Raw genomic sequence first — 51,348 nt, 5'->3', positions numbered from 1 at the left:
GACTCGAAGGATCGCGCGGTGGCCGCGTCTGCGTTTGGCGTACACGCCGGTGACGAACTCAGCGACCGCGCTACACCACTATCGGGGACTCAACTGGATCCTGCTGCGGGACGGCGCGAATCCGTCCGGCTCCCCGAGGTGGACGTCGCCGTGCGTCGTTCGGCCTACGGGACGTCCGGACATGTCGAATTGCGGCGAAGCCCAGAGCAGGCGCTGAGAGACTTAGCCATGTTCCGGAGAACAGGCCCCGAGCCGCCGACCGAGCCAACGGTCACCCCGGCCGCACGTGACGTGCTCGGGTATGCAACAACGGAGGCCGTGGCGCTGAACCATCACTACGTCGGCACCGAACACGTCCTCCTAGGGTTGCTGCGGGAGACCAATAGCGACGCGGCGCAGATCCTGGCGTCCCACACCGACCTCAAGACTGTCCGTGCCCACGTCCGGCAGATTGTCGGTGTCGGAGCCGAATCCCCGCACGAAGAGTTGCCGCTCACCCCGCGCGCGGCCCAAGTACTCGTCTTTGCCAGGCGAGAGGCCGACATGTACCGCGAGTCGCTCATCGCACCCGAGCACCTCCTGCTTGGGATTCTGCGCGAGGGAGAGGGCATCGCCACCCAGGTGCTCCTGGAGCTCCGAGTCGATTTCGGCATGGTCCGAGCGGCGACCTCTCGGTCCTTGCGGCAGGCTCAAGCCCCGGGGACCCTCCCGCCAGATGAGCCGCAGAACGGCTGAGCGGCCGAGAGAGCGCTTGACGCCTTGAACCGGACACGGTCATCCGCGTGGACCGCCATCCGCGCTCCTGGGATGACCGGACACGGTCATCCGCGTGGACCGCCATCCGCGCTCCTGGGATACGACGGAGAAGCAACATGTTGGTGTGGCGTGTCGTGGAACGTTCGGCTCACGGGACATCCGCTCATGCCGATGTGCGGTAGCAACTGCCGGGTGTCGTCCAGCGAGCGAGCCTGTGCCAGGCGTGCAGCCGAGTTGGCGGCAACACTCGCGGACCCATCGAGTCAACCGTCGCCTTAGGCGAGTGTCGTGATCTTGTCGGGTGCCAAGGAAGGCGCCGGTAGGTCGAGAACCTTTGAGCGGCGCAGTCGGTGGCCCAGGTAGGCCAAGCCGAGGCGGGCGCGACCGAATCCGTCGAGTGGGTCGAAGCCCAACGTCGCAGAGATGACTTCTATCCGGGTGCTCATGGTGCTGTGGTGGACGCCGGACTGACGCGCGGCCTCCCGCACAGACTGGGTGGTCACGATGGCGCCCACCGTCGCCAAGCCCCAGGCGTACGTGGCAATCTCGTCCATCCGCTCCACGTCAGGCTGGTGCCTGCCCTCGGGGGTGTCCGCCAACATATCGACCAGTCCGCCGTAGACGTCGGCACAGACCAGGCCGTCTTCGGGTGGCGAACAGAGTCGCAACGCGACCATCGCGGTCCGAAATGAGTGGTGGAGATCGTCGACCGAGGTGGCGACCCCGACCCCACAGGGAGTCGCGTCGAAAGCGTCGTACGACTCAGCTAGGACAATGGCGTGGATGGGACCGTGCCGTGTCGGGATAACGTCCTCCGGGCCGTCCGGATGACGCAGCCAGACAGCGAACAGCGGGGCTGCGGCGACTCGATAGCGGCCGGTGGTCGTAAGACCGAGCGCAGCCCCGGCGGCGATCCGGTCGTCCGCTGCGACGTCGAGGTCCGTGAGCAGTCCGAGGTGGCGCCGGTTGTCGTGGTCTCGGCGACCTCGTCCATGTCGGATCCGGACTGCCAGCGCGAGCCGTTCAAGGGTGATCGCGTCGTTGGGAAATGCTGGCCCCTCGCGCTCCAGCCAGACGGCGAGTCCGTCGGAGGCGGGGGCGACGAAGACAGAGTCGAGTTCGGGTGGTTCGCCGTCCACCACGGTGCCGCGGGGGCTCACCCGGAGCAGTCGCCGCGGGTGCTCTTGCTGGAAGCCGGCCGGGCACCCGGCCAGCGACGCGGCGGCCGCAAGCAGAGCGCGTGTGTTGACGTTGCCGACAACCAACTCGTCAAAGCAAGCGATCACGCGCAGCCCCAGGCTCGCGCTGGGGTCCAGACGGGCAATCCTGCCCAACAACTCCTGCACTTTTAGGGCTCCTGCCTCTCAGTCGCCAAGGATTTTCTCCACCCATGTGTCGCGCGCGTGAATCATCGAGCGCCCGACGGCGGTGTGCGGAGCGAAGATGTCGCAGGCGTGGAACGCCCCCGACCACACATGCAGTTCGGCATCGCCGCCTGCTCTCCAGATCGCGTCTGCATAGGCGATTGCCTCGTCCCGGAAAATCTCGGCGGCCCCGACGTCGATGAACGCTGGAGGCAGTCCAGACAGGTCCGCGGCCCGCGATGGCGCGGCGTACGGCGATACTGACCCGGCTCCGCGCTCCGTCCCGAGCAGGGCGTCCCAGCCGGTCTCGTTGCTGACCCGGTCCCAGACTCCGACGCCGTCAAACTGCGACGTGGACGCGGTGGTTCCGCGGTCGTCGAGCATCGGATAGTCGAGCACCTGCCCGCAGAGCCGTGGTCCACCGCGGTCGCGGGCGGCTAGGGCAAGACCGGCGGCCAGCCCGCCACCGGCGCTCGCCCCAGCCACCATAAGCCGGTCGGGCCGGATCCCGAGGGCCTCGCAGTGGGCTGCAGTCCACTCCAGGGCGGCGTACATGTCCTCGCGCGGGTAGGGGTCGGGGTACTCCGGCGCGAGACGGTAGTCGACGGTCACCATCACTGCACCCAGACGGTCGACCCAGTCGAGAACCAGGTCGATGCCACTGAACCGGTCGCCGAACATCAGCCCACCCGAGTGCGCGTAGAGCACCCCGGGCCGGTCCGACTCGGCGCCTGATGCTCGGAGGACCGAGACGGTCAGGCTTGCGCCTTCGTGGCCGGGCACCTCCGTGTCGACGCGTTCGATCCCGCGCTCGGCGAAGAGGTCGTCGAGCGGGGCCGAGGCGTAGGACACCCGCATGAAGTCGATGAGGTCTGGCGTGATGGTCGGCGGGAACATCCCACCCACCACGGCCAGCCCGGCCTTCAACTCGGGGTCGAACTCAGGGCGCACGACGCTCGTCACCCGCGTCACGCTAGACCCGGGGGCCCGGTGACGACAGGCCCTTACCCGACAAATGTGGTGGTCCCAGCGATCTACCCGCCATATGGCGGGTCGGTCCTGTCGAACTGCGTCGCGGCGTCGGTTCCCGCAATCCTCACGCGGGGAGCACGGTGGTCGGCAACAGCCGGAGCCCCGGCACATCATCAGGAGGCGCACCATGACCAGGTCAATCGAAGGCACTGCGATCGACGCCGTGCTCCAGCAGGGTGTCGACAGCGGCGCAGTGCCGCACGTCGCGGCCATCGCCGCAGACGCCGACGGCGTGTTCTACGAAGGCGGTGCCGGGGTGCGGATCACAGGTGAGTCCGACGACCCGGTCGGCACGTCCACGCACTTCCGCATCATGTCGATGACGAAGATGGTGTGCACGGCGGCCGCGCTGCAAGCAAAGGAACGCGGCGAACTGGACTTCGGCGCGCCCATCGAGGAATACCTTCCGGAGTTCGCCGACGTGAAGGTCCTGGAGGGTTTTGACGGCGACGAGCCCATTCTGGTCGAGCCCCGCACGAAGGCCACCGTGCACCAATTGGTGACCCACACCAGCGGCTTGGGCTACTGGTTCTGGAACGACCAGTTGGTGAAGTACGAGTCAGCCACCGGCATCCCCAACGTGGTCCCCGGCTCGATGGACGCGTTCAAGGCGCCGATGACTGCGCACCCGGGCGAAGCGTTCGTTTACGGCATCAACACTGATTGGCTCGGCCGTGTGGTCGAGGCCGTGGCTGGCAAGAAACTCGATGCCGTAATCGAGGAAGGCATCGCCGGACCGTTGGGCATGAGCAACACCACCTTCCACCCCAGCGACGCACAGCGGGACAACGCCGTCATGGTCCACGTCAAGGGTGAGGACGGCTCGTGGGGATCGGCTGGCAGCATCCTCAATCCCGAACCCGACTGGTGGGCCGGTGGGCACGGCCTTTACTCCACCCCGCGGGACTACATCCGCTTTGAACGCGCACTGCTGCGCGGCGGCGAACTGGACGGCACACGCATCCTTCAAGAGTCCACCGTGGACGCGGCGTTCTCGAACCAGATCGGCGACATCGACTTTCCCGCCGAGATCACGACGGCCGACCCTCCCATTACGGACACCCTGCGCGCCGGTCCCGGCTGGAAGTGGGGCTACGGACTTATGCTCAACAGCACCGACTCACCTGGTGGCCGCAAGGCGGGAACCGGTGCATGGGCCGGATTGTTCAACACGCACTTCTTCGTCGACCGGACCACCGGGATCTGCGCCTCGATCTACACCAACTCGCTGCCCTTCATCACCGAGCATGAGGCGTGGAAGTTGTACGGCGACTTCGAAAAGGCGTTGTACGCGGCACTCTGATCACCGGACGGGGACGCCACCGCCGGGGTCGTGAGCCAAGCGCGTCCGACTGAGCGTCGTCGCTCCGGGCCCGCGGTGTCGTTCCGTGCATGAACGTAATGCGCGGTCGAACATCCGGATCTGGCTCCCCTCTGTGTCAAGGAGCGCTTGGGGCGAGGCTCTTCCGGGTGGCTGTTGGTCGGCGTAGCGTCGGTGCCGCGGATCCGGGAAGTGGCTGATCCGAAGTGTCGATGAGCGGGTGTGAGTCGGCCGCGCTGGATTGAAGTGTCGCCCCGCAGTGCCCTCCCGGATCCGCTCCATCCTGCCTTGCGCTGTCGCTCCATGGCGTGGCGACGTGACCCAGAACTCGCCCGGGGTCGCGCCTCAGGCCGCCCTGAGGACGTCGACCAGCGTTGTGGTGGGCCGGCCGATGAGCTGGCCCAGAATCGGGTCGACCAGGTCGAGCGTGCCTTCGGCGATACTGGTGTCGATCGCCGCGACGAAGCCCGCGGTCTCCTCGTCGAGGCCGGCTTGCACCATCGCGGCAACCACGTCGGCCGCCGCAACCGGCTGGTAGACGACCTCGCTGCCAGTGACCTGCCCGAACGCGTCGGCGATGTCGGCGTAGGACAACGCAGTGTCGCCGGTGAACTCGTAGACCTTGCCCTCGTGGCCGTCGGTGGTGAGCACCTTGGCGGTGCCATCGGCGAAGTCCTTGCGAGAGGCGGCGGCGACCTTACCGTCGCCGACAGCAGCAGCGAGTGCGCCGGACTCGGCGATCGCCGGCAGCTGGGCCTGGTAGTTCTCGTGGTACCAGTTGTTGCGGAGCACGGTGTGGGCGAGGCCACTGGCTGCGAGGTACTCCTCGGTCTGCTGGTGCTCCGGGGCGAGCGGATTGCTGCTCTCGGTGGCCTTGGTCAGGCTGGTGTAGGCAAGGTAGGGAACCCCGGCGGAGGTGGCGGCGTCGATGACGTTGCGGTGCTGGGCGAACCGTTGGCCGACCTCGTTGGACGAGATCAGCAGCACCTTGTCGACGCCGACGAGGGCCTTGCCGAGCGCGTCGGTGTCGGCGTAGTCGGCCACCCGGACCTCGACACCCTTGGCAGCGAGATCGGCGGCCTTGTCGGCGTCGCGGACGACAGCGACGACGTCACTGGGTGCTTGCGTGGTGAGCAGAGAGTCGACGACGAGGCGTCCGAGGGCGCCGGTAGCGCCGGTCACGGCAATGGTCATGAGAGTTCCTTCCACGGGTTCGGTGAGCATGGTCTTTAGGCTTCGTATGTACTTGAACCGTCAACCATCAACGTCTATTCCGGCGGACCGAAAAGGCGCGCCCGTCACTGACCAGTCAGCAACTGCATGCGCGACTCATCGATGCCGACGTCGCGTGCGGCCTTGAGAGGTGGTTCCAACCGGGCGCTAGGACACCGGCTACAGGCATGGCGATAGGTCAGGAACGGCGTCGCTCCCTGCGCAGGAGGGAGCGCAGAGTCTCGGCGTTCGCGTAGCCGACCCGTAGCGCGATCTCGGCGGAGGTGAGGTCCGTGGTTGCTGAGAGGTGCCGAGCTCGTTCGATGCGAAGCCGTTGGACGAAGCCGAGCGGAGTGAGGTTGAGCGCCGCACGGACTCGTCGTTCGAGGGTGCGCCGGCTGGTGCCGAGCGACTGCGCGACGAAGGCGACGTTGAACGGTTCGTCCAGGCGGGCGCGCACGAAGCGTTCGAACTCGACGACGATCGGGTCCTCGTGCCGGAGATGTTCGTAGGCGACGAAGGCCGCCTGCGACGGACGCTCGTCGATGATGAGGAGCTTGGCGACATGTTGGGCCAGGTCGGGGCTGATCGATCGCACGAGTGAGAGCGCGAGGTCGATGTGGGCGAACGCGGCGCCGGCGGTGACGAGGTTCCCGTCCACGACGACCATGGTGTCGAGATCGAGGGCGACGGTCGGATAGCGCTTCAGGAACTCCGGCCCCAGGAACCAGCTGGTCGTCGCCCGCCGATGATGCATCCGTCCGGTTTCGGCGACGGCGAACACGCCGGTGCACGCCGCGGCGATCCGGGTGGTCGCGTCGTCGAGGCGCCCGAGCGAGGCGATGACCGAACGAGCATCTCGGCTCTGGAGGGCGTCGTTGGTAGCGGCGGCCGTGAGGGTTCCAAGCGCAGGGACGACGACCACGTCGAACTCTCCGGACTCCGACAGCGGGTGGTCAACCGACAGGGTCATCGATGCCGTCGTGGTCACTCGCCGTTTCGGTCCGAGGATGGCGAGTTCGATCGGGTCGATCCGCGGGTCGATATCGCCGCGGGCTCCGTCGGCCACCCGCACGATGTCGATGACCGACGCGACAGCCGAACCGAAGCAGCCGTCGATCGCGATCAGTCCGATACGCATGGCGCGAACAATAGCAATACTGTCGTATACGCCACTCCCCATCGGCCCTCGCTCGTCATACGCTGAACTCGCCCCACGAAGAACCCCGACTTCAAGGAGAACCCCTCATGTCCACACCCGCATCACTTCCGTATGCCTTCGTCGCCAAGATCGTCGCGGCCGATGGACAGCACGACGCGCTCGCCGATCTGCTCGCCGGCGCTGTCGCACTCGCCAACGAAGAAGTGGGAACGATTGTCTGGTTCGCGGCTAGAACCCACGCCGACACCTTTTGGATCTTCGATGCATTCCCCGACGAGGCCGCTCGCGACGCCCACGCCAACGGCGCCATCGTCGCAGCCCTGATGGCCAACCAGCACCTCCTCGGCGCAGCACCCGAGATCCTGGCGGCCGACGTCCTCGCGTCCAAGCTCCCGTAGTCCGCCAACGCACGAGACGATCGCGCCCCGCCGAGCCGTCGGACCCGACCGCCTCGACACCCGCACCACGTTGACGATCCCCGACGGGCCGATCACGAGGGGGGCCAGGCAACACCAGGCGCAAGCCTGGAGCGGCACTGGTTCACCGGTGGTCATCGAGAGAGCCAGCGCGGTTCCATGGCAGCGCAACTGTGTCAACTTGCCCTCCGTCCCGCTAGGCGCCGTGGGCGGGTCTTGGTTGCGATCCGTTGCCGTGACGGGAGACGCGTTGCGCGTCGCAGCGATGACGGGTCGTTGGCGTTCCGGGGCGTTGCGTTCGTGCGCGTCGCCCGTGCGGCATGGAACATCTCGCTGCGCACACAACGATCGCTGCGCCGACGCACCGTTGACACCTCGCACGTCCAGGTCGCGACACAACGCCACGCCGCCTTGCCGAGCGGAGCGAGGCCTATCGGCACACGGACAGGATGCCGGCCGCGAGCGCTCAGCCGGCGAGGGGTCCGTCGCAGAGGAGAGCGACGTCGGTGTCGGGCAGAGCCGTGAGGCCAGCGCATCGCGCGACCACCAGAACCGAACCGCCCCTGCCCTGCGTTTCCGCAGGTCAGGGGCTGTTCGCCAGAGCCGCCTGTCGGAATCGAACCGACGACCTAATCACGTCGGCTTTGCGTCTATCGCTTGATGCGCCCACTGGGCGAACGAGCCGCTGACCTGCGCAAACGCCGAGAGTGGGGGGCGCCGCCATCCGGTGGTGACCGACGACGACCGACCAGTACCGACCGTTTCACCGGAGCTTGCGGCGGCGGCGAAGCCGAGCAAGCTCCATTCTTTTAGCTCACCGCGCCCTCCTCCTAGTCGGTCCCGTCGTCGTCGAAGACGTTTCAGGGGTCTTCCCAGATGACGGTGTAGGTCGGCCGGGCGCGTCGGTCCGCAGATAGACGTCGAGGTCTCCCGACGACGGAGGTTCCTACGCCATCCATCCGAAAGACCTCGACGTGACCGACGCTACCCCGCCGGCCGGCCTCGGCCGCCCTGACCTGACCGCCTTCGCTCGACTCGACGGCCTCGGTCTGAGCGTGACCGGGCAACGACTTGAACCGGATCGTGCGGTCCTCGCGTGCCGCGTGGTGGAACCAGATCAGTGGTGCCGACGGTGCGGCAGCGAAGGCGCTGCTCGTGACACCGTGATCCGGCGGTTGGCCCACGAGCCGCTGGGCTGGCGACCGACCGTGCTGGAAGTTGTAGTGCGCCGCTACCGCTGTGCCGACTGCGGACACGTGTGGCGCCAAGACACCAGCGCCGCGGCGGAGCCACGCGCGAAGCTCTCGCGCACCGGGCTGCGGTGGGCGCTGGAAGGGATCGTGGTCGCACACCTCACCGTCGCCCGTGTCGCCGAGGGACTCGGGGTCGCGTGGGACACCGCCAACAACGCGGTCCTGGCCGAAGGCAAGCGGCTGCTGATCAACGACCCCACGCGGTTCGAGGGCGTGAAGGTCATTGGCGTCGATGAGCACGTCTGGCGCCACACCAGGCGTGGCGACAAGTACGTCACCGTGATCATCGACCTCACCCCCGCGATGGCGCCGGCCCAGCAAGGCTGCTGGACATGGTCGAGGGCCGGTCGAAGGCGGCGTTCAAGACCTGGTTCGCCGACCGCGACGACGCCTTCCGTGACGCGGTCGAGGTGGTCGCGATGGACGGCTTCACCGGGTTCAAGACCGCCGCTGCAGAGGAGATCCCGGACGCGGTCACGGTGATGGATCCCTTCCACGTCGTGCGCTTGGCCGGTGACGCCCTCGACAGGTGCCGGCGCCGGGTCCAACTCGCGATCCACGGGCACCGTGGGTTCAGGGACGACCCGCTCTACAAGTCGCGGCGCACGCTGCACACCGGCGCGGACCTGCTCACCGACAAGCAGAGCGACAGGCTACGCGCGCTGTTCGTTGATGACGCTCACGTCGAGGTCGAGGCGACCTGGGGTGTCTACCAGCGCATGATCGCCGCCTATCGCCACGAGGACCGGCAACGTGGCCGCGAGCTCATGGAGAAGCTGATCACCGACCTCAGCGCCGGCGTCCCCAAGGTGCTCACCGAGCTCACCACCCTGGGCCGGACCCTGAAGAAGCGAGCCGCTGACGTGCTCGCCTACTTCGAACGACCCGGCACCAGCAACGGGCCGACCGAGGCGCTCAACGGACGGCTCGAACACCTGCGCGGCTCCGCACTCGGGTTCCGCAACCTGACCAACTACATCGCCCGAAGCCTGCTCGAGACCGGCGGCTTCAGACCCCAACTTCTACACCCCCGATTGGGATGAGCCTCTTTGGTGGCGATGTCGAATGCTCGCGCCGTGAAGGCCTTGTTGATCGAGATGTCGACGCTGCCCAGCCACGCGTTGTCCATGCGAATGTGGGAGACGAGGTTGCCGGCCGCGTCGACCACGGCGATGTTGCTCGGCGACTCGATGTCGGCCGCCTTGTCCTGACCGGCGGCCATCACGCGCTGCGCGTCCTCGAGCGATACGGATGTGAGTGTGATGGGCATGTGCGCTTCTCCGTTGCGTCGTGATGGTGGTTCCGGCTTCTGACCATCGCAACGGGTCGCCGGGAAGTCACGGGCACAGCAGGTCGAAGTCACAGGGCGCGACTTGGGTGCAGAGCACAACTCCCGCCCGCATGGGCCCCCGCTGTTCAACGGGGTACCGGCGGTTGTAACACTGGCCGCCTGCACAGTTGGCGAGGTCCGTTGAACTTCCAGGCATTCGAACTCGCGCCCGGCACACACCTGTGCGCCATGTGCCGAGGCGTCGCTCAGCGCGACGAAGTGCTCGGCCCCTACGTCTCGGAGGGCCTGTCGGACATGTCGCCGAGTGCACCCCGACGAGCTCGACAAGGCCTCGAGAAGACGTGCGAGCAGGTTCGCCGAGGCATTCCTTGATGTGGCGAGATCGCTGGTGACGCATGTTCGACCGAGACCCGATCATGAGCCCTCCCCGATGGGAGGCGACGCGTTGACCGATCCGGCGCGGACATCCCCGACTGCGAAGACGCCGGGGATGGAGGTCTCCAAGGGCCCCGCGTTGCTGTCGGTCAACACCGACGCGGCCGGCGTCGGCGAGGCGGTCCGGGCCGCGGCGAACACACGTCGCGCACCACGCCACGGCGTACCCTCCCGCCAGTCGTGGATCTCGTCGCGTCCCTCGCTCGCGTCCCTCGTCGATGACTGCGGCGCGGATCGAGCAGCAGGCGATGAGGCAGGCGACGTCGCCGGCGTCGGACGCTGCGTAATTAGTCGCTGATGATGCTCGGGATCTGGCTCATGAGTCTGCTCGTGGTCGATGAGTCAGCCGGCGCGCAAGGTACGGCGCCGTGGCACTGCCCTCGGCCGAGGCGACGTCGGTCGGGGTGCCGGTAGCGACCACCCTTCCACCCGCGTCGCCACCGCCCGGACCGAGGTCGATGACCCAGTCTGCGGTGGCGATCGTGTCGAGGTCGTGCTCGACGAGGACGACGGTGTTGCCGGCCTCGACGAGCAGGTGCAGCTGTCGCAGCAGCAGGGCGATGTCGGCAGGGTGGAGGCCCGCCGTCGGTTCGTCGAGCAGGTACAGCGCGTGGCCGCGGCGAGCGCGCTGCAGCTCGGTGGCCAGCTTGATGCGCTGCGCCTCACCGCCGCTGAGCTCCGTCGCGGGTTGGCCCAGCCGCAAGTACCCCAGCCCCACCTCGCGCAGCGTCTCGAGGCTCCGGGAGGCCGCGGGGATGTCCGCAAGGAACCTCGCCGCGTCGTCGACCGTCATCGCCAGCACGTCGGCGATGGTCTTGCCCTCGTAGGTCACCTCCAGCGTCTCGGCGTTGTAGCGGGAGCTATGACAGGTCGGGCACGCCGCGTAGGTGCCTGGCAGGAACAACAGCTCGACAGCAACGAAGCCCTCGCCCTGACAGGTCTCGCACCGGCCCTCGGTGACGTTGAACGAGAACCGGCCGGCGCCATAGCCGCGGGCCTTCGCCTCGTCCGTCGCTGCATACAGCTTGCGCACCGCGTCGAACATCCCCGTGTACGTCGCCAGGTTGGACCGCGGCGTACGCCCGATGGGGCGCTGGTCGACCAGGACGAGACGGTCGAACGACTCGAGTCCCGACGCGTCCTCCACGTCGACCTCGAGGTCGGCCTGGTCGGGGTCCTCGGGCGCCAGGCCCAGATGGCAGCGCACGAGCTCGGCGAGCACCTGCGTGACCAGCGTCGACTTCCCCGACCCGGAGACGCCGGTGACCGCCGTCAGCACGCGGAGCGGGATGTCGACCGAGACGTCGGTGAGGTTGTGGCGGGAGACGCCGCGCAGGTGCAGGTGGCCGTGCGGGGACCGCGGCGTGTGGTCGAGGGGCTCGGCGCGCCCGAACAGGTACTTGCTCGTGGCGGACTCCTCGACGTCCTCCAGGCCGGCCACCGGGCCGCTGTAGAGCACCCGACCGCCGCCCTCCCCGGCGCCCGGCCCGATGTCGATGACCCAGTCCGCGCGGCGTACGACGTCCATGTCGTGCTCGACCACGAAGAGTGAGTTGCCCGACGCCTTGAGCCGGGCCAGCACGTCGAGCAGGGGCTCGGCATCGGCCGGGTGCAGGCCGGCCGAGGGCTCGTCCAGCACGTAGATGACCCCGAACAGGCCGGACCGCAGCTGGGTCGCGATGCGCAGGCGCTGGGCCTCGCCGGGCGACAGGGTCGTCGAGGAGCGCCCGAGGCTGAGGTAGCCCAGGCCGAGGTCGAGCAGCACCTCGATGCGCGCGACCAGGTCGGCGCAGATCCGTACCGCCACCTCGTTGGTCTCCTCGGGCAGCTCGGCGACGGGCCGCAGGACAGCGACCACGTCGGCGAACGACATCGCGTTGACCTCGGCGATGGAGCACCCGGCAACGGTGACCGCGAGCGCCTCCGGCCGCAGCCCGCTGCCGTGACACTCAGGACAGGCCACGCTGCGCACGAACCGCAGCGCCCGTTCGCGCATCCGCTCGCTCGTGGAGTCGGAGAGCACGTGCATGACGTGCTTGCGGGCGCTCCAGAACTTCCCGTAGTAGCCGTGGTCGATGCGGTCCCGTTGGGGTTTGATCAGCACCGATGGCTGCTCGTCGGTGAAGAGCAGCCAGTCCCGGTCCTGCTTCCTCAGCCTGCTCCAGGGCTTCTCGATGTCGATGTCGAGACCACTCACGATGCTGCGTAGGTTGGCGCCTTGCCAGGCACCGGGCCAAGCCGCGATCGCGCCGTCGCGGATGCTCAGCGACGGGTCCGGGACGAGGAGCTCCTCGGCCACGTCGTGCACGACGCCGAGCCCGTGGCAGCGCAGGCAGGCACCGGCGGCGGTGTTCGGCGAGAAGGCTTCGGCGGCCATGTGCGCGGCACCCGACGGGTAGGTCCCCGCTCGTGAGTAGAGCATCCGGAGCAGGTTCGACAGCGTCGTGATCGTGCCGACCGTCGACCGGGAGCTGGGCGCACCACGCCGCTGCTGGAGGGCCACGGCCGGCGGGAGTCCGGTGATCTCCTGCACGTGCGGCGCACCGACCTGTTGAAGCAGCCGGCGGGCGTACGGCGCGACCGACTCGAAGTAGCGGCGCTGCGCCTCGGCGTACAGCGTGCCGAACGCGAGCGACGACTTGCCGGATCCGGAGACCCCGGTGAAGGCGACCATGGCGTCGCGCGGGATGTCGACGTCGACGTCGCGCAGGTTGTGCTCGCTGGCGCCACGCACGTGCACGAAGGTGTCGCTCGGGTCGTAGGTCACGATCCATCTTGACCCGCGGCGCGCGGGGAGGAGAATCCCGGGACATGACCTTCTACCGGTTCCTGGACGCCATGGGTGACGTCGTCGAGGAGGGCGACTTCGAGGACCACGCCGCCGCGCTCGCCTGGGCGAGGGACGGCGACCACGACGAGGACGTGCAGCGGGTCGAGTACCTCGGGCCGCAGGACGACTGGCGCTGGGCGGGTCCGCTGCTCGACTGACAACGTTCGCCATCGAGGGCGCCGAGGGAATGTATGCGTACGGCGACGCGCTACGCCGCATCTCTTGACCGAGTCGAGAAAGGATCGGTGGGCAAGACTGCGTGGGTCACTGGCCGAGATGCGCTGGCTCCCGGCGCGTGTGCCTTGCGGTTGGAGCAACATGGTGATCGTCTGCGGGCAACGACGCCGCTGCGCCGTCCAATCCGTCGGGAGGGCATCAATGGATGTCAATGCCTCTGAGCCACGCACCGAGACCGACGACCGGACCACAGACACCCTCGAGCTGTTCTTCGACCTGGTCTTCGTGTTCGCGCTGTCCCAGGTGACCCACTTGATGCTCACCGAGGGCTCGTGGCTGGGACTCGGTCGAGGCGCGTTGGCGTTGACCGCGGTGTGGTGGGCCTGGGTCTGCTTTGCCTGGTTGACCAACACCACCGCCGATGCCGGAGTGGCGGCACGGATTCTGACTATTGCCGCGATGGCAGCGATGCTGGTCGCCGCTATCGCGTAACCCGACGCGTTCGCCGATCGGGCTCTGGTTTTCGCGGTGGCCTACTTGTGTGTGCGGCTCGTGCATCTGGTGCTCCTGGTTCTCGAGACAGGGCAGAGCCGCGAGCAGCGGTCAGCGGCCATGCATCTGGTGCCCAGTCTGTTGGCCGGACCCTGCCTCGTCCTGATCGCCGCGTTCCTCGACGCGCCGTACCGGGAGTTGGTGTGGATCCTCGCCGCGCTGATCGACCTCGGCGGCCCGCTCGTTGTCGGAGTCGGGGGACTTCGCGTGCTGCCCCGCTACTTCGTCGACCGGCATGGGTTGATCATCATCATCGCCCTTGGCGAGAGCATCGCCTTGGTCGGGACCGGTGCCGAGGGAGACCTGAGCCAACCGGGTGTACTTGCAGCGGTGGTCCTGGCGGTGCTCATCGCCGGTCAGCTCTGGTGGTCCTATTTCGGCCTCGCCGACGCTGCCCAGGCACGACTGCTGTCCACCCCCGCCGAAGAGCGGACCCGGCTGGCCCGCGACGCCTACAGCTACCTGCACCTGCTCATCGTGGCCGGCATCGTCTTCTTCGCACTCGGTGTTCACGTGGCAATCGACAACGTTGTCGACCCGCTCCACCTGCTGCCCGCCGTCGCCCTGACCGGTGGAGTGGCCCTGGCCTACGCCGGCGACGTCGCCTACCGCTGGCGCGACCACCACCGGCTAGCCACCGATCGACTCGCCGCCGCCGCAGCCTCGGCGCCCTCGTCATTCCCGCGCTGTTCGCACCGGCTCTGCTCACCCTCGCCGTATTGGTGGGCATCGGTGCGACGCACATCGTATGGGAGACCCGACACGACCCCACGGGCGCAGCCGAACCCCAAGCGAAGTGAATACACGCCGCTGCTGAGTCGCGAAACCGTCCCAGTAGCGGATCGGCTTGCGGGACGTTCTGACATGCCGGGATCCCCGCATCTCGGGCGGACGCTCCGTGGGGTGACTACGATGCGGCAAGTGCCGCTCCTGATGATCGACCTGGACAACACGCTGGTAGATCGTGCCGCCGCATTCCTCGCGTGGGCGGAGGCGTTTTGCCGGGACCATGTTCCCGATGATGAAGGGGCCGTTGCTTGGCTCGTCGAGGCGGACGCAGACGGCTACACGCCCCGCGACCGTTTGGCCCAGACAGCACGGGACAGGTTCCGGTTGGCCCCGAACGCATACGCCGGCCTAGTGAACGATCTGCGTGGGGGGATGGCGGACTATCTCGAACTCGACCCGCGTGTCATTGACGCATTGCGGCGCGCGCGTACCGCTGGCTGGGCGGTAGTCATCGTCACGAATGGGACGGTGGAGCAGCAGCACCGCAAGCTTCAGTTGACAGGACTGGACGCAGAAGTCGACGCATGTGTCGTCTCGGAAGCGGCGGGGGTCAAGAAGCCTTCGCCGGAGATCTTCCAACTTGCAGCCCGCAGCGCAGCTGAGACGCTCAAGGGAGCTTGGATGGTCGGTGACTCGGCGCGCGCAGACATCGCAGGCGCCCACAACCTCTCGCTCCACAGTGTCTGGCTCCATCGGGGGAGGCCGTGGCTCGAGGAAGGCTTCGCCCCGACCCGGAAGGCAGACAACTGCCAGCAGGCAATCGACCTGGCCACCGCCCCACGTCCCGTGTAGAGAGCACTCAAATGCCGCAAACACGGCGTGCGCTCAAGCGGGCACGTGCGTCCCGCAGGAGGCGTTATCCCTACGCGGACTCACCAAGCGCGATTACAGCACGCTGAGCCAGGAACGGCGGGGGTCCATCGCGAGTTGAGTCCAGGGACGTGGTGCACGACGGCCCGAACTGAGCGCCAGATGACCGCAAGCCGAACCGCTACCGGCGGAAGACTGGCCGGCTCCGAGACGTAGATCGAGAGCACGCTGGATGTTCCGAAGGGGATCCCGCTGCGGGACAAGACCATGCCGAGTGTGTTCGCTGCCCTGGACCAGACGTTCCGCCGGCTCGGCGGGGTGCCGACCTATGTGCTGACCGACAACGAGAAGACCGTCACGGTCGAGCACATCGCCGGGATCCCTGTGCGGAATCCGCAGCTGGTTGCGTTCGCCGATCATTACTCGGTCGTGGTCCACACCTGTGTTCCGGCTGATCCTGCGTCCAAGGGCGGCACCGAGTCGTCGGTGAAGATCAGCAAGGCCGACCTGGTCCCGAAGGACACGAATCTTCGCGAGTCCTATGCCAGCTTCGCTGAGCTCGAGGCGGCGTGCGAGGAGTTCTGTCAGAAGGTCAACACCCGTGCCCACCGGGTGACGAAGCGGCCCCCGGTCGAGATGCTCGCCGAGGAACGGGCCCGGCTGCACCCGGTACCGGTCGCCCCGCACACGGTCGCGTTCGGGACCACGAGGGTGGTCCCGGGCAACACGCCGATGGTCGCCTTTGAGTCTGGCCAGTACTCGGTGCCCGCCCAACTGCTCGGATCCACGGTGTGGGTGCGGGTGCATGGCCGCGGCGCCGATGAGCAGGTCGTGATCACCCACGTCGGCGCCGACGGTCCGGTCGAGGTGGCCCGCCACGATCGGGCCACGCCGGGCAATCCGCGGCTGCTCGATGAGCACTTCGGGCCCCAGCCGGCCGGGCCGCTGGAGCGTCGGCCGCGGGCACGGAATCCAGCCGAGGTCGAGTTTCTGGGCCTGGGCGAGGGAGCCCGGCTTTGGCTGATCGAAGCAGCTGCCGCGGGCACCACGAAGATGCGGGTCAAGATGACCGAAGCGTTGGCGTTGGCCAAGCTGTTCGACCCTGTCGAGGTCGACTGGGCATTGGGGCACGCCGCGGTCCACGGCCGGTTCGCCGAGGCCGACCTGTCCTCGATCCTGGACCACCATCACGGTCGGGGAGCCACCGGCCCTGCCGCCGGTGAGCACCGTGCCGGCGAGGACTCCTCGCTGACCCAAGGCACCGCAGCCTGGGCCCGACTCGGCCAACCCGGCCCAGATCAGCGCAGCCCGGATCAGGGCAGCCAGCACGACGGGGATGAGGTGACTCGATGACGACCAAGACCACAGCACCGTCGATGGGGTCCGCACCGCCGTTGCCCGCGGAGTTGGAGGACCTGCTGCGCCGGCTTCGCCTACCGCACATCCGTCGCCACGCGCCCGAGGTCGTCGCCACCGCCAAGGCACAGCGCTGGGAACCGGCCGAGGTCCTCAAGGCGCTGTTCGCTGAGGAGGTCGCTGGCCGGGAGCGCTCCGCACTCGCCACCCGTCGGGCAGCTGCGGGGTTCCCGACCGGGAAGACGTTCGACGCGTGGCAGCCCGAGGCGTCCTCGATCCCGGCACCGACCCAGCAGGCGCTACGGACCCTGGAATGGGTGCATCGCCGCGAGAACCTGGTGGTGTGCGGCCCGTCGGGCACCGGGAAGACGTTCCTGCTGGAAGCACTGGGCCAGCAAGCCGTCGAACAGGGACTGAAGGTCGCCTGGTTCACCCTGGAAGATCTCGGCGTGCTGCTACGCCGGCACCGTGCGGACGACACCGTCACCAAGGCCATCGCCCGGATCCTGCGCGCCGACGTCGTTGTCGTCGATGACATTGGCCTCTTGCCGGTGGCCGCCGACGCAGCCGAGGGGCTCTACCGGCTCGTCGACGCGGCCTATGAGAAGCGGTCGGTGGCGATCAGCTCGAACCTGCACCCATCCGGGTTCGACGAGCTGATGCCCAAGACGTTGGCCACTGCCACCGTCGACAGGTTGCTCCACCATGCCCACGTCTGCCAGACCAGCGGGGACAGCGTGCGGCTCACGCAGGCACTCGCCGGTCAAGGGGTGAGCCCGTTGAACTGAGCGCCTGGTCGGTGGTGGCCGGCAGCCCCCTTGGGCAGATCCCATGGCCACCACCGGGCAGTTCTCGTGACCGTCAGCGGGCAGGTTTCATGTCCGTCACTGGGCAGTTCCTACTGTCCCTTGACACATGTTTGAGCCGGCGCGCGCAAATGAGTGCATGTGCTCAAGCCGTGGGACGGTCAGCGCGGGAGTGTCAGTCACATGACGCCCGCCCCTACGAAACCGACACTTCGAACCGCGGTCGCACGACTTGCAGTCGTCGCGTCGCAGAAGCCGTGGCGCTCGCGGTGGACCTTGCCCATCCCGGTGCTGTCGGCAGTGGTTGTCGTCGGCGAACCGGACGAGGCGTCCGCATGAGCAAGAGCTCGCACGACACGGTCGCGGGCTACGTCGTAGCCCTGAGCTTCGGCGTGCCGATGACGCTCCTGATGCTGACTCTCACCGTGCGCGGGCTCCTCGGTGACAACTGGGAACTCACCGCGCTCGGACTCTCGGTCACGCTCGGCACTTCGGCCGCGATCGGGAGCGCGCTCGCCGTGATCGGCATGCAGTCGCGGCCGCGACGGTTTCGCACCGCCGCACTGCTGTTGACGACCCTACCCGCGCTCGCGGCTGTCGCCGGGACAGCTCTCACCACTGCGTACATGGTCATGTTCATGTTCACCTGACGGAACCGCACCCGGATCACGGAGTTCGCGGGGTTAGCCACGGCGACGGTGAAGTCCGGCCCGGATGGGAGCACGCTGTCGCCAGAGGCGGATCCGCTTGCGGGACTCCTCCTTCACAACTCGAGCCACCGGCTAAGGAACTTCTTTGAAGTTTCGGGGGGACGCTGCATGACCTGCGTAAACACTGCGTGGGGTGCCGCGTCCCCCCGCCGTTCGACGGTTCGGGGGGACGGATGCGGGGGGTCGAGTCCACGGTCGTGGTGGATGAAGGCGCCACCACGTGATCCGGTGGCAGCACTCTAAGCAGTGAGTGCGGCGGGTGTCAGGTCCTCCTTCTGGTCAGCGGTCTTGTCGGTGGTGATCAGGGCGATCCGGGACCGGGCGAGGACGTCGAGTCCGAGGTAGCGGCGGCCTTCAGCCCAGTCGTCGTGCTGCTCGGCCAGGACCGCGCCGATGAGCCGGATCGCGGAGTTGCGGTCGGGGAAGATCCCGACGACATCGGTGCGGCGACGGATCTCTCGGTTGAGCCGCTCGTTCGGGTTGTTCGACCAGATCTGGCGCCAGATCTCCTTCGGGAACGCGGTGAAGGCGAGGATGTCGGCGCGGGCTTCCTCGAGGTGCTCAGCCACCGCCGGGAGCTTCTCGGCCAGGGTGTCGATGACGCGGTCGAACTGGGCGTGCACAGCCTTCGCGTCGGGCTGGTCGTAGATCGAGTGCAGCATCGCCTTGACCCAGCCCCACGACGACTTCGGGGTGGCCGACATCAAGTTCGCTGCGTAGTGGGTGCGGCAGCGTTGCCAGGCGGCACCGTCCAGAGTCGCCGTCATCGCAGCGACCAGACCACTGTGGGCGTCTGAGGTGACGAGCTTGACCCCGGTCAGACCGCGGGCGTTCAGTCCGCGGAACAGGGTCAGCCAGCCGGCCTCGGACTCGGCCGAGCAGATGTCCACGCCGAGGATCTCGCGGTGACCGTCGGTGTTGACGCCGGTCGCGACCAGGACGTGGGTGTTGACGACCCGGCCGCCCTTGCGGACCTTCATCGTCCTGCGCATCGAGGACGGCACGCCGAAGGCGGAGCTGGCCACGGAGTGGCGCTGGGACGACAGCCGCACGGTGCTCTCGCTCACGCTGCGTGACGACGTCGCCTTCCACTCGGGCCGTCCGATGACCGCCGACGACGTCGTGTTCACCATGGAGAAGGTCAAGGACCCGGCCAACGGCTCGCAGCTCGCCGGCGTGGCGGCGGGGATCACCTCCGTCGAGGCGGTCGACGACACCCACGTCGAGATCACGCTCGCAGCTCCCAACGACAGCATGTTCGACCTGCTGGACCTGACGCCGATCGTCGACAAGGACACGTTCGCTGGCCTCGCCGACGGCTCCGAGGTCGTCGGGACCGGCCCCTTCCTCTGGAAGTCCTGGCAGCCCGGCGCGTCGATCGTGCTGAGCCCCAACGACGAGTATCGCGTGCCCGACCGTCCCTACCTCGACGAGGTCGACATCTCGATCGTCACCGACCCCGCCGCGCTCAGCTCGGCCGTGCGTGGCGGCTCCGCCGACATCGGGATCGGCATGACGCAAAGCGACGTGACCGCGCTGAAGTCCGACGACAACTACGCGGTCGAGGATGCAGGCGGCGTGTTCTACCCGTTCGGCGTCGACGTGACCCAGGCGCCGTTCGACAAGCCGGAGGCGCGGCAGGCGGTCGTGAGCGACTGGTCGAAGGACTCGTCACCAACGACGATGCCGTTCACCATCGTCCGCAGCCCGGGCGCTGTCAGGAGGAGTTGGCAGTAGTCGCGCCGTGTCGCCGCGCTGGGCTCGATGCCTTGGTCGGAGAGTCGTCGGGACATGGTTTCGATCGACTCGGCGGCAGCCAAGATCCCCGGCCACCGCTCGTCAGGCGCCTGGCAATGGAAGCGGTCCGGGCCTGCCCGTGCGGGAGGTCGAGGACCGCTGGTGCGCCGTGGTGCTCATGGACACGGTCTGTCCTCCTTGTCTGCGATGAGTGACCGGTGTCGACACATGGCCCTCGCTGGCTCACCCCGGTGGGAGATCAGGGGTGTGAAATGCCGCCGCCTTCGCGACGAACGCAGGCCACGGGCAGGAGCGTGAGAGCGGCCTCATGCGAGCGACCCGACCAGTGCCGGGTCGAAGCGGGCGCGGATATGAGCGGAGGCGGCCGCGGCGGCGACGATCATGTCCGCGTCGGCCACTTTGCCCGAGCGGATCTCGACCGCCCCCGAGTCGGGGCCGTCACGGTGGGCCATGATCCAGTCGAAGAGCAGCCAGTCGAGCGCGCCACTCGCCTGCATCGGCTCCGCAGCCGGGTCGGTCACGGCGTCCGTGACCTGAATCAGCGCCTCGCGGTGCTCGGTCAGGGTCGCGTCCTTGTCGACACCGGACGCGTCGAACAGCAGCATCGTCAGCGTTGCCGGGAGTCGCAGACCGTCGTCGGTGACGACCAGCCAGCGGGCTCCCGGCCACGCGGTCTCGGGGGTCACCCAGTGCAGGCCCGCCCGGCCGCCGATGACGCCCAGGCCGGGCTCGTCGAGGTCGCCGGCGAAGGGTGGCGCGCCCATCATCGAGATGGCCTCGCGGGTCCGGATGCTCATCAACGCAGCCGTGCCGATGATCTGCCCCGCGCGCACCGACCCGGGAAGCTCGGTCGCTGCGTGCGCGTCGGCATATTCCCAGCACAGCCGGTCCAGGGTCGCATAGACCTCGACCAGCGCGTCCCGCTCGGTTGTGGTGGGTCGCCGGCCTCCGCCGAGCACCTCGCCGTACGTCCCGGCGACCTCGATCAGTACGTCGTCGAGGGCCTCCAGGTGAGTGGGTAGCCAGCGGTCGGGCTCGGCCCCAGGCAAGGCGATGACCTCGCGGAGGGGAAGCACGCTGCCTTCGGAGGAGAGCCACCTGAAGCCGATCTGGTCATCGGTGGCATCGATCTGGGGGAGCCTCACACCGAGACCATCGCCGTCAGGTGCTCGTGCCACGCGTGGAGGCCGTCGCCGGTGCGGGCGCTGACCTCGAAAACCTCGGCCACGGGATTGATCTGTGCCAAGTTGCGTCGGAACAGCGCGAGGTCGAAGTCGAGGTGGGGGAGCAGGTCCAGTTTGTTGACCAGCACCACGTCGCAGGCGCGGAACATGACGGGATACTTCAGCGGCTTCTCCTCGCCCTCCGTGATGGCGTAGACCATCGCGGACGTGTGGGCCCCGACGTCGAACTCGGCCGGGCAGACCAGATTGCCGACGTTTTCCACGACGAGTAGATCGAGGCTGCCCAGGTCCAGCCCGGCCACGGCCTTGCGCACCATCGGCGCGTCCAGATGGCACTCGCCGCCGAAACCGTCGCCGGTGTTGAGCAGGACCACCTGTGCGCCGTATCCGGCAAGTCGGTCCGCGTCGATCGAGGTCTCGATGTCGCCCTCCACGACCCCTGCGCGAACCCCGCTCGCCTGCAGGTACGCGAGCGTGCGTTCGAGAAGCGTGGTCTTGCCGGCGCCGGGGGACGACATCAGGTTGAGACAGTGCACGCCGTTCTCGGCGAAGGCAGCGCGGTTGGCATCGGCAGCGGCGTCGTTCTCACTGAAGATGCGCTCCAGAACGCTGATCCGCTCCGGCCCTGTCTCGTACGACGTGTGGTCCCCGAGGTCCTCATGCGAGTGGGAATGGGAGTGCTCCGGTCCGTCGTGAGCGTGCTCGGTGCCGTCGTCATGTCGGTGGAATCGGCCCATGGGTTGCCTCCTCGGTCGGTGGACTGGTGACTCGTGCGGGAGCCAGGTCGAGCGAGGTGACCATGAACTCCTCGCCTCGGATGGGCTGGGTGTTGCCACCGCCGCACGCGGAACAGGTCAGCACCAGCGCATGCTCCACAGTGGTCTCCGCCCCACAGGTGTGGCAGGAGAGGACCACCGGGATGTGGTCGATCTCGAGCCTCGCCCCCGCCAGCGGACCGTCGGCGGTGACCAGGTCCCAGCAGTAGACGAGGGTCTCCGGGATCACCTGGCGCAAGTGCCCGACCTGGAGGTGCACGGTGAGGACCCGTCGCTCCTGGCGGGCGCCGTCCACGATCTGGTGAATGCTGCGGCACAGCGAGAGCTCATGCACTGCGCGTCCCTCGCAGCGTTGCCGAGGGCGATTCGCCGAATCGGTTGCGATAGATGCCGGAGAAGCTCCCCAGGTGGTTGAAGCCCCACCGGACGGCGACGTCGGTCACCGTGATGCCCTCACGCGGCATCGCCGAGAGGAGGTCCCGGCGTACGGCGTCGAGCCGCCGATCCCGGATGAACGTAATCGGGGTGGTGCCGAGGTCCTCGCGAAAGCCGGCCTGGATCGAGCGGGGGCTCATCCGGGCGTAGCGGGCGATGTCATTGAGAGTGATGGGCTCGGCCAGGTGCAACTCGATGAACTCGATGGAGCGGGTGACCGCCGGCTTCCCCGACGTGGTCGGGCGCGACTTGAGGGCGTGGCTGTAGTTGTTCTCCTGGACGAGCAGCAGGGTGGAGATCACCATCTCCTCCAGCGGCGCGGCGCCGATGCCCTGCTGGATCAGCGAGCGCGGCGACATCACCTCGTTGGAGAAGATCTGCAGTGCGCCGTGCCAGCGGGCGGCCTCGTCAGTGGTGAGGTCGCCGACCGCATCGAAGACCAGTGGCTCGCGGAGTTGGCGGCCGAGCAGTCGGGAGAGCTGTCGCTCGACGGCCTCGCGCTCGATCCGGATGATGTTCTGGGGGGAGTCGCGGTCCATGCTCAGCGTGTACGTCGTGCGGGGGGAGATGACCAACGCGAAGAATGGTGTGAGGTGGTGTTCTTGGCCTTCGATGTGCGCGGTCCCGTGCCCGGCGCTGGTCATGTGGACCGTGTAGCAGTCGGCGGACTCGGCCACTTTGATGCTGGTTGCGGCGGCGTAGTCGAGGTAGGTCATCGACACGTCGATCAGCTGCACGGCATGCAGCCGGCAATGGAAGTCGTCGAGCTCCGTCCGCGCTGGCGTGACCTGACATTCGCCAAGCAGTTGCCGGGTCATGTCTAGTGCCAGGGCTCGGTCGTCGGTGTCGACGACGGGGTGGTCCTGCAGTGCGTTGGGCACGCCCCGTGGCCGGATCCGGCGTCGGACCGGGTCGCGTGTGCGGTCCACGTTCATGAATCTCAAGCGAGACAGCCGCTCCATGGACACTCCCTCCGACTCCATCGGACGCTGCCCACTATCGATGGTCTGCGTCATTGCATCAAGAATTTTGCGCGATCGTGATAGTGCGTTCGCAAAGTCGATAGTGGCCGAATGTGAGCCCGCTTACATTCGGCACTCCACGGATCAGGGTCGCTAGGAGGTCATGGGATGACGTTGTCACCACCAAGTGAACGCACCACGGACGCAGTTCTGGAGAAGCTCCAGGACCCTCAGGTAGCCGCGGCTGTCGCAAGTCTGCTGGACCACGCTGACTTGGTGGCCGTGCTCCTAGAGGGACTGGATGGGCTGGTCGCGCGCAGCGAGACGGTCGGCGAGAGTCTCTTCGCCAGCGTCGACGAGCTGCGCACCACCGTCAACGGCAACCCTGCACTCGCCTCAACGCTGGGCACCCTTGGCGCGGTGGATGTGGCAGGCCTGGTCGCGAGTGCCAAGCGGCTCGCGGCCTCCGACGTGGTGAGCCCCCAGGCTGTCGACTCAGTGGCCACTGTCGCGCGCGGTCTCGTGGCCGGCGGCCAGCAGTTCAAGGAGTCCCCGGTCGCGATCACCGGGCTGCTGAGCCTGGCGCGGCTGCTCAAGGATCCCGACATCCGACGCGCCCTCAGCTATGGCGCCACCGTCGCGAAGTCCATCGGCCAGGAGCTCGAACCAGCGCCTTCGGCCACCATCACCCACGCAGGGAACTAGGAAGGTCATCAGATGTCGTCAGTGCTGTGGTTTCAAGCGGGCGCGTGTTCGGGCAACACGATGTCCTTTCTCAACGCCGAGGAGCCCAATGTCGTCGACCTGATCGTCGACTTCGGGCTTGAGCTCCTGTGGCACCCCAGCCTCGGGATGGAGCTCGGGGACAACGCCACCAAGATCTTCAACGACTGTGCCTCCGGAGCACGGCCGCTCGACATCTTCGTGCTGGAGGGAACGGTCATCCAGGGCCCGGACGGGTCGGGGCGGATGGACATGTTCGCGGACCGACCCATGATCGAGTGGGTCACCGAGCTGTGCGAGGCCGCGAGCATCGTCGTCGCGATCGGCGACTGCGCCTGCTGGGGCGGCATCCCCGCAATGGAGCCCAACCCCAGCGACTCGACCGGTCTGCAGTTCCACAAGCGTGATCGAGGAGGCTTCCTGGGACCCGACTGGCGCAGCAAGTCCGGTCTCCCCGTCATCAACATTCCGGGTTGCCCTGCCCACCCCGACTGGATCACCCAGATCCTGGTCGCGCTGGCCACCGGTCGCGCCGGCGACATCGCGCTGGATGATCTGCACCGTCCTCAGACGTTCTTCAAGACGTTCACGCAGACGGGGTGTACCCGGGTGCAGTTCTTCGAGTACAAGCAGTCCACGACGAGCTTCGGCGAGGGGACCCGCACAGGTTGTCTGTTCTACGAGTTCGGCTGTCGCGGCCCGATGACGCACAGCCCGTGCAACCGCATCTTGTGGAATCGCCAGAGCTCCAAGACGCGCGCCGGCATGCCATGTCTGGGCTGTACGGAGCCGGAGTTCCCGTTCTTCGACCTGGCGAAGGGAACCGTCTTCAAGACCCAGAAGGTCTCCGGAACCATCCCCAAGGAAGTCCCCGAGGGTGCCGACCACATCACCTACATGGCACACGCCGCCGCCGCTCGGATCGCTGCTCCGCAGTGGTCCAAGGAGGACATGTTCGTCGTCTGACGGACATGTCGGAACAGGAACGAGGAACCCATGACTGCAGTTGACAACCCGGTTGCTGGTGCCGACTCCATCGACCTCTTCGTCAGCCCGATGGGCCGCGTCGAGGGCGACCTGGACGTGCGGGTCACGATCCAGGATGGCGTGGTCACCTCCGCGTGGACCGAGGCCGCCATGTTCCGCGGCTTCGAGATCATCCTGCGCGGCAAGGACCCGCAGGCCGGGCTCATCGTGACGCCCCGCATCTGCGGCATCTGCGGCGGCTCCCATCTGTACAAGGCCTGCTACGCCCTCGACACGGCGTGGGCCACGCACGTCCCGCAGAACGCCACGTTGATCCGCAACATCGCGCAGGCCTGCGAGACGCTCCAGTCGATTCCCCGCTACTTCTACGCGCTCTTCGCAGTCGACCTGGTGAACAAGAACTACGCCAACTCGCCTCTCTACGACGAGGCGGTACGCCGTTTTGCGCCGTACGTCGGAACCGCCTACCAGAAGGGCGTGGTCCTCTCCGGCAAGCCGGTCGAGGTCTACGCGATCTTCGGTGGTCAGTGGCCGCACAGCTCGTTCATGGTTCCGGGCGGTGTGATGAGTGCGCCGAACCTCTCCGACATCACGCGCGCTACCGCGATCCTCCACCACTGGAAGGACAACTGGCTGGAGAAGGAGTGGCTCGGCTGCTCCATCGAACGTTGGATGGAGATCAAGACATGGGACGACATGCAGGCGTGGGTCGAGGAGAACGAGTCGCAGTACAACTCCGACTGTGGCTTCTTCATCCGTTACGCCCTGGACGTCGGCCTGGACAAGTACGGCGCCGGGTGCGGCAACTTCCTCGCCACCGGGACCTACCTCGAGCCGTCGATGTACGAGAACCCCACGGTTGACGCCCGAAACGACGCACTGCGGGGTCGCTCGGGTGTCTATGCGGACGGCCGGTGGCACGACTTCGATCACCTGCGGGTCACCGAGGACGTCACCCACTCCTTCTTCACAGGCGACCGTCCCCTGCACCCGTGGGAGGGCGAGACCAACCCGATCGACCCGCTCCAGGGCCGCAAGGACGGCAAGTACTCCTGGGCCAAGTCGCCGCGCTATGACGTGCCGGACCTCGGCCGGATCCCGCTCGAAGCCGGGCCGCTGGCGCGACGGATCGCGGCTGGTGCTCCGGGCGCGGCCGCGCACCAGGACGACGACCCCTTGTTCGTGGACATGTTGGAGAAGCTCGGCCCGTCGGTGTTCACTCGTCAGATGGCCCGCATGCACGAGGCGCCGAAGTATCTGAGTTGGGTGATGGAGTGGCTCAGCGAGATCGACCTGCACGGGTCGTTCTACACCAAGCCCGAAGAGCCCTCCTCGGGCAAGGGCTTCGGTGCTACCGAGGCGGCCCGCGGCGCATTGGCCGACTGGATCGTGCTCGAGGACGGCAAGATCGCGAACTATCAGGTCGTCACTCCGACGGCATGGAACATCGGGCCGCGAGACTCCGAGGGGACCAACGGACCCATCGAGGCCGCTCTGGTCGGCACGCCGGTCAAGGACATGTCCGACCCCGTGGAGCTCGGGCACGTCGCCCGCTCCTTCGACTCCTGTCTGGTCTGCACCGTGCATGCCTACGACGGCAAGACCGGCAAGGAACTGAACAAGTTCGTGATCAATGGCATGGTCTGAGCCCGGTCCCGGTCTCGGGGCCGGGACGACCCACCCGGCCCCACCTCCGCACGCCCTCCTCGATGACGGGTTCGCGCCGGAGGCCTGCGACCTGCTGGTCATCGGCTGCGGCAACATCCTGCGGGGTGACGACGCCGTCGGGCCCGTCCTGATCCGGACGCTGTTCACCCGGGGGGTGCCCGACGGCGTACGCATCGTGGATGGTGGTACGTCGGGGATGGACGTCGCCTTTGGCATGCGCGGCGCTCGGCGGGTGGTGATCGTCGACGCGGCACACACCGGCGCCGAGGCGGGCACCATCTACCAGGTGCCGGCGGCCGAGCTCGAGGAGCTGCCGCCGATCGACGGGTTGCACACCCACAACTTCAGGTGGGACCACGCGCTGGCGTTCTCCGAGTGGCTGCTCGGTCCGGAGCGACCAACTGACATCACCGTGTTCCTGGTCGAGGTCGCCACCATCGACTTCGGGGCGCCACTTACCCGTGAGGTGGACGAGGCCATGCACCAGGTGATCAGACTGATCGACCGCGACTTCTACCCCCGGTCAGGAACCTCGACCGTCGAGATCACCGACGACGGCTACCTCCACCTGGGAGCCGAGCTCGCGAACGCCCGGTTCCCGGCTGACGTGTGCGTCGCCAGCTTCGACGGTGCGGTCCTCGAGCTGATCCCACTCATCGGCGCCGCCAACGGGGGCCTGGTCCTCCGCCAACGCAACGCCGCAGGCGACCGGACCGTCCTCATCCACGAGGTGCTGGGCTTTCGACCGGTGGCGGGCCGGTTCTCAGCGAGCTGGGATGACGCGAAGGGCGTGCTCTCCGTGCAGCTGGTCGGTGACGACTCCGGAGAGGAGGACCGCCATGGGACTCGAGGTGACGACAGAGGTGATCCAGGAGTCCGGCCAGTGGACGGTCTACCTCTTGGTGATCAGCGACCAGGGAGTCGAGCGACGAGCCGTCTCGACCCACAGGTCGTCGGCGCTCGCGAACCTGGCGGCCGACGTGATTCGCCGAACAGCAACCCGGCGTCGCGCGCCGGTGGAGGACAACGATGACGACCACCGCTGAGACCGGCACGGTCTGGGGGCTGGGCGCCTTTGCCTTCCCCCAGGGCCTGCTGCTCGTCGAGGGGCACGACGACGTGCGGGCAGACCTCGCCGCGGGAATCCTGCCTCTGGTCTGGCCGGAGGGGCTCCGTGCCCACGCCCTGGCCCATGCCGGTGAGCTGCTCGCGGCGTCGGCCGCTTGTGCGGGTGACGACCCCGTCAGCGCCTACAACCGCTGGGTGCTCGACCCCGAGACAGCCGACCCCGCCACCATCCGGGCCGGGCTACCCGCCGAGCTGGCGCCTTTGGTCGACGTGGTGGCCTACTCGACCGGGCAAGGCGTGCTGCCGGCTATGCCGCCTCCGATGGCTGCTAGTGAGGTCACGGCGCTCGTATGGGCGGCTCTGGCAACCGAACGCCTGGAGTCCGGCGATGGTGGCACTGCCATCGACCTGCTCGACCGGGCTGCGCGGGCGGCCGCTCCTGCTGCGGGACTTGCCGGAGTCCTCCGCGGGCACCACGGCACCCTGCTGAGGGAGGCCGGTCAGCGTGACGAGGCCAGAGCCTCGCTGAGCGAGGCCACCGCGCTCCTCGCCGGGAGCAGCGACCTGCGCGAGTCGCGCGCCGAGCTCCTGCACCACCTGGGCAGCCTGTCCCACGAGGACGCCGCCAGCGGCCGGGGCGACGCGCGCGCACTGCTCCACGAGGCGATGCGCTGCTACTACGACGCACTCCAGCTCGTGACCGAGGAGTCCTCACCACAGCTGTGGGCCGGGCTGCAGCTCGACCTGGCCACCGCCCACCTGGCGACCCCGATGACCACGGCCTCGGACCAGCTGCGACTCGGTGTCGCGACCCAGGCCCTGCGCGCCTGTCGGCGGGTCTTCACACCCGAAGCGGCGCCGGAGACCTGGTCGACGGCGACCCTCAACCTCGCCAACGCGCTCGTCTACACCCCCTCGACCCACCAGGGCGACAACCTGGTCGAGGCGGTCGAGCTCTACGAGGAGATCCTGGTCAGCGGTATCCGCCAGTCCGACCCGTCAGCCATGGCCCGGCTGCTCGCCAACCAGGGCAACGTGCTGGCGCATCTGGGCATCCCCGACCAGGCCAAGGCCAAGCTCGTCGAAGCCCGCTACCTCTTCGAGACCCAGCTCGACCACGAGTCGGTGATGGCCGTACGCGGGGTGCTCGACGAGATCGCGAAGGCCGGAGTCGAGGACCCCGACGAGTCGCTGACGGACCTGGTCCGGCAAGCCGATCGGCTGGGCCGGATGCCGCAGCCGGAGACGTTCACCTCCGGCATGGGGGTCCGCACGCAGTCCGCGGCGCTGGGCATCGACGCCGTCACACCGCCGAAGCCCAGGGTCACCGTGCTGCGGCCAGGTCAGGACCGGCCATGAGTACTCAGGCCCAGCCGGTCCACGAGGACACCGACCGGTCCATCGAGCAGCTGGCCGGCGCCCTCGACGAGGCCATGGGCCGGCTGTCCGGCCTCGAGCCAGACTCCCGCGCCGTCATCACCGACGCGCTGGACGCGCTCAACGCGCTGCACAAGCAGGCGCTGACGACCGTCGTCCGGCGACTCCGTGACGACCCGCGCGGGAAGCAGCTCCTCTTCGAGCTGGTCGATGAGCCCGACGTGCTGATGGTCCTCACGATGCACGGCCTCGTGCGGCCGGACCAGCTGACCCTGGCGCGCCGCGTCCTTGACTCGGTGCGCCCCGGGCTCGAGTCCCACGGCGGCGGCGTCGAGCTCGACCGGATCGACGGGAGCACCGCGTTCGTGCGCCTCCAGGGAGCGTGCAACGGCTGCTCGATGGCATCGGTCACGATGCGCAACGGCGTCGAGGCCGCACTGGTCGAGGGCGTGCCCGGGCTGACCTCCGTCGAGGTGCTTCCCAACGACCCCACCCCGACCCTGATCCCCTTGAGCTCGATCACCGTGGGCTCACCGGACGCAGCTGCCGAGGACCTCGCCCGGGCCGAGCGCGAGCTTGAGGAAGCCGGTTGGTCCTCAGCCGTGGCAGCCGAGGCGGTCGGTGTCGGCGAGGTCTGTGCGGTGACGCTCACTCCACGCGACGCACCGTCACTCGAGGTCATCGTGGTCAACGCCGCCGGCCAGATGTCGGCCTTCGTCAACGAGTGCGCCCACCTGGGGCGCCGACTCGACGACGCGCTCATCGATGCAGGCCAGGGCACGATCACCTGCGCGGGCCACGGATTCTGCTACGACTCGACCAACGGCGAGTGCATGTCGATGCCCGGCGCGCAGCTCCAGCAGCTGCCGCTGCGTCTCGAGCACGGCCAGGTCTGGGTTCGCTGCGGCGGAGACCTCGGGGGCTGACCGTGCGGGTTCAGGTGATCGCAACGGGCTCCGTGCACACCGGGGTGCTGCCGGGGCACGGGCTGCGCGGTCTCGACGATGCCGCGCCGGCGTCGTACGCCGGTTGGCGGCCGCGAGCGATCCTGGGCGCCGACTCGCCCGGCGGCCTGCAGCTTCCTGCCGCCGCACCGGCGGCCGGCCAGCTCTACGCGCCCCGGGCGGCCTGGACCGACGGACAGATCGTGGTCGCTGCCGACACCGGCAACCATCGCGTGATGATCTGGCACGGCGTCCCCACCCGCGACGGAATGCCGGCCGATGTGATCCTGGGCCAGGCCGACGAGCACACCGAGGGCCCGGCCGCCGGCGGCCGCGGCCCGGCATTCGGGATGCACCTGCCCACCGGAGTGCTCGTCCACGGTGGCCGCCTAGTCGTCGCCGACGCGTGGCACCACCGCATCCTGGTGTGGAACGCGGTCCCGACGGTGACCGGAACGCCGCCGGACCAGGTGCTGGGGCAGGTCGACCAGCGCCACGTCGACCCCAATCGTGGTGGCGAGGTGGACGCCGGCTCGTTGTACTGGCCGTTCGGGATCGCGGTCATCGGCGGCCGCTTCTACGTCGCCGACACCGGCAACCGCCGCGTGCTCGTGTGGCGTGACGGCATCCCCACCACGGACCGGCCCGCAGACGTCGTCCTGGGACAGCCCGGACCCACCGACCGCGAAGAGAACCGTGGCGGTGATGCGCGCGCCGACTCCTTCCGCTGGCCACACGGCATCGCCGCGGCCGGCGACGGGATCGTCGTCGCCGACGCGGGCAACCACCGCGTGCTCCGCTGGTCCCGGCACCCGGAGACAGACTGCGCGGCCGATGCCGTACTCGGTCAACCCGACATGACCGCCTCGATGGAGTTCCCGTACGTCTCCCAGGCGGGGCGCTTCCGGTTTCCCTACGCTGTCTCCACCGCACCGGATGGCGCCATGGCCGTCGCCGACACGGCCAACAACCGGGTGCTGCTCTACGGCTCGGCCGAGGCCAGACACGACGACCCGCCGGATGCCGTGCTGGGGCAGCCCACGTTTGCCGCCAACGGGGAGAACCGCTGGGAGCAGGTTGCCCCCGACACGCTGTGCTGGCCCTACGGCGTGCACTGGCATCCGGGCGGAGACACTCCGGATCTGCTGCTGGTCGCCGACAGCGGCAACAACCGCATCGCCATCTGGGAGCGGCCATGACGTCGCTGAGGAGCTGGACCGAGACGACGGTCCGGCAACGGGTCGTGGTCCGCGGCGTGGTGCAGGGTGTCGGGTTCCGGCCACACGTCGCCCGGCTCGCGGAGGAGCTCGGGCTGGACGGCCTGTGCCGCAATGACGCGACCAGCGTCCTGATCGAGGTCGAGGGGCAGTCAGACCAGGTCGACGACTTCCTGATCCGGCTCGTCGGCCAGGCGCCGCCGATGGCGCGCATCGTCTCGGTCGACTCCGCCCGTCTGAACCCCACCGGTCAGGCCGGCTTCACCATCGAGACCTCGTCGGTATCGGTCGGCGCCCGCACGCTGGTCGCGCCGGACGCGGCGGTCTGCGACGACTGCCTGACCGAGCTGTACGCCCCCGGCGATCGCCGATACCGGCACCCCTTCATCACCTGCACCAACTGCGGTCCGCGCTTCACGATCACCCGCGACCTGCCCTACGACCGGCCGCAGACCTCGATGGCGCCGTTCCCGCTGTGCGCATCGTGCGAGAGGGAGTACGCCGATCCGCAGGACCGCCGCCACCACGCGCAGCCCATCGGCTGCCACGACTGCGGCCCGCGGGTCGTTCTGCGCTCGCCGGATGGCGTCGAGCTGGCCACCGACACCGAGCAGGTACTGCGCGCCACTGTGGCGGCCCTGCGCGGCGGGGCGATCGTGGCTGTCAAGGGGATCGGCGGCTATCACCTCGCCTGCGATGCGACCTCCTGCACCGCGGTGGAGGTGCTCCGGGGGCGCAAGCGCCGCCCGGACCAGCCGTTCGCACTGATGGCCCGTGACCTCGAGACCGCGGCGACCCTGGTCGACCTCCGTGGCGGCGAGGCCCTGCTGACCTCACCGGCCCGACCGATCGTGCTGCTGCCCTCGCGCCCTGCGGCGCCGGTGGCCGTCTGCGTCGCGCCCGGCTACGACGAGCTCGGCGTGATGCTGCCCTACACCCCGCTGCACCACCTGCTCTTCGCGGACCTGCCTGACGGAGCACCTGGAGCGCCGAGCGTGCTGGTCATGACGTCGGGCAACGCCTCCGGCGAGCCGATCGCCTTCACTGATGCCGACGCGCTCGACCGCCTGGCCGGGATCGCCGACCTGTTCCTCACCCACGACCGCGAGATCGTGGTGCCGTGCGAGGACTCCGTCGTCGCGGTGGGTCCTCGCGGACCGGTGCCGGTCCGACGCTCGCGTGGCTTCGCGCCGTTGCCGGTGGCGTTGGCGGGCGATGCGGTCGTGCTCGCCGCCGGGGCCGAGGTCAAGAACACTTTCGCCCTGACCCGTGACGGCCAGGCCTTCCTCTCCGCACACGTGGGCGACCTCGGGTCGCTCGAGGCCCGGCGCGCCCATGACGCGGCGACGGCAACGATGCTGCGCTTCCACCGGGCCAGTCCCGAGGCCGTGGTCGTCGACCCGCACCCGGCGTACGCCTCGACGGCCTGGGGACTGCGCCTGGCCGACGAGCTCGACGTACCCGTGGTCGAGGTTCAGCACCACCACGCGCATCTCGCTGCCCTGGCTGCCGAGCACGGCCGCCTCGACCAGACCATTCTCGGCGTCGTCTTCGATGGCACCGGCTACGGCTGCGACCGCACGGTGTGGGGTGGCGAGTTTCTCGTCCTCGGTGACCGCGGAACGACCGCCGAGCGGGTGGGCCATCTCGGCGCCGTACGTCTCCCCGGCGGCGACGCGGGTGTGCGCAACCCCGTCCGCACGGCCGCTCTCGCGGTGCTCGCCGCAGGGGGGTCGCTCGAGGACCTGCCGCTCGAGCTCACGACGGAGGAGCGCCAGGTCCTGCCCGGTCTTCTCGAGCACGGCACCGGCTGGGTCACCACCAGCTCCGTTGGTCGACTCTTCGACGTCGTCTCGGCGCTGCTGGGCATCCGGGGCCGCGTCACCTACGAGGCGCAGGCCGCGATCGAGCTCGAGATGGTCGCCCGGGGTGCGCAGCGATCGTTGTCCCACGACCTGGTGGCTCCAGCGTGGCTGCCGGTGCGTACCCCTGCCGGCGGTGTCCCCTTCCTGGATCCCGAGCCGCTGGTGCTGGCCTTGTGTCGGCCCGAGGCCCGCGCCGACGTGGGCCACTCGGCGCTGCTCTTCCACCACGTGCTCGCGGATGCGACGGCCACCCTTGCCAGCGTCCAGGCGGTGGCCGCGGAGACGCGGACCATCGGGCTCACCGGGGGTGTCTTCTGCAACCGCCTGCTCGCCGACGCCGTCGCGCGACGCCTCGAGGCTTCCGGCTTCGAGGTCCTCATGCACCGTGAGGTGCCACCCAACGACGGTGGCCTGGCGCTCGGTCAGGCCGCGGTGGCGGCCGCGATGCTGGCGGCGACCCCCACCCGGACGATCGTGGAGACCTCGACGAAGGAGCAGACCTGATGTGCCTCGGAGTGCCCGGCCAGATCCGGGAAAGGTGGACCGACGAGGAGGGTGCGTTGCTCGCGCGTACCGACTTCGTCGGAGAGGAGCGCGTGATCCGGCTCAACTACCTGCCCGACCTCGACGTCGGCGACTGGACCATCGTGCACGCCGGCTTCGCACTCACCCGGCTCGATGAGGCCGAGGCCCACAAGACCATCGCGATGATGCGCGATGTCGGACTACTGGAGGAGACGGTATGACGGTTCAGACCGATCACTACCAGATCGCCGACGAGCTGATCGGCACCGACCTCTCCATGGACCTGGCCCAGGCCTCCCTGTCCCTGGCCAGGGCCTTCCATCGAGGTGCCACCTTGTGGGTGGTCAGCCCGCAGTGGGAGCCGCACGCCCACCACGTCGCCGTGGAGTTCGTGCACCCGGTGATCATGGGCAAGCGCGCACTGCCGTCGGTGGCCCTCGTGGGCGCTGACCCGGTGGCACAGACCCGGGTCGCCGTGCGGGCCGGCGACGTCGTGCTCGCGGTGGCGGCTGCCGATGACCCCGCTACCCGCAGCCTGATGCAGCGGGCGCCGGCGTGGGGGGTCTCCACGATCTGGGTCGGCTTCGGCCAGAAACCGCCCGATGGTGCCGCCGACCACGTGCTCTGGGTGGCCTCCGACGACCCGATGGTCCCGGCGACCGGGCGCTTCGTGCTGATGTACCACCTGCTTTGGGAGCTCACCCACGTCTGCTTCGAGCACCCCGGACTGCTCACGGTCGACGACGAGGAGTGCACCGACGAGGTCTGCGTCACCTGCTCCGACGAGGGGCGCCTCGCCGAGGTCGTAGAAGCACCGCTGGAGCTCGCCGGTCCGGCCGCCGTACGCACTGCCACGGGTGAGGAGGACGTCGACGTGACCCTCGTCGGCGAGGTCGCTCCCGGTGACCTGATCCTGATCCATGCCGGTCTGGCCCTGACCAAGGTGGAGCCCTCATGACCGACGACAGCACTGGATTCCTCTATCCCTTCATCGAGGCCGACGAGAAGGATCCGCAGGCCCTGTTGGTCGATCTCGCCTCCTCGGCTCGAGACAAGGCGACCATCTCCCGGGACCTGCAGCGCTCGTCGCTCGCGCGGATGGAGGGCGACATCGTGGCTGCGGGCCGCGCGATGGGCGAGCGGTTCGTGGCCGGCGGCAGGCTCTATACGTTCGGCAACGGTGGCTCCTCCACCGATGCCGCGACCCTGGCCGGCCTCTTCTGCAACCCGCCCGCTGGCCGGCCCGTGGCGGCGTGGTCGCTCACGGACGACCAGGCGGTCGTCACCGCCCTGGGCAACGACGTCGGCTTCGAGCTCATCTTCAGCCGTCAGATCATCGCGCACTCCACACCGGGGGACATCGCGATCGCCCTGTCCACGAGCGGTAACTCGGATGACCTGCTCCGCGGTCTGGGGGAGGCCCGCAAGCGCGGCCTGCTGACCATCGGCTTCGCCGGGTACGACGGCGGTCAGATGCAGGCCAGCGACGAGCTCGACCACTGTTTCACCGTCGACTCCCAGTCCATCCACCGGATTCAGGAGTCGCACGCGATGATCGGCCACCGGCTGTGGGCCGTCGCGCAGGAGACCATGCGGGAGCTGCGCGCCGTCCGCCGCGCGACGCCCCCCGCTACCCAAACACCTACTCGGGAAGAGGTCGGCCGATGACGGTCACACCACGCGCCCAATCGCCGCGCGAGCTGCAAGTGCTCTCGCGGATCGAAGCCTTCCGGCAGCGGCGGCCGCGGTTGCTCGAGGACGTCATCACGCTGGCCCACGGTGCCGGTGGGAAGTCATCGGCAGCGCTGACCGACGCCGTCTTCCTGGAGGCCTTCGGCAACCCGACCCTCGCCGCTCTCGGCGACTCGGCTGGGTTGACCTTGCCGAGTGGCGAACGGGTGGCCTTCTCCACCGACTCCTACGTGGTCCAGCCGATCCAGTTCCCCGGCGGTTCCATCGGCCACCTCGCCGTACACGGCACGGTCAACGACCTAGCCGTCTCCGGTGCGGTCCCGAAGTGGCTCTCGGCCGGATTCGTGATCGAGGAGGGCCTCTCCATCGAGGTGCTGCGCGAGATCGTGGCCGACATGACCGAGGCAGCGGCACTCGCCGGCGTCGAGATCGTGACCGGCGACACCAAGGTGGTGCCCCGAGGTGCCGCCGACCGCCTCTTCATCAACACCGCCGGCATCGGCATCGTCCCGACCGACCGCGTGCTCGGACCGGAGCGGGTCGCACCCACCGACCGCATCCTGGTCTCCGGCACCATGGGCGACCACGGGATGGCGGTGATGCTCGCGCGCGGCGAGCTCAACATCGAGGCCGACATCTCCTCCGACACCGCCGCCCTCGGCGGCATCGTCAGCGAGCTGTTGGCCGCAGCACCGGGCACCCGCTGGATGCGTGACGCCACCCGCGGTGGAGTCGGCACGGTGCTCAACGAGCTGGCCAAGTCCGCAAACGTCGGGGTGATCATCGAGGAGGCGCGGCTGCCGGTCCGACCGATCGTCAACGGCGCGTGTGACCTGCTCGGCATCGACCCGCTGTACGTCGCCAACGAAGGAAAGTTTGTCGCGGTGGTGCCGGTCGAGGAGTCGGAGGCCGCGCTGGCGGCCCTGCGTGCGCACCCGCTGGGCGAGGACGCCGCCATCATCGCGGAGGTGGTCGCAGAACCTCCAGGCATCGTGGCGCTGCGCACCCCGTTCGGCGGAAGCCGGATCGTCGACATGCTCGTCGGTGACCCGTTGCCCCGTATCTGCTGACCCGTTTCTGCTCGCCGAGTTTGTTGATCGAGAGGAAGAGCCATGTGTCTGGGAATACCAGGACAAGTCGTCGAGACGGTCGACGCGGAGAACTATCTGGCAAAGGTCGACGTGTCGGGGGTACGCCGCACCATCAGCGTCCGGCTGCTGGCTGACACCGGTCTCAAAGACGGTGACTGGGTGCTGGTCCACGTCGGGTTCGCCATGGCCAGGATCGACGAGGAAGAGGCGGCGACCACGCTCGCGCAGCTCCAGAAGATGGGCAGCGAGTACGACAACGAGCTGGAGCAGTTCAGCTCCACGAGCCTGTAGGAGACGCGAGATGAAGTTCGTCGACGAGTTCCGCGACCCGGCCGCCGCGCGCGCCCTGGTCAGAACGATCACCGAGCTGGCCACCGAGGATGAGTACAAGTTCATGGAGGTGTGTGGTGGCCACACCCACACCATCTACCGACACGGTCTCGAGCACATCCTCCCCGACAACATCGAGCTGGTGCACGGCCCCGGCTGCCCCGTCTGCGTGATCCCCATGGGACGCATCGACGACGCGATCTGGCTGGCCCAGCAGGAAGGCGTCATCTTCACGACGTTCGGCGACATGATGCGGGTGCCCGGGTCAACGGGCTCCTTGCTGGACGCCAAGGCGCGCGGCGCGGACTGCCGGTTCGTGTACTCACCGCTCGACGCGCTCAAGATCGCGATGGAGAACCCGACCAAGCACGTCGTCTTCTTCGCGGTCGGTTTCGAGACGACTGCTCCGTCCACCGCGGTCACCCTGGTGCGCGCGAAGCAGCTGGGGGTCACCAACTTCAGTGTCTTCGCCAACCACGTGACGATCGTGCCGCCGATCAAGGCGATCCTCGACTCGCCAGACCTGCGGCTCTCCGGCTTCCTGGGTCCCGGCCACGTCTCCACGGTGGTCGGCACCCGGCCTTACCGGTTCGTCCCCGAGGTCTACGGCAAGCCGATGGTGGTGGCCGGCTTCGAACCGCTCGACATCCTCCAGTCGGTGCAGATGCTGCTCAAGCAGATGGCGGAGGACCGCTGTGAGGTCGAGAACCAGTACTCCCGCGTCGTACGTCCCGAGGGCAACCCGCAGGCGCTCCAGTTGCTCAACGAGACCATGGAGCTGCGTCCCCACTTCGAGTGGCGCGGTCTTGGGTTCATCTCGCAGAGCGCACTGAAGGTCCACCGCGACTTCGCCGAATGGGACGCCGAGGAACGGTTCTCGATGCCCGGCATACGGGTCGCCGACCCCAAGGCCTGCCAGTGCGGCGAGGTGCTCAAGGGTGTCATCAAGCCGTGGGAGTGCAAGGTCTTCGGCACTGCCTGCACCCCCGAGACCCCCATCGGCACCTGTATGGTCTCGCCGGAGGGCGCTTGCGCCGCCTACTACAACTTCGGTCGCCTGCACCGCGACACGGCCATCATGGTGGGAGAGCGCGCGGCACTGTGAGGGAGCGGGACCAGTCGGGCGATCCGGGCGAGCGGTTGTTCGCGCGCTACGCGCACGCCCCCAACGCGCTGGGCTACTGCGGACCGACGGCTGCGGCGGTCCTCCAACAGGCGGCCTGTGGGCTGCCGACGGAGGCCGGTGCCGTACGCCGGGTGGCTCGTCAGTTCTCCGGCGTCTGGCCCTACCAGGTCCTGATGGGTGAGCAGCTGGGCCTCGATCCGCTGTCCGAGGGGGTCGGCCGGGCTTACTGGACCGGCTCCGAGGACACCGACCGGGTGGACTCGCGGGTGCTCGGGGAGCGGCTCATCGAGCGCTTCGCCGCACAGGCAGGGCACTACTGGTCGCATCTCGACGCGGAGCTGCTGTCAGAGGTGAGCCCCACCCACGTCTTCCACGTGCTCGGCGTCTATCCATGGACGCGGCTGCTCGCGACAGGACTGCCCGAGCCCCTTCACGTCTTGGACTCGTGTCGGATCCGGGCCGGCCGGGTCCTCGACGTCGATGAAGACTCGGTGCTGGTGGAGGTCGACGTCCTGGCCTACGACCAGCGACTCGTCGTGGATGAGCCTCGACCGGAGCGAGTGACGCGGCGTACCGAGGACGGCGTGATGGCGGACTTCGACGAGGGCGACTGGGCTGCGCTCCACTGGTCCTTCGCCTGTGACCGCCTGACCGCCGCGCAGGCCGCGACCCTGATCGCGTCCTCCGCCGAGCAGGTGACCCTCACCAACGTCCGGTTGACCCTGCCCAAGACGTGACCGATCGACTCAGCTGAATTTCTCGGCTGCTGGAGCGCAACGTCCCTCGAAGGTGTCCCAGAGGGCGTCGGTGCGCGAGACGATCGCGCGGCTGACGGAGCCCAGGCGCCCCCGATGGGGGAGATGCGGGTGCGGGCGGGTAGGTGCGGTCTCCTCTATCCGGTGCAGCCGCAACGCGATGTGGAGCAGCTCGGTGTGGTCGTGGCATTGGTCGAGATCGGCCAGCGCGACGTTCTCGAGGTCGACGATCGCCTTGACCTCCAGCTCCAGCCCGGTCACCAGATCAGCGAAGGAGCAGTGAGCCATCGCCGAGCTGCCGTAGAGCCGAGCCTTGACCCAGACCGCGGTTCGCTCGACCCGATGACAGGCGTCGCGGAGTGCGATCGCGGTGTCACCGTTGTCAACGGCCCGAAGCTCGTCGACAACGACGGCTCGAACCGCGTTGACGTGTCGCGTGAGGTCGGTGAGCATCGCGTCAGCGCGACACTGGAGGTCGCGTGCCTGTCGTGGCCACGCCACGACGTGGAGGTCCTCGAACCGTCTTGCCAGGCGCTGGTGTGCTCGCCGGATGACCTCGTGGATCGGCTGCTCCTGGGTGGACAGATGTGCGGCGGCCAGGGACGACGGGGTGCTGTTGTTTGCGCTTGACGTCATGATCCTTCGGCTCCTTCGAGGACGGGACGTGTCGTTCCTCGACGATCGCTGCGCGCGCCCGCAAGCGGATCCGCTTGCGGCGATCGACGTGCGCCGCGCCGTCAGCACTGCGGAGCGCCGCACGTCGTTCCCGCTGCGGTCACGCTCCGCGTGACGATCCTGCGCTGGCGCGCTCCGCGAGCCAATCCTGCTGCGGTGGCGCTCTGTGTGACCAGTAGTTTGTGGCGCGTTGACCAGCTCGCGCGAGTCACGGTAGCGCCAGCGATCCTCAACGAACTCGCGCTCTGCTCCGGGGTAGACGCCGGGCTCGTGGCCTCTCGGGGACTGCAAGCCGAAGCAGGTCCTCTGCCGGGCCGACCGGTCGCTGGCCGGTGAGCCAGACGGCACGTAGCGAGCGGTCGAGGTCGACTCCGTGAATGGGGACCTGGACTAGGCGGCCGGCTGCGACGTCGTCGTGCACTGCCAGGTCGGAGAGCACGGCCGGGCCGGCTCCGGCGATGACTGCGGAGCGGACGCCGCTGCTGGTCGACACCTCGAGCAGGGGTTGGGTGGGGGTACCGAACGGGGTCAGGGCTCGGTCCAGCGCGGTGCGGGTCCCCGACCCGGCTTCGCGGTGCACCAGCCGCGTTCCGGCCAGCTCCTCAGCCTCTACCGATCTACGGCGGTGGGCCCACGGGTGAGCGGGCGCGACGACGACCACGAGCCGGTCGGTCGCCACGACCTGAGCGGACAGGCCGGAGGGAAGGTCGGGGCCCTCGATGAAGCCGAGGTCGGCGTCGCCCGCGAGAACCGCGGCCGCCGTGGTGTCGCTGTTGCCTGCGGTCAGGCTGACGGCGGTGTCCGGATGCGTTGCGGCCAGCACGACGAGCCAGCCCGGCAGTAGATGCTCGGCCACGGTCAAGCTCGCCGCGACCCGCAGCCGCGCGATGCGGTCGCCGCGCAGGGACGCGATGCCCGCCTCGAGGACGTCCGCAGCAGCGAGGACCCCACGTGCCCACTCGGCCAGCAGTGCACCGTTTGGGGTGAGGTTCGAGCCACGGGCCGAGCGAGTGAGGACCGCGAACCCGACCAGCCGTTCGAGTCCGCGCACCCGTGCGCTCACGGCAGGCTGGCTTAGCCCGCGGGAGGCACCGGCCTTGCTCAGGCTGCCGCTGGCAACGATCTCGAGGAGCAGCGACAGGGTGTCGAGGTCGGGCACCCGGGTGAGAGTCATCGACCCACTCTAGAGCCCGCCATCAGTCCGGTGGATGACGTCATCGATCCAGGATGTCTACCGAGCGCCCGTCTGCCGGCGCAGGCTGGAAGTACCGACGAAGGAGAATGCCTGTGACCACGGCCCACGAAGCCCCTGTCCACCGACACCGCACCGGCAGCCGCTGCCGCCCGTCCTGCCCGCCCACTCCCGAGCCCGGGCACCGCAGTCCGGTACCTGGGTTGCTCGCCGTCGCAACCGCCACCGGCGTCGCGTTCGGCGTGCATGCCTTGGTCCCAGCGGTGAACCCCTCCACCGTCGCTGTGGTCATCGGCGCGCTCGCGGTCAACATCGGGCTGCACCACCCCTCCCTGCACGTCGGCACCCACGTCGCCTCACACCGGTTCCTGCGCCTGGCCGTCGTGCTGCTTGGCCTGCAGCTGGGGCTGCAACAGCTGCTCGACCTGGGGCCGCGCGGTGCCCTCGTCGTGGTCACCACCGTCACGGTCACGTTCACCGGAACGCGCCTGCTTGGGCGGCTGCTGGGTGTGCCGCCGGCCCGGTCCCTGCTCGTCGCCACCGGCTTCTCGATCTGCGGCGCCTCCGCCGTCGCCGCGATGGAGGAGGTCGCCGGCGGGGACGAGGACGACACGGCGGTCGCAATCGCGCTCGTCACGTTGTGCGGGAGCCTGGCCATCGTGCTGCTCCCGCTGCTTCGTGAGCCCCTCGGGCTCGACCCTGCTGCGTTCGGCAGCTGGGTCGGCGCAAGCGTGCACGACGTGGGCCAGACCGTCGCGACAGCCGACCGCGTACCGGGAGCCCTGACGACCGCGGTCGTCGTCAAGCTCAGCCGCGTCGTGCTCCTCGCCCCGCTGGTCGCCGGGACCGCCGTTGCGCTGCGGCGTCGCACTCCCGCGGCGGCGACGGGGCGCCGCCCACCGCTGCTTCCCCTGTTCGTCGCCGGCTTCCTGGCAGCGATCGCCGTCGCGAGCACCGGGCTCCTGCCCGACCCGGTCCTGCACGGCGCGAAGGTCCTCCAGGAGGTCTTGCTCGCCGCAGCCCTGGTCGGTCTGGGCACCGGGATCCACCTCCCGGTGCTGCGGCGCACCGGAGGCCGCGCGCTGGTGCTCGGCCTCATGTCATGGGTCCTCGTCGCGGGGGTCGCCTACGCCGGCGTACAGCTCACCGGCGCATGACGGGCAAGGGGTGGTGGTCGGTTCGACCAACCCCGCGGTGGGTGGGTCGTGTGGTTCGGGCACTCCTGCGCCCAACCTGGCCCAACATGGCCCGACCCTTCGGCGTGATCGTCGGGGATCCCAAACGCTGGGCGGTCCGCGCTGATGTGTTCGGGGTGTCCGGGTTCGCCGGTGAGTGTCGCAGTTGGTTAGCATGAGCGCACACGATGGCGGTGGGGCTCGCCGACAACCGTGGCGGCAGGCCACCAACAGTCCCTACCTGAGACAGGTAGGAGTTCGTGTGCCCGAAAATAGTGACCCCGACGTCGGCGATCTGCCGATCGATCCCGATACGTCCGGTGACAGGCTCACCGGCACGGTCCACCGGTTGCCTTCCTTATTCACGTCGCAGTGGGACGTGCTGCTCGCCATCAGCGCCGGCGGTGCACTGGGGAGCCTGGCACGTTGGGGTGTCGGTGAGCTCCTCCCATGGTCCGGGACCGAGTTCGCGTGGGGGACCTTCGTTGAGAACGTCTCTGGTGGGTTCGCGCTCGGCGTGCTGATGGTGTTCGTGCTGGACGTGTGGCCGTCGCAGCGGTACGTGCGCCCGTTCCTGGGCGTCGGCCTCCTCGGTGGCTACACCACCTTTTCGACCTACATGCTCGACGCACGCCTCCTGCTCGGCGAAGGACAGGTCCTCACCGCGTTCGCATATCTAGGAGGGTCCCTCCTGGCCGGCCTGCTCGCCGTCTGGGCCGGGATCGCCTCCGCACGGTTGATCGCACTCAGGCCGAGACGGTCACGACCCCGACATCCAGCACCTCCCGAGTCTTCCATGTTCGCGCACGACGATGACGAGGTGAGGAACCGATGACGCTGCGGGGTCCAGCGAGCAGGCTGACGATCATGGTGGGGGAGTCCGACCAGGTGCACCACCATCCCGTTTACACCGAGATCGTGCATTTGGCGCACCGGGCCGGGCTGGACGGGGCCAGCGCCTTTCGTGGCATCGAGGGGTTCGGCAAGTCGAACCACATCCACACCCCCAGGTGTGGTCGCTCCGCAAGGACCCGCCTGTCGCGGTGGTCATCGTGGACACCGACGAGCAGATTCGTGGCTTCCCCGAGCTGGAGCGGCTGGAGCTCGAGGGCATGGTGATCGTGGAGCCGGTCGAGGTCATCCGCTACGCGGGCAGAGGACCAGCCGGCCCGGCCGGCCCGGGGGAGGACCGGCGATGACAGTTGCGATGGTGCTGCTGGGTGGCGCTATCGGCGCTCCGTTGCGCTACCTCACCGACCTGGTCGTCCAGTCCCGCCACGACAGCGTCTTCCCGTGGGGAACCTTCACCGTCAACATGACCGGCTCGCTGGTCTTGGGCGTCACGGCGGCTGCGGTGACCGGCGCTGGGGTGCCGTCGTGGGTGTTGGCCTTGGTCGGCACCGGGTTCTGCGGTGCCCTCACCACGTTCTCCACCTTCGGGTTCGAGACCGTCCGGTTGCTCGAGGAAGGCTCGGTCCTCGCCGCGGGGTTGAACTGCCTCGCGAGCCTGGCGATCGGTCTGGGCGCGTGCGCCGGCGGGTACGCCATGACGGCCGCGCTCCTGTGAGCGAGGTGACGCCGGTCCGAGGACCGCGGCCGCGCTGGGTGAGATGGCTGCTGGCTGTCGCGGCCGTCCTGCTGTGCGTGCTGACCATCGCGTTGGCCGTGGGCTCGGAGCAGCTCGCGCGGCTCGACCAGACGGTCGCTGACTGGGGCTACCACTCCACCTGGGGCCACGCCGGTCGAAGCTCGTTCTGGGTCGCGGTGGCGACCTACGGGCAGCCGATGGTCCTGCGTGCGGTGCTGGTGCTTCTCGCGCTGGTGCTTCTCCCGCTGCTGCTGGCCCGGAAGCGCAACTGGTGCTTGGCGGCGTGGCTCGTCGCCGTCACCGTGACCGAGAACGTCATCGCCCCCTCGACCAAGCTCCTGCTCAGCCGCCCGCGCCCGGAGTGGCTCGAGCCGATCGCGGTCGAGCACAGTTTGTCCTACCCCTCGGGGCATGCCGCGATGGCAGGGACCTTCGCGGCCGCGGTGATCCTCGTGGCGCTGGCGATGATGGGTCCGGGATGGAGTCGGCAGCTGGTCGTGCTGCTCGCTCTGCTGGTCTACCTTGTGATCTCGGTGGACCGGATCTTCTTGGGTGTCCACTACCTCAGCGATGTCGTCGCCGGAAACCTGCTGGGGCTGTGCATCGCTCTGGCGGGGTGGCTGCTGCTCCTCCGGGTCACGTCCTCCGGGAGCGGGTGGTGAACTTGTGGGAGGCGGTGCTGCTGGGCATCGTCGAGGGGGTCACGGAGTTCCTGCCGATCTCGAGCACCGGCCATCTCACGATCGCCGAGGAGCTGCTCGGGTTGCCGGTTGATGACCCCGGCGTCACCGCCTTCACCGCTCTCATTCAGGTCGGGGCAATCGCTGCGGTTCTCGTCTACTTTCGCACCGACATCCGCACACTGGCGGTGGCGTGGTGTCGGGGACTTGTCGTGCCCGGGGAGCGGCACCGACCCGAGTACCGGATGGCCTGGTGCGTCATTGCGGGGTCCGTCCCGATCGGTGTCGTGGGCTTGCTCGCCAAGGACCTGGTCGCCGGCCCCCTACGCTCCCTGTGGGTCGTGGCCGTCGCACTCGTGGCGTGGAGCTTCGTCATGGTCTTGGCGGAGCGGTCTTCCCCGCGGCGCGGGCAAGCGGGCCGCGACCTCACCGTGCGCGATGCGGTGGTGATCGGGATTGTCCAGTGCGTGGCGCTGGTGCCGGGGGTTTCTCGTTCCGGAGCCACCATCAGCGCAGGGCTCTTTCTTGGACTGGACAGGGTCACTGCCACCCGGGTGTCGTTTTTCTTGTCCATTCCAGCGCTGGTCGCGGCCGGCGCCTACGAGGGGCTAATCACGGCCTCGCAGATCTCCACCACCGTCGGCTGGTGGCCCACCGTGGTGGCGACGGCGGTGAGCTTCGTCGTGGCCTACGTATCAATTGCGTGGCTACTCCGCCTCGTGGCCGGACACCCGATCACCGTCTTCGTCCCCTACCGGTTGGGATTGGCAGCGGTGCTCGTCGGGGGACTGCTGACAGGCCTGGTCAGCGCCACGTGACTCGTCCTTGGTCCGGAATCTTCAAACCGAGGAGGGTGGCACCGAGCGGCACGGCCCTCGTGGCGTTTGGGCTCAGGGTTGGGGTGACCTCGCCGTAACGGCTCGTCGCTCCGCGCGCCCATCCCGCATCGGGTCGCTCCGCGAGCCCATCCCGCATCGGGTCGCTCCGCGAGCCCATCGGCTACCGGCACGCTCCCCATGCCCAGGGGCCGATCGGGACGTCATGAGGGCGGCGTCCCCAGTGCGCCGCAGAAGCGCTGCTGCCGCGCTCCGGCGCCCATGAAGGTGGAGCCCAGTGCAGCCCGAGTCTTCGGAACTGCCCAGGCTCCAGGGAGCAGGGAGCACCAACATCCTCGGATGAGTCGGCCTTGCGGGTCGAAACCGACGCGCGAGACCTCGGGGGCGTTGGCGTGCAGCGATGACCGGCTGCCGCCCCGGGTGGGGTGGCGGCCTGCCATTCGCTCGCTGCAGGTCCCGCTCAGCGGAGGGCCGTCAGGATCTGCTCGGCCAGCGGCCCGGACGACGCCGGGTTCTGGCCGGTGTAGAGGTTGCGGTCGGTCACCACGTGCGGGGCCCAGGCCTCGCCCTCCTGGAAGTCGGCGCCGAGCGCGATCAGGCGGTCCTGAAGAAGCCAGGGTGCGCCATCGGCCAGGCCGGCCTGGGACTCCTCGGTGTTGGTGAACCCGGTCAGGCGGTAGCCGGCGAAGGGGGACCCGCCCTCGGAGTCTTCGGTGGCCAACAGTGCGGCGGGCGCGTGACAGACGATGCCCAGCGGCTTGCCCGACGCCAGCGTGCTGGTCAGCACGCGCGCGGACGTCTCATCAGAGCTGAGGTCCTCCATGGGCCCGTGGCCGCCGGGGTAGAAGACCGCGTCGTAGGCGTCGGGGTCCACGTCCTCGAGCCGGAGCGGCTGCGCGAGCTGAGCGATGCGTCCGATCTCGGCCTCGAGCTCGTCGGCGCGCTCCTGCCCCCCGTTCATCTCGGCGGCGAGGCTGCCTGCGTCGACTACCGGCTGCACCCCACCTGGGGTCGCGATGCTGACCTCGTGTCCCTCACCGGTGAAGGTGCGGAATGGGACGACGAGCTCCTCGGCCCAGTAGCCCGTGGGGTGCTTCGTGCCGTCCTTGAGCGTCCAGTGGTCCGATCCGGTTACCACAAACAGGATGTTGCTCATGTGTCTCTCCTTCGTCGTCGTCCGCCGGGGATTGCCCGACGGGGGGTGAAACACGCACCCGGGCGGCGCCATTCCGAGGCAGCAGGCAATGCGGGGCGACTCACCCCTGATACCGGTCGAATCTGGGCTCATCATTACGTGGGTTCCGGGTCGCGACGCCACGCGAGATGCGGGCCGAACCGGCAGGGTCCTCGATGGCGCGAGCACCATGCCTCTGTCATCGCCGCGCATCCGGGACGGCACGCGGCGGCGGCACCCACCGGGTTCCCCAAACTTGGCGCGACTCCGGTGCGCCCGACGATCCGGACGGAACGTGGCCACAAGCCCATCGGCTCGCGGAGCGTGCCAGTGACCGATCCGTCATCGGTACGCGCACTCAACGCCAGCCGGACTTACAACCCGCCCCAGCACGCCGACACCTAACACGACTTCGCATCACGATCACACGCATCGAGGACTACGCGGCGGCCGGAGCGGCACCGTTGTGCTTCGACCGCCGCGCTCGCTCCGGCTACCCCACGACTCCAGCGGTGGCGTGACTCAGCCGGTGGTCAGAGTGCCGTGTACAACGCCTTCTCGAAGTCGCCGTAGAGCTTCCAGGCCTCATGCTCAGTGATGAAGGGCAGCGAGTTGGTGTAGATCGAGGCGCAGATCCCGGTGCTCCGGTCGATGAAGAAGTGGGTGTTGAACAGACCGGCCCAGGCGCCGCTGCCTGCCTTGCGGCCGCCGGGTGAGTCGGCGCCGTTGAGCATCAGGCCGTAGCCCCACTTCCAGCCGGGACCGGCGTGGAGCGTGTCGGTGATCGCCGGGTCGGCGGTTGCGATCTCGGCGGGGAAGTCGAGGTCGCCGATCTGGTTGCTGAACGCCGCGTCGACGGTGCCCTCCTCGAGGATGCGGGTGCCGTCGAGCTCCCCGCCGCGGAGCAGGGCGCGCTCGAAGCGGATGTAGTCGCGCGGGGTGGAGTAGAGGCCGTGGCCGCCGGCCCACCAGTCGGGCTCGGGGTTGAGGATGCTGCCGGCCGAGCCCCACGACCCGTCCTCGCCCTTGACGTGGACCGTCACCGCGTTGTCGCGCTGGGCGTCGCTGGGGTGGAAGGTCGTGTTGCTCATGCCCAGGGGGCCGGCGATGCCCTCCTCGATCACCGCATCGAGCTGCTTCCCAGCCACCGCCTCGACGACCCGGCCGAGCCAGTCGGTGTTGATCCCGTAGACGAACTTCTCGCCGGGGTGCGCGGTCATGGGCGCCTTGAAGGCGTCCATCGAGCCCGGCACCACGTTGGGGATCCCGGTCGCCGCTTCGTACTTCACGAGGTCGTCGTTCCAGAACCAGTAGCCCAAGCCGCTGGTGTGGGTCACAAGCTGGTGGACGGTCGGCGGAGTACGTGGAGCGACCAGGATCGGCTCGTCGCCGTCCCAGCCTTCAAGGACCCTCACGTCCGCGAAGTCCGGCACGTAGTCCGCGACGGGGGCGTCGAAGTCGAGGTCGCCCCGCTCCTTCTGCTGCAGGGCGGCGGTGGTGCACACCATCTTGGTCATGGACATGATCCGGAACTGGGTAGACGTCCCGACCGGGTCGTCGGACTCGCCGGCGATCCGCACGCCAGCCCCACCCTCGTAGAAGACGCCGTCGGCATCCGCGGCGATGGCGGCGACGTGCGGCACCGCCCCGTTGTCCACGCCCTGCCGAAGCACGGCGTCGATCGCCGCGCCGTCGATGGTCCTCGTCATGATGCGTCCTCCTCGTGGTGGGCGCCGGCGTTACCGGTCGCTGTGGCTCACCGTGCTCCTCCGGCGGCGCGCAGGGAACCGCCGTCGCGACGCAGTTCGGTGTGCTCGGACCGCCATCTGGCGGGTCGCATCTCGCGAGTTGCACATTCGTCGGGTCGACCCCTGTCGCGGACGTCCGTCCGGGGCTAGCGTGACGAGGGTGACGAACGTCGTACGCCCCGAGTTCGACCCCGAGCTCAAGGCCGGACTGGCCATCGTGGGGGGCATGTTCCCGCCCACGATCACGCCCGACCTCATCGACTTCATGCGGGTGTCCTACGCCTCGGCCCCACTCGACGACCTCCTCGCCGAGCGCGGGATCGGACGGGTCGACCTGGAGGTGCCGGGGCACGAGGGGACTGCCTTGGCCGTCTCGGTGCTGCGACCGGCCGGGGCCACCTCCGGTCGCCCCGGAGTCCTCTACGCCCACTCCGGCGGGCTGATGTTCGGCGACCGGTTCAGCGGCATCGACCTGGTCCTCGACTGGGTGGACCGGCTGGGCGTGGTCATGGTGACCGTCGAATACCGCCTCGCCCCCGAGTTCCCCGATCCCTATCCCCGCGAGGACATGTACGCCGCCCTCGAGTGGACCGCTTCCCACTGCGAGGACCTCGGGATCCGCTCCGACCGGCTGCTCGTGGCCGGAGCGAGTGCCGGTGGCGGGCTGGCCGCCGGCCTCGCCCTCGCTGCACGCGACCGTGGGGGACCGCGGCTGTGCGGCCAGGTGCTCGACTACCCGATGCTCGACGACCGGGGCACCACAGCGTCGACAGGTCAGTTCGACGGGATCGGCGTGTGGGACCGGGTGAGCAACGAGACCGGCTGGGGCGCCCTGCTCGGGGCGCAGCGAGGAGGCGATCAGGTGTCGCCGTACGCCGCACCGTCGCGGGCCGACGACCTGTCGGGGCTCCCGCCGGCCTTCATCGACGTCGGGGCCGCCGAGATCTTCCGCGACGAGGCCATCGACTATGCCGACGCCATCTGGCGGGCCGGCGGCAACGCCGAGCTGCACGTGTGGGCAGGCGCGTTCCACGCCTGCGACATCTTCGCCCCGCACACAGCAGTCGGGCGCTCGATGATCCAGGCGCGCGACACGTGGGTGGAGAAGATCCTCGGTGACTGAGCGGGAGAAGAGCTGACGTGCAGGAGCTGTTGGGCCGCATCGCGCGTCTCGATCCCAGCGCCAGTCTGGGGTTGCGGGTGATCGCCTGTTTCGACGAGCTGGTCGTCGGCAACGTCAACACGCGTGGCCTCCTCGCCGCCGCTGCATCGCTGGCCGGGTGCTCGGCCGGCTTCCGCCAGGAGCACCCGCGTCGGGTGCTGCGCGTGAGTCCGCGCGGGAGCGTGGTGGACGGTGATCCGCCCGAGCTCGACGCCGAGTTCATGGCCCCCGCCTCGGACGGCCTGGTCGTCTGGCTCGAGCGCGAGGGTGAGGCGCTGCCCAACGACGCGATCACACTTGAACGGCTCGCGCTGGCTGTCCGGATTCGGCACGGTCGCGGTCGGCGCGACCACGACAACCGGCGCCACCTCGGGCTGCTCACCGACCTCGACGTGGCCGCGGAGGAGAGGATCGCCGCGGCGGTCGCCCTCGGTCTCAGCGCCACCGGTCGCTACCGCGTGGCGGCCGCGCCGCTGTTCGCCGTGTGGGTGCGCCACCCGGACGGTCCGGAGGACGTCATTCCCACCCGGCACGGGCCCATCCACGCGATCGTCCTGCCCGAGTCCTACGACGCGTTCGAGGCCAGTCCCTGCGGGGTCGGGATGGTCAGCTCGGTCGACGAGCTCCACCACTCGTTCCGCACCGCGATGGTCGCGCTCCGGTTGTGCGCACCACCGGACGACGGCCTCGTCTGCGCCGACGTCTACGGCGGACTGATCGACATGCTGGCCGACACCCCGGAGGACGCTCACCAGCCCGATGTCGCGCGGATGGATGACGTGGCGAAGCACCCGTGGGGTCTCACGACGGTGGCTGCCATCTTGGCGACCCAGTCGGTGCGCGAGGCAGCGCGCCGGGCTGGAGTACACCACAGCACGCTGAGCACCCGGGTGGATGTCATCTCCGCTGCCCTGGGCTTCGACCCGCTCGACGGGTTCGGTCGTGCCCGCCTCGGCCTGGCCTACCTCAGCCACCGCCTGCGCCGCTCGAAGGTGCTCGATCTACCTGCGCCACCCTTCGGCACCTGACGAAATCGCGACACCGGCCGAGGCGACGCCGGTCGACACGATTGGTCAATCGGTTGATAAGCCACGTTACGGGCACTGACCGAGCGAGGGCCCATTCTCGCTGCGACGACATCCTGGCTGCTCCCGCTCGCCGGCATGTCTAGACGTCCCCGTTTGGCGAACGCCAAACGAGACGACCTGATGCGACGGGTGATCGCGCGTCAGGAGAGCCGAACCGTCTGAACTCCGGCCAACTGTTCAAGGGGTATTCGGATGCTGCTCCTGCCCGCTCGCCGTACGGTCATGCGATGGTGAGCGTGAGCGTGAGCGAGTTGCAGGTTCTGGTCGAGGCGGAGTACGGGCGTCTCGAATTGCCCTCGTGGCCCAACCCGCATGCCGGGATGTTCCCGCCGGACGAGAATGAGTACTCCCGTGTGACCGATCCCGAGCGATACCGCATCGTGCATGCGCGGGCGTCCGTGTGGGCCGCAGTGCTTGAGGACGCTCTCGACGTTAGTTCGGAGACCCTCGCCGCCGCCGGTGGTGCTGAGCGCCCGCATGGGTTCGATCGAGGCGTCGGCCTCATCCCGTGCCAGCCCGGGACGCTGCCCCTGTTCCTGCTCGAACGCGACGTTCCAACGCAGACGCCGACCGGCGAGGGGACCTTGGCCTTGTTGGACATCGGGGTTGGCCGCCCTGACATCGTGGTGTCGATGCAGCCTGACTGCGGATGCGACGCCTGCGATTCGGGTTCCAGCGACCTGCTCGAGGCCATCGACGCGCGGATCCGTCACGTGGTGGGCGGGCCGTTCGTCGTGCTGCGCGGCACCACTTGGCGCGCCGAGTGGCATCCGGGCGGCGGGAGTGCGGGAGGTGAGGGATGTAGGCCCGACTTTCGTCAGGTGATGGAGTTGTGCCGTCGCCTCGCGGCGAGCGATATCGTCCATCTGCCCGAGGACACCGAGGCCCTCGTCGGGCAGTCTTGGCTCAGCTGAGACGTTCGAAGACCCGAATGCAGATCGGCTCGCGGAGCGTGCCAGTGCGGGATCGCTCAATCGGCGACGGACTGTGGCGGTTGTCGCCGTTGGGCTGGGACTGGCCGGGCGCACGTAGACCTGAACATCGCGCCCGCCGTGGCCACTCACGGCCAGACCGCTGCCTTGGGGGAGTGAGGGCGGACGACAGGGGACCGCCACGACCCAGGAGGTCACCATGCCCGCCACCATCACCCGCCGGCTCGTCTCTATCAACGACGCCGCCGATGCACTCGCCGTTTCGACGCGAACAGTCCGCCGCTACATCGCGGACGGCCAGCTCGACGCCGTACGGCTCGGCCGCAAGACGCTCCGGATCAAG

Annotated in this window: 48 protein-coding genes and 6 pseudogenes (1 of these 54 cut by a window edge); 38 read left to right on the top strand and 16 right to left on the bottom strand. The window is 68.7% G+C overall.

What is annotated here, in order from left to right; all coding sequences use genetic code 11:
- On the top strand, positions 1 to 735 hold a 735-nt coding region (locus C9J87_RS14290; protein WP_332871074.1), incomplete at its 5' end, for a Clp protease N-terminal domain-containing protein.
- Between the two features lie 296 nt (positions 736 to 1,031).
- Here the strand turns inward: C9J87_RS14290 and C9J87_RS14285 are convergent.
- Both C9J87_RS14285 and C9J87_RS14280 read right to left on the bottom strand, forming a co-directional pair.
- Complete coding sequence (locus C9J87_RS14285; protein WP_036491654.1) at positions 1,032 to 2,102, bottom strand: helix-turn-helix domain-containing protein; 1,071 nt, start codon at positions 2,100 to 2,102, stop codon at positions 1,032 to 1,034.
- An 18-nt stretch (positions 2,103 to 2,120) separates the two neighbouring features.
- Positions 2,121 to 3,083, bottom strand: coding sequence for an alpha/beta hydrolase (locus tag C9J87_RS14280; RefSeq protein WP_010834948.1), 963 nt, complete (start codon positions 3,081 to 3,083; stop codon positions 2,121 to 2,123).
- Positions 3,084 to 3,279: 196 nt separating this feature from the next.
- On the opposite strand from C9J87_RS14280, the gene C9J87_RS14275 reads away from it, so the two are divergent.
- On the top strand, positions 3,280 to 4,455 hold the full coding sequence (locus tag C9J87_RS14275) for a serine hydrolase domain-containing protein (protein WP_010834949.1): 1,176 nt from the start codon (positions 3,280 to 3,282) through the stop codon (positions 4,453 to 4,455).
- A 363-nt stretch (positions 4,456 to 4,818) separates the two neighbouring features.
- On the opposite strand, the gene C9J87_RS14265 is transcribed toward C9J87_RS14275, so the two are convergent.
- Both C9J87_RS14265 and C9J87_RS14260 read right to left on the bottom strand, forming a co-directional pair.
- Complete coding sequence (locus C9J87_RS14265; RefSeq protein WP_107705834.1) at positions 4,819 to 5,667, bottom strand: SDR family oxidoreductase; 849 nt, start codon at positions 5,665 to 5,667, stop codon at positions 4,819 to 4,821.
- A gap of 217 nt (positions 5,668 to 5,884) precedes the next feature.
- Entirely contained in the window at positions 5,885 to 6,826 is a 942-nt protein-coding gene (locus tag C9J87_RS14260) for a GlxA family transcriptional regulator (protein WP_007079305.1), read from the bottom strand.
- A gap of 107 nt (positions 6,827 to 6,933) precedes the next feature.
- Between C9J87_RS14260 and C9J87_RS14255 the strand changes: the two genes are divergently transcribed.
- Together C9J87_RS14255 and C9J87_RS14250 are read left to right on the top strand one after the other, a co-directional pair.
- The gene (locus tag C9J87_RS14255; protein ID WP_006247389.1) at positions 6,934 to 7,245 is read left to right on the top strand and encodes a putative quinol monooxygenase; all 312 of its coding nucleotides are present in this window, start codon (positions 6,934 to 6,936) and stop codon (positions 7,243 to 7,245) included.
- A gap of 992 nt (positions 7,246 to 8,237) precedes the next feature.
- Positions 8,238 to 9,559 (top strand): annotated as a pseudogene (locus C9J87_RS14250) (ISL3-like element ISPfr2 family transposase).
- Here the strand turns inward: C9J87_RS14250 and C9J87_RS14245 are convergent.
- A complete protein-coding gene (locus C9J87_RS14245; RefSeq protein ID WP_084622974.1) occupies positions 9,490 to 9,786 on the bottom strand; it encodes a GlcG/HbpS family heme-binding protein in 297 nt (98 codons plus the stop codon). The pseudogene C9J87_RS14250 and the gene C9J87_RS14245 overlap by 70 nt on opposite strands.
- A gap of 511 nt (positions 9,787 to 10,297) precedes the next feature.
- Between C9J87_RS14245 and C9J87_RS19725 the strand changes: the two genes are divergently transcribed.
- Positions 10,298 to 10,540: a hypothetical protein gene (locus C9J87_RS19725; RefSeq protein ID WP_010834953.1), complete on the top strand. Its 243-nt coding sequence runs from the start codon at positions 10,298 to 10,300 to the stop codon at positions 10,538 to 10,540.
- Positions 10,541 to 10,558: 18 nt separating this feature from the next.
- Here C9J87_RS19725 and uvrA read toward each other — a convergent pair whose 3' ends face one another.
- Entirely contained in the window at positions 10,559 to 13,009 is a 2,451-nt protein-coding gene (uvrA, locus tag C9J87_RS14240) for an excinuclease ABC subunit UvrA (RefSeq protein ID WP_107705833.1), read from the bottom strand.
- 44 nt (positions 13,010 to 13,053) lie between these two features.
- Between uvrA and C9J87_RS19720 the strand changes: the two genes are divergently transcribed.
- The 6 genes and pseudogenes from C9J87_RS19720 to C9J87_RS14215 all read left to right on the top strand — a co-directional run bounded on the left by C9J87_RS19720 (position 13,054) and on the right by C9J87_RS14215 (position 18,212).
- On the top strand, positions 13,054 to 13,230 hold the full coding sequence (locus C9J87_RS19720) for a hypothetical protein (RefSeq protein ID WP_157953211.1): 177 nt from the start codon (positions 13,054 to 13,056) through the stop codon (positions 13,228 to 13,230).
- A gap of 118 nt (positions 13,231 to 13,348) precedes the next feature.
- Positions 13,349 to 14,455: pseudogene (locus tag C9J87_RS20300) on the top strand (low temperature requirement protein A); the annotation flags it as partial.
- A 210-nt stretch (positions 14,456 to 14,665) separates the two neighbouring features.
- Positions 14,666 to 15,382, top strand: coding sequence for an HAD family hydrolase (locus C9J87_RS20295; RefSeq protein WP_332871075.1), 717 nt, complete (start codon positions 14,666 to 14,668; stop codon positions 15,380 to 15,382).
- 264 nt (positions 15,383 to 15,646) lie between these two features.
- A pseudogene (locus C9J87_RS14225) lies at positions 15,647 to 16,753 on the top strand (Mu transposase domain-containing protein); the annotation flags it as partial.
- Complete coding sequence (gene istB, locus C9J87_RS14220; RefSeq protein WP_198652367.1) at positions 16,750 to 17,544, top strand: IS21-like element helper ATPase IstB; 795 nt, start codon at positions 16,750 to 16,752, stop codon at positions 17,542 to 17,544. The pseudogene C9J87_RS14225 and the gene istB, both read left to right, overlap by 4 nt.
- 353 nt (positions 17,545 to 17,897) lie before the next feature.
- Positions 17,898 to 18,212: a hypothetical protein gene (locus tag C9J87_RS14215; protein ID WP_107705830.1), complete on the top strand. Its 315-nt coding sequence runs from the start codon at positions 17,898 to 17,900 to the stop codon at positions 18,210 to 18,212.
- A 299-nt stretch (positions 18,213 to 18,511) separates the two neighbouring features.
- Here the strand turns inward: C9J87_RS14215 and C9J87_RS14210 are convergent.
- Positions 18,512 to 19,252, bottom strand: a pseudogene (locus tag C9J87_RS14210) (IS256 family transposase); the annotation flags it as partial.
- Between C9J87_RS14210 and C9J87_RS20580 the strand changes: the two are divergent.
- Positions 19,188 to 19,859, top strand: a pseudogene (locus C9J87_RS20580) (ABC transporter substrate-binding protein); the annotation flags it as partial. The pseudogenes C9J87_RS14210 and C9J87_RS20580 overlap by 65 nt on opposite strands.
- Here C9J87_RS20580 and C9J87_RS20575 read toward each other — a convergent pair.
- From C9J87_RS20575 to C9J87_RS14180, 5 genes are all read right to left on the bottom strand, one after another.
- Positions 19,856 to 20,065 (bottom strand): fructose-bisphosphate aldolase, encoded by a 210-nt coding sequence (locus tag C9J87_RS20575; protein ID WP_107705846.1) that lies wholly within the window; start codon positions 20,063 to 20,065, stop codon positions 19,856 to 19,858. The pseudogene C9J87_RS20580 and the gene C9J87_RS20575 sit on opposite strands and share 4 nt — an antisense overlap.
- A 270-nt stretch (positions 20,066 to 20,335) precedes the next feature.
- Positions 20,336 to 21,175, bottom strand: coding sequence for a hypothetical protein (locus tag C9J87_RS14195; protein ID WP_010834794.1), 840 nt, complete (start codon positions 21,173 to 21,175; stop codon positions 20,336 to 20,338).
- Positions 21,172 to 21,951 carry a hydrogenase nickel incorporation protein HypB gene (gene hypB / locus C9J87_RS14190; RefSeq protein ID WP_010834795.1) on the bottom strand — a complete coding sequence of 260 codons (780 nt, stop codon included), beginning with the start codon at positions 21,949 to 21,951 and terminating at the stop codon, positions 21,172 to 21,174. The genes C9J87_RS14195 and hypB overlap by 4 nt, the downstream gene beginning before the upstream one ends.
- Positions 21,929 to 22,324, bottom strand: a complete 396-nt coding sequence (locus C9J87_RS14185; protein WP_010834796.1) for a hydrogenase maturation nickel metallochaperone HypA — start codon at positions 22,322 to 22,324, stop codon at positions 21,929 to 21,931. Before C9J87_RS14185 ends, hypB begins: the two co-directional genes overlap by 23 nt.
- Positions 22,317 to 23,354 carry an AraC family transcriptional regulator gene (locus C9J87_RS14180; RefSeq protein WP_198652366.1) on the bottom strand — a complete coding sequence of 346 codons (1,038 nt, stop codon included), beginning with the start codon at positions 23,352 to 23,354 and terminating at the stop codon, positions 22,317 to 22,319. Before C9J87_RS14180 ends, C9J87_RS14185 begins: the two co-directional genes overlap by 8 nt.
- Positions 23,355 to 23,663: 309 nt before the next feature.
- On the opposite strand from C9J87_RS14180, the gene C9J87_RS14175 reads away from it, so the two are divergent.
- Genes C9J87_RS14175 through C9J87_RS14105 form a run of 15 tightly spaced genes read left to right on the top strand, consistent with a single transcriptional unit; the run spans position 23,664 to position 38,737 of the window.
- Entirely contained in the window at positions 23,664 to 24,092 is a 429-nt protein-coding gene (locus tag C9J87_RS14175; RefSeq protein ID WP_036491544.1) for a DUF1641 domain-containing protein, read from the top strand.
- A 12-nt stretch (positions 24,093 to 24,104) separates the two neighbouring features.
- Complete coding sequence (locus C9J87_RS14170; RefSeq protein ID WP_036491546.1) at positions 24,105 to 25,076, top strand: NADH-quinone oxidoreductase subunit B family protein; 972 nt, start codon at positions 24,105 to 24,107, stop codon at positions 25,074 to 25,076.
- Between the two features lie 30 nt (positions 25,077 to 25,106).
- Positions 25,107 to 26,744, top strand: coding sequence for a nickel-dependent hydrogenase large subunit (locus tag C9J87_RS14165; RefSeq protein ID WP_010834800.1), 1,638 nt, complete (start codon positions 25,107 to 25,109; stop codon positions 26,742 to 26,744).
- Positions 26,731 to 27,798: a hydrogenase maturation protease gene (locus C9J87_RS14160; RefSeq protein ID WP_010834801.1), complete on the top strand. Its 1,068-nt coding sequence runs from the start codon at positions 26,731 to 26,733 to the stop codon at positions 27,796 to 27,798. Before C9J87_RS14165 ends, C9J87_RS14160 begins: the two co-directional genes overlap by 14 nt.
- Entirely contained in the window at positions 27,795 to 29,192 is a 1,398-nt protein-coding gene (locus C9J87_RS14155) for a hypothetical protein (RefSeq protein WP_010834802.1), read from the top strand. The genes C9J87_RS14160 and C9J87_RS14155 overlap by 4 nt, the downstream gene beginning before the upstream one ends.
- Positions 29,189 to 30,136, top strand: a complete 948-nt coding sequence (locus C9J87_RS14150; protein WP_010834803.1) for a NifU family protein — start codon at positions 29,189 to 29,191, stop codon at positions 30,134 to 30,136. Before C9J87_RS14155 ends, C9J87_RS14150 begins: the two co-directional genes overlap by 4 nt.
- Positions 30,137 to 30,138: 2 nt before the next feature.
- The gene (locus tag C9J87_RS14145; protein WP_198652365.1) at positions 30,139 to 31,353 is read left to right on the top strand and encodes an NHL repeat-containing protein; all 1,215 of its coding nucleotides are present in this window, start codon (positions 30,139 to 30,141) and stop codon (positions 31,351 to 31,353) included.
- The gene (hypF, locus tag C9J87_RS14140; protein WP_107705828.1) at positions 31,350 to 33,740 is read left to right on the top strand and encodes a carbamoyltransferase HypF; all 2,391 of its coding nucleotides are present in this window, start codon (positions 31,350 to 31,352) and stop codon (positions 33,738 to 33,740) included. The genes C9J87_RS14145 and hypF overlap by 4 nt, the downstream gene beginning before the upstream one ends.
- Positions 33,740 to 33,982 carry a HypC/HybG/HupF family hydrogenase formation chaperone gene (locus C9J87_RS14135; RefSeq protein WP_010834806.1) on the top strand — a complete coding sequence of 81 codons (243 nt, stop codon included), beginning with the start codon at positions 33,740 to 33,742 and terminating at the stop codon, positions 33,980 to 33,982. Before hypF ends, C9J87_RS14135 begins: the two co-directional genes overlap by 1 nt.
- Complete coding sequence (locus C9J87_RS14130) at positions 33,979 to 34,719, top strand: sedoheptulose 7-phosphate isomerase (protein ID WP_010834807.1); 741 nt, start codon at positions 33,979 to 33,981, stop codon at positions 34,717 to 34,719. Before C9J87_RS14135 ends, C9J87_RS14130 begins: the two co-directional genes overlap by 4 nt.
- Entirely contained in the window at positions 34,716 to 35,429 is a 714-nt protein-coding gene (locus C9J87_RS14125) for a D-sedoheptulose-7-phosphate isomerase (RefSeq protein ID WP_010834808.1), read from the top strand. The genes C9J87_RS14130 and C9J87_RS14125 overlap by 4 nt, the downstream gene beginning before the upstream one ends.
- A complete protein-coding gene (hypE, locus tag C9J87_RS14120) occupies positions 35,426 to 36,523 on the top strand; it encodes a hydrogenase expression/formation protein HypE (RefSeq protein WP_051204281.1) in 1,098 nt (365 codons plus the stop codon). Before C9J87_RS14125 ends, hypE begins: the two co-directional genes overlap by 4 nt.
- Before the next feature lie 42 nt (positions 36,524 to 36,565).
- Positions 36,566 to 36,835 carry a HypC/HybG/HupF family hydrogenase formation chaperone gene (locus C9J87_RS14115; RefSeq protein ID WP_010834810.1) on the top strand — a complete coding sequence of 90 codons (270 nt, stop codon included), beginning with the start codon at positions 36,566 to 36,568 and terminating at the stop codon, positions 36,833 to 36,835.
- A 10-nt stretch (positions 36,836 to 36,845) separates the two neighbouring features.
- The gene (gene hypD, locus C9J87_RS14110; protein WP_010834811.1) at positions 36,846 to 37,979 is read left to right on the top strand and encodes a hydrogenase formation protein HypD; all 1,134 of its coding nucleotides are present in this window, start codon (positions 36,846 to 36,848) and stop codon (positions 37,977 to 37,979) included.
- Positions 37,976 to 38,737 (top strand): DUF6390 family protein, encoded by a 762-nt coding sequence (locus tag C9J87_RS14105; protein WP_010834812.1) that lies wholly within the window; start codon positions 37,976 to 37,978, stop codon positions 38,735 to 38,737. The genes hypD and C9J87_RS14105 overlap by 4 nt, the downstream gene beginning before the upstream one ends.
- A gap of 9 nt (positions 38,738 to 38,746) precedes the next feature.
- On the opposite strand, the gene C9J87_RS14100 is transcribed toward C9J87_RS14105, so the two are convergent.
- Complete coding sequence (locus C9J87_RS14100) at positions 38,747 to 39,391, bottom strand: hypothetical protein (protein WP_010834813.1); 645 nt, start codon at positions 39,389 to 39,391, stop codon at positions 38,747 to 38,749.
- 28 nt (positions 39,392 to 39,419) lie between these two features.
- Here C9J87_RS14100 and C9J87_RS20465 point away from each other — a divergent pair, with 28 nt between their 5' ends.
- Positions 39,420 to 39,545 carry a hypothetical protein gene (locus C9J87_RS20465; RefSeq protein ID WP_269801743.1) on the top strand — a complete coding sequence of 42 codons (126 nt, stop codon included), beginning with the start codon at positions 39,420 to 39,422 and terminating at the stop codon, positions 39,543 to 39,545.
- A 114-nt stretch (positions 39,546 to 39,659) separates the two neighbouring features.
- On the opposite strand, the gene C9J87_RS14090 is transcribed toward C9J87_RS20465, so the two are convergent.
- Positions 39,660 to 40,604: a LysR family transcriptional regulator gene (locus C9J87_RS14090; protein WP_010834973.1), complete on the bottom strand. Its 945-nt coding sequence runs from the start codon at positions 40,602 to 40,604 to the stop codon at positions 39,660 to 39,662.
- Between the two features lie 53 nt (positions 40,605 to 40,657).
- Between C9J87_RS14090 and C9J87_RS14085 the strand changes: the two genes are divergently transcribed.
- The 6 genes and pseudogenes from C9J87_RS14085 (at position 40,658) to C9J87_RS14060 (ending at position 44,883) form a co-directional block, all read left to right on the top strand.
- Positions 40,658 to 41,779: a YeiH family protein gene (locus C9J87_RS14085; protein WP_036491692.1), complete on the top strand. Its 1,122-nt coding sequence runs from the start codon at positions 40,658 to 40,660 to the stop codon at positions 41,777 to 41,779.
- A gap of 193 nt (positions 41,780 to 41,972) precedes the next feature.
- On the top strand, positions 41,973 to 42,632 hold the full coding sequence (locus C9J87_RS14080; protein WP_084623193.1) for a fluoride efflux transporter FluC: 660 nt from the start codon (positions 41,973 to 41,975) through the stop codon (positions 42,630 to 42,632).
- Positions 42,629 to 42,996: pseudogene (locus C9J87_RS20570) on the top strand (DUF190 domain-containing protein). Before C9J87_RS14080 ends, C9J87_RS20570 begins: the two are co-directional and overlap by 4 nt.
- On the top strand, positions 42,993 to 43,364 hold the full coding sequence (crcB, locus tag C9J87_RS14070; protein WP_010834970.1) for a fluoride efflux transporter CrcB: 372 nt from the start codon (positions 42,993 to 42,995) through the stop codon (positions 43,362 to 43,364). Before C9J87_RS20570 ends, crcB begins: the two are co-directional and overlap by 4 nt.
- 38 nt (positions 43,365 to 43,402) lie before the next feature.
- Positions 43,403 to 44,047: a phosphatase PAP2 family protein gene (locus C9J87_RS14065; protein ID WP_156887290.1), complete on the top strand. Its 645-nt coding sequence runs from the start codon at positions 43,403 to 43,405 to the stop codon at positions 44,045 to 44,047.
- On the top strand, positions 44,044 to 44,883 hold the full coding sequence (locus tag C9J87_RS14060; protein WP_036491690.1) for an undecaprenyl-diphosphate phosphatase: 840 nt from the start codon (positions 44,044 to 44,046) through the stop codon (positions 44,881 to 44,883). The genes C9J87_RS14065 and C9J87_RS14060 overlap by 4 nt, the downstream gene beginning before the upstream one ends.
- 478 nt (positions 44,884 to 45,361) lie before the next feature.
- On the opposite strand, the gene C9J87_RS14055 is transcribed toward C9J87_RS14060, so the two are convergent.
- Together C9J87_RS14055 and C9J87_RS14050 are read right to left on the bottom strand one after the other, a co-directional pair.
- On the bottom strand, positions 45,362 to 46,057 hold the full coding sequence (locus tag C9J87_RS14055; protein WP_010834967.1) for a type 1 glutamine amidotransferase domain-containing protein: 696 nt from the start codon (positions 46,055 to 46,057) through the stop codon (positions 45,362 to 45,364).
- Positions 46,058 to 46,608: 551 nt separating this feature from the next.
- Positions 46,609 to 47,784 (bottom strand): serine hydrolase domain-containing protein, encoded by a 1,176-nt coding sequence (locus tag C9J87_RS14050; RefSeq protein ID WP_107705825.1) that lies wholly within the window; start codon positions 47,782 to 47,784, stop codon positions 46,609 to 46,611.
- A gap of 199 nt (positions 47,785 to 47,983) precedes the next feature.
- Between C9J87_RS14050 and C9J87_RS14045 the strand changes: the two genes are divergently transcribed.
- The 4 genes from C9J87_RS14045 to C9J87_RS14030 form a co-directional block, all read left to right on the top strand.
- Positions 47,984 to 48,946: an alpha/beta hydrolase gene (locus tag C9J87_RS14045; protein ID WP_198652364.1), complete on the top strand. Its 963-nt coding sequence runs from the start codon at positions 47,984 to 47,986 to the stop codon at positions 48,944 to 48,946.
- 17 nt (positions 48,947 to 48,963) lie between these two features.
- Complete coding sequence (locus C9J87_RS14040; RefSeq protein ID WP_107705824.1) at positions 48,964 to 50,013, top strand: helix-turn-helix domain-containing protein; 1,050 nt, start codon at positions 48,964 to 48,966, stop codon at positions 50,011 to 50,013.
- A gap of 287 nt (positions 50,014 to 50,300) precedes the next feature.
- Positions 50,301 to 50,987 (top strand): DUF6226 family protein, encoded by a 687-nt coding sequence (locus tag C9J87_RS14035; RefSeq protein WP_107705823.1) that lies wholly within the window; start codon positions 50,301 to 50,303, stop codon positions 50,985 to 50,987.
- Positions 50,988 to 51,204: 217 nt separating this feature from the next.
- Positions 51,205 to 51,348, top strand: the 5' portion of a protein-coding gene (locus C9J87_RS14030; protein ID WP_107705822.1) for a helix-turn-helix domain-containing protein. The gene runs 54 nt beyond the window's last position; the window shows 144 of its 198 coding nt (coding positions 1-144); it begins with the start codon at positions 51,205 to 51,207; the stop codon falls past the right edge of the window.

The sequence above is a fragment of the Nocardioides allogilvus genome, from assembly GCF_003047285.1.
Taxonomy (GTDB): domain Bacteria; phylum Actinomycetota; class Actinomycetes; order Propionibacteriales; family Nocardioidaceae; genus Nocardioides; species Nocardioides allogilvus.
This window is presented reverse-complemented; position numbering and strand designations above follow the sequence as displayed.

Excerpts from the sequence above, each read along its gene's own strand:
- C9J87_RS14160 (WP_010834801.1), top strand. The coding sequence starts at position 26,731 with ATGGCATGGTCTGAGCCCGGTCCCGGTCTCGGGGCCGGGACGACCCAC.
- C9J87_RS14245 (WP_084622974.1), bottom strand. The coding sequence starts at position 9,786 with ATGCCCATCACACTCACATCCGTATCGCTCGAGGACGCGCAGCGCGTG.
- C9J87_RS14135 (WP_010834806.1), top strand. The coding sequence starts at position 33,740 with ATGTGCCTCGGAGTGCCCGGCCAGATCCGGGAAAGGTGGACCGACGAG.
- C9J87_RS14080 (WP_084623193.1), top strand. The coding sequence starts at position 41,973 with ATGAGCGCACACGATGGCGGTGGGGCTCGCCGACAACCGTGGCGGCAG.
- hypD (WP_010834811.1), top strand. The coding sequence starts at position 36,846 with ATGAAGTTCGTCGACGAGTTCCGCGACCCGGCCGCCGCGCGCGCCCTG.
- C9J87_RS20295 (WP_332871075.1), top strand. The coding sequence starts at position 14,666 with ATGCCGGGATCCCCGCATCTCGGGCGGACGCTCCGTGGGGTGACTACG.
- C9J87_RS14130 (WP_010834807.1), top strand. The coding sequence starts at position 33,979 with ATGACGGTTCAGACCGATCACTACCAGATCGCCGACGAGCTGATCGGC.
- C9J87_RS19725 (WP_010834953.1), top strand. The coding sequence starts at position 10,298 with ATGGAGGTCTCCAAGGGCCCCGCGTTGCTGTCGGTCAACACCGACGCG.
- crcB (WP_010834970.1), top strand. The coding sequence starts at position 42,993 with ATGACAGTTGCGATGGTGCTGCTGGGTGGCGCTATCGGCGCTCCGTTG.
- C9J87_RS19720 (WP_157953211.1), top strand. The coding sequence starts at position 13,054 with ATGACCTTCTACCGGTTCCTGGACGCCATGGGTGACGTCGTCGAGGAG.
- hypE (WP_051204281.1), top strand. The coding sequence starts at position 35,426 with ATGACGGTCACACCACGCGCCCAATCGCCGCGCGAGCTGCAAGTGCTC.
- C9J87_RS14085 (WP_036491692.1), top strand. The coding sequence starts at position 40,658 with ATGTCTACCGAGCGCCCGTCTGCCGGCGCAGGCTGGAAGTACCGACGA.
- C9J87_RS14275 (WP_010834949.1), top strand. The coding sequence starts at position 3,280 with ATGACCAGGTCAATCGAAGGCACTGCGATCGACGCCGTGCTCCAGCAG.
- C9J87_RS14165 (WP_010834800.1), top strand. The coding sequence starts at position 25,107 with ATGACTGCAGTTGACAACCCGGTTGCTGGTGCCGACTCCATCGACCTC.
- istB (WP_198652367.1), top strand. The coding sequence starts at position 16,750 with ATGACGACCAAGACCACAGCACCGTCGATGGGGTCCGCACCGCCGTTG.
- C9J87_RS14215 (WP_107705830.1), top strand. The coding sequence starts at position 17,898 with ATGAGCAAGAGCTCGCACGACACGGTCGCGGGCTACGTCGTAGCCCTG.
- C9J87_RS14155 (WP_010834802.1), top strand. The coding sequence starts at position 27,795 with ATGACGACCACCGCTGAGACCGGCACGGTCTGGGGGCTGGGCGCCTTT.
- hypF (WP_107705828.1), top strand. The coding sequence starts at position 31,350 with ATGACGTCGCTGAGGAGCTGGACCGAGACGACGGTCCGGCAACGGGTC.
- C9J87_RS14035 (WP_107705823.1), top strand. The coding sequence starts at position 50,301 with ATGGTGAGCGTGAGCGTGAGCGAGTTGCAGGTTCTGGTCGAGGCGGAG.
- C9J87_RS14260 (WP_007079305.1), bottom strand. The coding sequence starts at position 6,826 with ATGCGTATCGGACTGATCGCGATCGACGGCTGCTTCGGTTCGGCTGTC.
- C9J87_RS14170 (WP_036491546.1), top strand. The coding sequence starts at position 24,105 with ATGTCGTCAGTGCTGTGGTTTCAAGCGGGCGCGTGTTCGGGCAACACG.
- hypB (WP_010834795.1), bottom strand. The coding sequence starts at position 21,951 with ATGGGCCGATTCCACCGACATGACGACGGCACCGAGCACGCTCACGAC.
- C9J87_RS20575 (WP_107705846.1), bottom strand. The coding sequence starts at position 20,065 with ATGTCCCGACGACTCTCCGACCAAGGCATCGAGCCCAGCGCGGCGACA.
- C9J87_RS14265 (WP_107705834.1), bottom strand. The coding sequence starts at position 5,667 with ATGACCATTGCCGTGACCGGCGCTACCGGCGCCCTCGGACGCCTCGTC.
- C9J87_RS14055 (WP_010834967.1), bottom strand. The coding sequence starts at position 46,057 with ATGAGCAACATCCTGTTTGTGGTAACCGGATCGGACCACTGGACGCTC.
- C9J87_RS14115 (WP_010834810.1), top strand. The coding sequence starts at position 36,566 with ATGTGTCTGGGAATACCAGGACAAGTCGTCGAGACGGTCGACGCGGAG.
- C9J87_RS14100 (WP_010834813.1), bottom strand. The coding sequence starts at position 39,391 with ATGACGTCAAGCGCAAACAACAGCACCCCGTCGTCCCTGGCCGCCGCA.
- C9J87_RS14150 (WP_010834803.1), top strand. The coding sequence starts at position 29,189 with ATGAGTACTCAGGCCCAGCCGGTCCACGAGGACACCGACCGGTCCATC.
- C9J87_RS14050 (WP_107705825.1), bottom strand. The coding sequence starts at position 47,784 with ATGACGAGGACCATCGACGGCGCGGCGATCGACGCCGTGCTTCGGCAG.
- C9J87_RS14090 (WP_010834973.1), bottom strand. The coding sequence starts at position 40,604 with ATGACTCTCACCCGGGTGCCCGACCTCGACACCCTGTCGCTGCTCCTC.
- C9J87_RS14255 (WP_006247389.1), top strand. The coding sequence starts at position 6,934 with ATGTCCACACCCGCATCACTTCCGTATGCCTTCGTCGCCAAGATCGTC.
- C9J87_RS14125 (WP_010834808.1), top strand. The coding sequence starts at position 34,716 with ATGACCGACGACAGCACTGGATTCCTCTATCCCTTCATCGAGGCCGAC.